We start from the raw sequence: 55,383 nt of genomic DNA on the forward strand, positions 1-55,383 counted from the left end.
CCCCCCCTCGTAGGATGCGATGAGCCCTGCGAATCGCATCGTTGACAAACGCCGGGTGGCCGCGCGGGCCACCCTTCCTATGGCTACCAGTCCAGCGGGTCGCTGGTGTGGTCGAGGTCGAAGTCGTCCTGCAGACGGGCGCGCAGGGCGCGTTCTTCCATCATGCGTTCGAGGGTGCGGCGGGCGGCGTGCTTGTTCGGGCCGCGGTCGTTGACGAGCGGGTTCTCGAACAGGCCGGTGAGGTCTTCGGTGCTGTCGAAACCGGTATCGAGATTGAGGTCCATAGGGGTCTCCATATAGGCCGGCCGGGCCACCCCGGTACTGCGGCATCAGGAAATCCTTATATAGCGGCGACGCGCGCGCGCAAGCAGAAAATTCTTATGCTTTGTCGCGTTTGCTTATTGGCCGTATTGGGAGCATGACGGCAGCAAAAGTGCCAGGGTTTTCGAACTCGGCGACGGGTTACCGGTCCATCCCGAAGGAGACACTTAGACAGGCACGTGCGGTGCCGCCCGGCAGGGAGTGGACCGGGTGTCCGGTTGGTCCCGAATAGTCGAGAGGCGAGGTTATCCATGCTGATTCGTACGCGGCGTCGTTCCGATCCTGTCCGCAGCGAAATCACTCCAAAGGCGATCTACCAGCGACGGCGGGAATTCCTGCGCGCGGGTGTTGGACTGGGTGCGGGTTTGGCCCTGGGCGGGCTGGGTATGGCGGTCCCGGCGTCGGCCGCCTTGCGCGGCCATGAGCTCGACTTCGAGCCCAGCGACTTCTCCACCGGCGAGTCGAAGACGCCGTACGAGGAGATCACCAGCTACAACAACTTCTTCGAGATGGGCCCGGGCAAGGGCGACCCCAAGACCTACGCCGACCAGCTGAAGACCGACCCGTGGACCATCAAGGTGGACGGGCTGTGCGACAACCCGGGCGAGTATGCAGTGGAGGACTTCATCAGCCCCTGGTCGCTGGAGGAACGGATCTACCGCATGCGTTGCGTCGAGGGCTGGTCGATGGTGATCCCGTGGATCGGCTTCGAGCTGAACCGCATCATCGACAAGGCCGAGCCCCGGGGCGATGCCCGCTATGTGGCCTTCGAGAGCATCTACGACCCGGACAACCTGCGCGGCCAGCGGCGTCGGCCGGCCACCTCCGGCGGGCTGCAGTGGCCCTATACCGAAGGCCTGCGCATGGACGAGGCGATGCACCCGCTGACGATCCTTGCCGTGGGGCTGTACGACGAGGTGCTGCCGAACCAGAATGGGGCGCCGATCCGTCTGGTCGTGCCCTGGAAGTACGGCTTCAAGAGCATCAAATCCATTAAACACATCCGCTTCGTCGAGGACGAGCCGCCGACCCTGTGGAATCAGGCGCAGCCCGATGAATACGGCTTCTACAGCAACGTGAACCCGGACGTGGATCACCCGCGCTGGTCGCAGCGCACCGAGCGGCGCATTGGCGAATTTCGCCGTCGGCGTACGGAGATGTTCAACGGGTATGGGGATGAAGTCGCCTCGATGTACGAGGGGATGGACCTGACCGAGTACTTCTGACGGGTTCGGCGTGGCGACGACTCAACGCCGCAGAGGGCAGCCCCCGAGAGGCGTCTGGACGGGCGTGCTGCTGCTCTCGCTCGTGCCCGCGGTCTGGATTGGTCTGCGTATGCTCGGATGGTTCGGCGGACTGGGGGCGAACCCGATCGAGAAGCTGCTGGAGCTCTCCGGCACGCACGCGATGATCGCGCTGCTGATCGCGCTGGCCGTGACCCCGCTGCGGCAGATGACGGGGCTGGCCTGGATGACTCGCCTGCGGCGGATGCTGGGGCTGGTGGCCTTTGGCTACGTGACCGCGCATGCCCTGACCTGGCTGGGGCTGGATCTGTTCTTCGACTGGGAACTGGTGTTCTACGACCTGACCGAGCGCCCGTTCGTGATGGTCGGCTTTGCCGCCTGGGTGATCCTGCTCGCCCTGGCGGTGACCTCCACCGACGGGGCGCAGCGCTGGCTCCGGAAGAAATGGGTCTGGCTGCACCGCGGGGTATACGTGGCCGGGGTGCTGGCGATCCTGCATTTCCTCTGGCTGGCGCGGGCGGACTACGGCGAGGTCGCGCTGTATGCCGCGATCCTGGCCTTCCTGCTCGGCTGGCGGGTGGTCTATTCCTGGATCTCGGCGCGAAGGGTGCGGGCACGCAGGGCGGCCACTGCCTCCTGAATCGCTATCCTCAAGTCTGCTGCGGGGCCATTAGGGAGACGCTGATCCAATAGCACATCCGCGTTGGTACCCCCTGTTTTCCGAGACAAGGCGCGTCGTGCAGCGGGTAGTGGTTCTACCCGCCCGTTTTTGATTTATTCGGGGCGCAACGCAGGATCGGGAACCTGGGGTACCAACCCCAAAGGGGCTCGGCCGCTTTTGCGTGGGAACGGCGTTGCGGCTCCTTTGTGCAGAATGACTGCACGGCAGTCACCGCGCCTTGTTCGCACGCAAAAGCGACTCGAGCGCGAACGTGCAATTGGATCAGCGTCTCCCTAGGCGCGCCGCGATGCTACACTACGCAGTTTGCGGGCCGCATGGCCCGTCCCATTCCGACCGGAACCACATCATGCACGAGATCGAGACCCTGGAAGGCGAGTTCACGGATGCTGCCAACCATCGCTACGGCCTGCTGCTGGCGCGCTTCAACAGCCTGATCGTCGAGCGCCTGCTGGAAGGCGCGGTCGATACCCTGAAGCGCCACGGCGTGGACGAGAAGAACCTGACCATCGCCCGCGTGCCCGGGGCCTACGAGCTGCCGCTGGCGGCGCAGACGATGGCGCGTTCCGGCCGTTATGACGCGGTGATCGCGCTGGGCTGCGTGATCCGGGGCTCGACGCCGCATTTCGACTATGTCGCGGGCGAGGCCGCCAAGGGCCTGGCCCAGGTGCAGATGGCCGAGGACCTGCCGATCAGCTTTGGCGTGCTGACGACCGACTCCATCGAGCAGGCGATCGAACGTGCCGGCACCAAGGCCGGCAACAAGGGTGCAGATGCCGCGATGGGCGCGATCGAGATGGTCAGCCTGATGCGCAAGCTGCGCGCCGACGCCTGAACGGGTGGGTGTCGTACACGCCGTGAGTGAATCGCATAACCCATCGCAGCCCGCGGGCAAGGGCGGGCGTGGCAAGCGCCCGCGCAGCACGCCCGAGCAGCGTGCCCGCCACGCACGCTCGGTCGCGCGCCGTCGGGCGATGCAGGCGCTTTATTCCTGGCAGATGACCGCGGCCGAGCCCAAGGACATCCTTGCCGAGTTTCGCGACGACGAGGAACACGCCAAGGCGGATGCCGAGTACTTCCGCGAGATCCTGATCGGCGTGACGCGCAACCGCGAGGCGCTCGATGCCCGCATGGAGCCGTACCTGGGCCGCCCGCTGGACCAGCTGGACCCGGTGGAACGGGCCCTGCTGTGGCTCGGCCAGTGGGAGCTCGCCGAGCGCATCGATGTGCCCTACCGCGTCGTGATCAACGAGGCGGTGGATCTGGCCAAGCGTTTCGGCGCCGAGCAGTCGCACCGCTACATCAACGGGGTGCTGGATCGGCTCTCTGCCGACCTGCGTGGCCCCGAGCGTTCCACCCAGCGCTGATTCCCGTGGGCCGCCTCTCGCCATGACCGGTCCCGACTCCGAATTCGATCTGATCCGGCGCTACTTTGCCGAGCCGGCCAGGACCAGCCCGGACGTGCTTCTGGGCATTGGCGATGACGCGGCGCTGCTTGGAGTACAGGCCGGTCAGGAGCTGGTTGTCACGGTCGACACCCTGGTCGAGGGCACGCATTACTTCCCCGACCACCCGCCGGCCAGCCTCGGGCACAAGGCCCTGGCCGCCAACCTGAGCGATCTCGCTGCGATGGGGGCCGATCCACTGGGGGCGGTCCTGTCCCTGACTCTGCCTTCCGTCGACCATGACTGGCTGGCGGCCTTCAGCCGCGGGTTTCTGGCGCTGGCCGAACAGGCCTCGGTTCCGCTGGTCGGTGGTGATACGACCCGTGGTCCCGGGGCGATCAGCGTGACCGTGCTGGGACAGGTCCCGGCCGGACAGGCCCTGCGGCGTGCCGGTGCCCGCCCCGGCGACCGACTGGTGGTCAGCGGCGCGCTGGGCGGGGCGGCCGGCGGGCTGGCCTTCGAGCAGCAGCGCCGCGAGCAGGGCCAGCCGACGGATGAGCAGTCCCCGGATTGCGCCCGCCTGTTCTGGCCGAATGCGCGTCTGGCACTGGGGCGCGGCCTGCGCAATCGGGCGCGCGCCGTGATCGATATCTCGGACGGCCTGCTGGCCGATCTCGGGCACTTGTGTGCGGCATCCGGCTGTGGTGCCCGGGTCGACTGGTCGCAGGTGCCGGTCGACCCGCTGCTGGAAGGGCAGCCCGAGGGGGTGGTTCGCGATTGGGCGCTGGCCGGTGGCGAGGACTACGAACTGCTGTTTGCCCTGCCGCCGACCGAGCCGCTGGAGCTGCTGAGCCTGAGCGTGCGCACCTCGCTGACCGTGATTGGCGAGTTCACCAGCGGCAGCGAGATCGAGGTGGTGGATGCCGAAGGCGCGCGGCTGGACGTCGCGCGCCGGGGCCACGATCATTTCGCGGGTTAGCCTGCATAGACAAAAGCCTATCCAAGCCAAGGGACGTCATGGCCAGGAAGAAGACCGGCGCCGGTGCGGCGCCCGCTCACAGCTCAAAGCCGAAGATGCCGTCGGCGAAGACGGTGTTTACCGACCCGATCCACCTGCTGGCCTTCGGGTTCGGGAGTGGCCTGTCGCGCTGGGCACCGGGGACGACCGGGTCGCTCGGCGCGCTGGTGCTCTACTTCGCGATCATGAACTTCCCGGAGTGGGCCTATCTGGCCGTCACCGTGCTCGTGGTCATGGCCGGGTTCCACATCTGCGGGGAGAGCGCGCGCCGGCTGGGCGTGCACGACCATCCCGGGATCGTCTGGGACGAATGGGCGGGGATGCTGATTACCCTGGCCTTCGCGCCCGCAGGGCTTGTCTGGATCGTGATCGGCTTCCTGCTGTTCCGGCTGTTCGACATCCTCAAGCCGTGGCCGGCCAACTACTTCGACGCCAAGTGGAAGGATGGCCACGGGATCATGATGGATGACGTGGTCGCCGGCCTCTATGCCGGGTTCGCGCTGGTGATCCTCGCGGCGCTGTTCCAGCAGTTCTTCGTGCAGTAGTCGGCTTGCCGTGGTGATGCCTGTTGATGGGATTCGCTTCGCTCATCCCATCCTACAGCGCGCCACCAACCTCGTAGGATGGGATGAGCGAAGCGAATCCCATCGGCCCTAACGCCGGGTGAAAAGGGGGAGTTCGTGGCGCCGCGCATTGGCGGCGATGAAGCTCCCGCGCCCGTCCTGGTCGATGTCCAGACCGGCGCGTTCGGTCGACTCCTCGCCCAGGATGGTGGCGAGAAACACCTCCAGCTCCCGGCCATCCACGCGCAGCTCGCCATACGGTCCGCCATCGGCGGCCGGGTACCAGAACAGGCGTGGCTGCCAGTTGCATCCCTGGATCTTCGGGTGTTCATAAAGCGCGATCAGGCGTCGTTCGAGGGTGTCGCTCATGGGAACCTCTTGCGGAGTCGGGCGGACGAAGAGCGTACGGGCCCCGCTTCTTGTAAGGGGCCGGGGTGCCGCAAAGGGCGGTACTGTAGAACAAACCGTTCCCCGCGTCAGAGGACCCGACGTATGGCGTTTGACTGGAAGCAGTACGACCCCAAGCCCTTCTATGACGAACTGATTGCCAAGCCCGGCAAGCCGCGCAAGCCGGCCAAACCCCTGACCGACTACCTCAGCAGCCTCGACGACACCGAGATCCAGAGCCGCAAGGCGGCGGCCGACAGCGCGATCCTGGAAATGGGGATCAGCTTCACGGTCTACACCGAAGGCGAGAACATCGACCGCGCCTGGCCGTTCGACATCATCCCGAGGGTAATCACCAAAACCGAGTGGGAGCGCGTGACCAGGGGGCTCGAGCAGCGCCTGACCGCGCTCAACATGTTCATCAACGACATCTACAACAAGCAGCAGATCTTCAAGGACAAGATCATCCCGCGCTATGTCCTGAAGCAGTCGAAGAACTTCCGCGAGCAGTGCGTCGGGATCACGCCGCCGCACGGCGTATGGGCGCATATCTGCGGCACCGACCTGGTGCGCGACGGCAAGGGCGACTTCTACGTGCTGGAGGACAACCTGCGCGTGCCGTCCGGCGTGTCCTACATGCTGGAAAACCGGCAGGTGACCAAGCGGGTGTTCCCGGAGCTGTTCGAGAGCTCCAGCATCCTGCCGGTGGACGAGTACCCAACCCAGCTGTTCGACATGCTGGCCTCGATCTCGCCGCGCCCGCAGGACTATCCGGAGATCGCGGTACTGACGCCGGGCATCTACAACTCGGCCTATTTCGAGCACTCGTTCCTCGCCCAGCGCATGGGGGCGGAGCTGGTCGAAGGCGCGGACCTGGTGGTCGGTGATGACGACTGCGTGTACATGCGCACCATCGATGGTCTGGAGCGGGTGGACGTGATCTATCGTCGGATCGACGACGAGTTCCTCGACCCGGAGGTGTTCAATCCGGACTCGATGCTGGGCGTGCCCGGCCTGATGCGGGCCTGGCGCAAGGGCAATGTCGGGCTCGCCAATGCCCCCGGGGCCGGGGTCGCCGACGACAAGGTGATGTACGCCTATGTGCCCGAGGTGATTCGCTACTACCTCGACGAGGAGCCGGTCCTGCCCAACGTGCCGACCTACCTGTGCGTGGACGACAAGGACCGCGAGTACGTGCTCGACCATCTGGACGAGCTGGTGGTGAAGCCGGCCAACGAGTCCGGGGGCTACGGGATGCTGGTCGGCCCGCACGCGACCAAGAAGCAGCGCGCGGAGTTTGCCCAGCTGATCCAGAAGGACCCGCGCAACTACATCGCACAGCCGACCCTGGACCTGTCCGTCGCCCCGACGCTGTGTGGCGACGATATCGAGCCGCGCCACCTGGACCTGCGGCCGTTCATCCTGCAGGGCGTGCGCACCGACGTGACCGCGGGCGGGCTGACCCGCGTGGCAATGCGCAAGGGCTCGCTGGTGGTCAATTCCTCGCAGGGCGGGGGCAGCAAGGACACCTGGATCGTGGACGAGGAGAACTGAGATGCTCTCGAGAGTCGCGGAACGCGTCTACTGGATGGCGCGTTATGTGGAGCGCGCGGAGAACACCGCGCGCATGGTCACGGCCTTCCATCTGCTGGCGCTGGACATGCCGAAGTCGGTCCAGCTCTCGTGGAAGGGCCTGGTCGAGGTGACCGGGAACGACGAGCTGTTCGACAACCACTACCAGCGTGAGGACGAGCGCAACTGCGTGAAGTTCCTGCTGGCCGACGCCGACAACCCCAGCTCGGTGCTCAACTCCCTGCGTGCGGCGCGCGAGAACGTGCGTACCACCCGCGATCTGGTGCCATCCGAGGCCTGGGAGGTGATGAACGAGCTCTACCTGTTCGCCCGTGACGAGATCGACCAGGGCATCGGCAAGCGCGGACGCTTTGAATTCCTGTCGAGCATCATCCAGCGCTGTCAGACCCTGACCGGCCTGCTGGCGGGGACGATGAGTCACGACGCGGCCTATGACTTCATCCGTCTCGGGCGCAATCTGGAGCGCGCGGACATGGGCACGCGCCAGGTGGATGTCGGTGCGCTGAAGCTCCTGAAGAAGAACAACGACGACCCGGAGCCCTACGAGGGCCTGCTGTGGACCAGCATACTGCGCTCCGAGAGCGGCTTTCAGATGTACCGCCAGCACGTGAAGCGGCGGATCAACGGTGTGGACGTGGTGCGTTTCCTGCTGCAGGACAAGGCGTTCCCGCGGTCGGTGACACATGCCCTGACCCAGGTGCAGGACGCGCTGGAGAGCCTGCCGAACAACGAAGTCCCGCTGCGGCTGGTGATCCAGGCCCGGCGCCACGCGATGAACGCCAGCGTGGACGAACTGCTGGCCGAAGACGGTCTGCATGACTTTGTCGACCGGCTCCAGCAGGACATCGCGGATATCCACGGCGCCAACGCCGAGACCTGGTTCCTGGCTGCCCCCGCACAAGCCGCGTAACCCGCGCCTGTGGGGGCTTGCTTGCAGGCGAAGCCCTGCCCGCGTCCGGCTTTGGCAGGGGCTTCGCCGGCAAGCCGGCTCCTACAGCGTCGTGGTTAGCGGCGTGGCTTCTTGGTCTTGCTGGTGCTCGCCTTGGTCGAGGCGGCCTTGCCGCCGGATTTGCTGGAGCCCCGGCTGACCCGTGTGCCCCGCTGCTTGCGCCCGTGGGTGCCTTCCCAGTCGAAGCGGGGCAGGTCGGTAAAGGCGCGCTTGATGTTCGTGTCCCAGGCCTGAGTGAGGGAACGCAGGTATTCGTCATCGGCCTCCATGCACAGATAGTGGTCGAAGGCGATGGTGCCGCGTTCGTAGACCAGTACCTCGATCGGGGGCCCGACGGTCAGGTTGGAGCGGATGGTGGAGTCGATCGAGACCAGCGCACAGCGGGCCGCATCGCCCAGCGCGGTGTCGTGCTCGATGATGCGATCAAGGATCGGTTTGCCGTACTTGCTCTCGCCGATCTGCAAAAACCGCGTCTGCTGCGAGGTGGTGATGTAGTTGCCCTGGGGGTAGATCAGGTAGATGCCCGGGGCATCCCCTGCGATCTGGCCCCCGATGATCATCGTTGCCTCGGCCTGCATGCCGGACCGGGACAGGGCCTCGGAATGCTTCTCGGTCTCCTCGCGATTCAGGCGCCCCAGGTACTCGGCGGCATCCGACAGACGCTCCACGGTCGCCAGGCTCTCCTCGGCGTTGTCCTCCATGTCGCGCTTGAGCCGGTGCACCACCGCCTGGGTGGTGGCCAGGTTCCCGGCAGTCAGCACAACGAACAGACGCTGGCCCTCGACCTCGAAGGTGTGCATCTTGCTGTAGGTGCTGACCTGGTCGACGCCCGCATTGGTGCGCGAGTCCGAGGCGAACACGAGGCCGTCGTCCAGATCGATGGCGACACAGTAGGTCATGCGGGAGCGGGATTCCGGGCTGGGGAGAACGGCATACTAGGGCCGGGGTAGGGGGGCGTCAACGCTACCGGGCCGCGAACCCCTTCGTAGAGAGGGGGTCACATCCTGGCGTTGGCACGCCGAAACACAAGAGGAAAAATGTATGTGGCGCATGCTGGTCGTTGTGGCTTCAGTCTTGCTCATCTCGTTCCTGGGTCACGCCAAGGCGGAACTGTCCACGGAGGCCCTGATCGAGCGCATGCAGGAGGGCGGGATGGTGATCTACTGGCGTCATGCGGCGACCGACCGCAGCCAGCGCGATCGCGACCTGTCGGACATGTCCCGCTGCGATCTGCAGCGCAACCTCAGCGATGAAGGGAAGGAAGAGGCGCGCAAGGTAGGCGAGGGCTTCGAGCGCCATGCGATCCCCGTGGAGTCCATCCTGAGTTCGGCCTTCTGCCGCAACGTGGATACGGCCCGCATCGCCTTTGGCGAGAACTCCTACGAGATCCGCGACGACCTGTTCAACGTCCCGCCGGTGCGCGGGCGCGAGCGGCAGGAAGAGCTGGTTCGAGCCTTGCAGCGTTACCTGAACACGCCCCCCGAGGATGCCAGCCAGAACGTGGTGATCGTGGGGCACAACATCAATCTGCAGCGAGCGGCCCGGGTAAGGATCCACGAGGGCGAGATGGCCGTCTTTGAGCCCGGAGACGAGCGCTCGCGACTGCTGGGCGTACTGATACCCGACGACTTCTGATGCATCGCAAGCCGGCGTCCTCGGCATTTTTCGTCTACGCAGTAGGTAGACGAGCGGGGAGTAGAGACGATGCCGGGGCGAACGTGTGGGGTAGTGGGGGCGCTGCTCCTTGGCCTCATGCCGGCAGGGCTTGGGGCCGGGGAGCTGGATGCGGAACAACTGATCGAGCGCCTTCAGGGTGGCGGGCTGGTCGTGTTCTGGCGCCATGCGGAGACCGACCGCGTGCGCGATGACTACGACCTCAGCGACATGGATGACTGCGCGGGACAGCGCAACCTCAGCACCCTCGGTCGCAACCATGCGCGACGGGTCGGCGATGGCTTTCGGGCGCTGGATATCCCGGTGGAACAGGTGCTGACCAGCCCGTTCTGCCGCAACTGGGAGACCGCCTCGCTGGCCTTCGAGGATTACGAAATCCGCTATGACCTGTTCAATCTCCCCTGGGTGCAGGACGAGGAGCGCCGCGCCCATCTGATCGATGGCCTGCGACGTCATCTCCAGACGCCCCCGGCCGACCCCGCCTCGAACATCGTCGTGGTGGGGCACGACCTGAACCTGCGCCATGCGGTGGATCTGGAGATTCAGGAGGCCGAACTGGCGGTCTTTGAGCCCGCGCACGAAGGCCCCAGGTTGCTGGGGGTCCTGGCCCCGAGCGATTTCCCCGAACCGGATATCGAGCGCGTGGCACCCGTTCCGGAAATGCTCGAGCGCGAGGATTCGAGTCCGCGCTAGGGAAACACTGATTCATGTACACGCTCGCGCTCGAGTCGCTTTTGCGTGCGAACAAGGCGCGGTGACCGCCGTGCAGTCATTCTGCACAAGGGAGCCGCAACGCGGTTCCCGCGCAAAAGCGGCCGAGCCCCTTCGGGGTTGGCACCCCGGGTTCCCCGATCCTGCGTTGCGCCGCTTGCGGGTAGAACCACTACCCGCTGCACGACGCGCCTGGTCTCGGAAAACCTGGGGTACCAACGCGAGTGTGTACATGAATCAGTGTTTCCCTAGGTGTGATCTCTCAATAGGTTGTCCACGGGACCGTCCGAATACGCGGGTGGTTCTGCAGGCCCGCTTGCCCACCCGTCCAGCCCGGCGAGTATTCTGAGCTTCAGCCGTGCCGAGCGTGGATAAACGGGAGGATCTCCTGTCGCCGCTGAGCAGGGCGCGAACCCATGGGGGCGGTCAGGACCGGATACGACCGAAAAAGGCCCCGCGCCGGGCGGGGCCTTGCGAAGGTTGGGCCCTGGGGGCTGCCTAGTAGAGAAAGTCCGGCAGGTGATTGCGCAGGGCGGCCGGGTCCTGAACCTTGGACACGTTCTTGGCGATCTGGGCGGTGACGATCTGCGTGACCTGTGGGTCCAGCAGTTCGCGCAGTGCACCCAAGAACTGGGGCGCGGCCAGGATCACCAGCCGCTGGTAGGTGCCGGCGTGATAGGCCGACTTGAGATGATCGGCCACCTGGCGGGCAAAGCGGTTGCGCTCATTAACGCTCGGATCGGTAGTCTCCTGCATGGCGTGGCGGCCATCACCCCCAGCGCTGCTCCAGCTGCGGCCCGGCCGGTCGCTAACCAGCTCTCGAGGATGTACGCGGGATTCGGTGTGCGTCAGGGTCTCGGTCTCGTGCAGACCCTGGCAGGCGCGACCTTCACAACTGAGGATGCGCGCGCGGGCGGCATCGGCGACAACGATCCATACGGTATCCATACAGTGCCTCCTGTTGGACGGACGTGGATGCCCCGAAGGGCGAAACGGAACACAGCATCCGCAAGCGGGTCGGGCTCTGCACTCGCACCCGCGCGGGAATTCGGCAGCCTTCAACGTTTAGTGTAGATCGTTGTGGCCGAGTTTCCTGACCCCCTGCAGCGTCAACCTCACCCGCTCGATGCGCGTCACAGGATCGCAGGCAGCGCAGACACGAGTACGCGATGCCGTCGTGCCTGGGGGCGGTCTTGCAGCACGCCGGGAGGCCCTTGTCCGGAAGCATGGCGAGGGCCCTTCCGGGCGGGTCTGCCGGCGTGGGAGCGGGATCCATTGATCACTGCCTCCGTGGTTGTGATGGCAAGGGCTCCGGGCCCTCGCGTGGTGGCCGATTCAGGCAGCCGCCTGGCAAGGGGCTACTTGGGGTCGTCCTTGCGTTTCAGCAGGTCGGCGAGCTCGGCGAAGGGGTTGTGGGTTGCCGACGTGCCCGCGCTTTGACCACTGCCGGGGGTCGCGTCGGTGTAGCGCTGGTGCTCGTTGTCGTGGCAGTACAGGCACAGCAGCTCCCAGTTGCTGCCATCGGACGGGTTGTTGTCGTGGTCGTGGTCGCGGTGGTGCACGGTCAGTTCGTGCAGGTTGGCTCGTGTGAACTCGCGCCCGCAGCGCCCACAAACCCAGGGATACATCTTCAGTGCCTGCTCGCGGTACCCGCGTTCGCGTTCTGCGCGCGAGCGCTGCGTCTGCGCAACCAGTTGATCCAGCCGGTCACTCGAATGGTTCATGTTGCCCTCCACGCTACCCGGCGTTCTCCTGCGCGGTGACCCGCGTATCGATGATGCGATCACCGCCCTCTTTCTTGGCACGATACATCCGAAGGTCGGCTTCGTGCACCAGGGCCTCGGCGCCCGTGGCCAGTGTCTCTTCGGGGTAGCTGGCGATCCCGGTGCTGGCGGTCAGGGGGTCGCCGTCCGGGGTGTAGCACGCCGGTTCGCGCAACACCCGTTCCATGGCCTCGCGGGCGCCCGCGCGATCGGTTTCGGGCATCAGGACCAGGAACTCCTCGCCGCCCCAGCGAATCACGCTGTCGATACCGCGCAGGCGTTCGGTCAGGGCGGTGGCAACCGCACGCAGGGCCCGGTCGCCTTGCTCGTGTCCGAAGCGGTCGTTCAGTGCCTTGAAGTTGTCGAGGTCGACAAAGGCCACCGCGAGCGGGCGACTCTGACGCTGTGACCGTGCCATCTCGCGCTCCAGAAGCGACTCGCCGCTGCGGCGGGTGTAGCAGCCGGTCAGGGCATCGCGCGAGGATTCGCGCACGAGGGCGGCCAGGAACTGCAGCTGGCTCATGCTGGCCAGTGCAGCGACCGAGGCGATCAGCAGCAACAGCCAGAAGGCACCGGCGTGCGTGGTCCATTCCATGCCGTCCAGTTGCAGGGCGGCCGCTACCGCCTGTCCGGCCAGTACGGGGGCCGCGTACGCGACTGCCTCGGTGACGGTCAGCGGAAAGATCGCCAGCCCCGCGATCATCACGAAGGGCAGGAAGGCGTAGCCGGCCGCGATCGCGGCCTCGAGCCCGGCCATGTCGCGGAACGCCAGGAGCGGATGGGAGTAGAGGAAGAAGACGGTCGGGATCGCGAACAGCAGGGCCAGTGCGACCCAAGCACGGGGCATGCTCTCCGATGGCCGGAAGCGCAGGGCCATGGCCAGAAAGGCCGCACTGGTCAACAGCCGTGCCAGGGCAAGCTCGCCCCAGACCGGCCAGGGCAGAAACACGAGGTCCACCAGGATCCAGAGGGGGGTGAGGAGTGCAAACAGAAACGCAACCAGGCGCACTCGCGAGATGATCAGACGCGCTCGCTGATGCTCCAGCAGGGCGTGATGACGCCAGGGCATCAGCAACAGGTCACGGTTCGGGCTGCCCAGCTGCTGCTTCAGCCCCTCGATCAGGGTGGGCCGCCCACCGCTCATGCTGGTGGGTTGCCTAGTTGCGGGCCGGGATGGCCAACATGGAAGCCCTGGGCGTAGTGGATGCCGATCGACTGCACCGCCTCGAGGATCTCCTGGTCCTCGACGAACTCGGCGATGGTGCGCACGTCCAGGTCACGGGCCAGCGCAGCGATGGAACGTACGAACGCCTGGTCGCGCAGGTCGTGGACCATGTTGCGTACGAAGTCGCCCTCGATTTTCACGAAGTCGATCGGGAACCGCTTGAGATAGTGGAATGACGAGAAGCCGGAGCCGAAGTCGTCGACGGCAAACTGGAAGCCCTGATGCTTGAGATCCAGGACGAATTTCTCCAGTACGGCCATGTTCTTCACCGTGTCGCGCTCGGTGATCTCGAATACGACCTTGGCCGGGTCGATGTCATGATCCTGCGCCAGCTGGCGGACCTTGCCGATGAACTCGCCGATGATCAGGGCGCGCGGCGACAGATTGATGAACAGGAGCCCGGTGTAGCCTGAACGCTGTACCTCGGCAAAGGCCTGTTCGATCAGCACGTAGTCGAGCTGATGCATCACGCCCATGGTCTCGGCCACCTCGACGAACTGTCCGGCCGGGATCAGTTCGTCGCCGACGCGGATGCGCATCAGCAGTTCGTGGATCCGCGCCTCGCCCGTGCGGACGTCCATGATGGGCTGGAAGAACGGCACGATGCGCCGGTCTTCCAGTGCCTCCATGATCATGATGCCGGTCTCGCCCGCTTCGCGGAATACCTCGGCCACTTCCTCGTCGCTGGGCACGCAGACCGCGTTTTTCCCCTCGCGCTTGGCCTTGTACATCATGTTGTCGGCCACCAGGAACAGATCACGCGTGTCCTTGCCGTGGCGCGGATAGGCCGAGATGCCGATGCAGGTGGTGGCCTTGACGCGCGAGCCATCCGGGGCCGGGAGCGACAGTCGATCGGTGGCCTCGGCCATGTGGGCGGCCAGCTGCCAGGCGGACTGCTGGTCGGTTTCGGGCAGGATCAGCGCGAACTCGTCCCCGCCGTAGCGGGCCAGGATGTCCTCGTTGCGGATCGCATCCTGGATGGTGTTCGCATAGGCCTGCAGGAAGCGGTCGCCGAAGGCATGGCCATAGCGGTCGTTGATGGTCTTGAAGTTGTCGAGGTCCACGACCATGACCGCGAAGGGGTAGGCATGCCCCTCGGCGCGCTTGATCTCGTAGTTCAGCAGCTCCCAGAACACCCGCTGGTTGTACAGGTTCGTCAGCGGATCGCGGGTGGCGTAGTACTCCAGGTCCTGGGTGTACTTGTAGATTGCTTTCACAGAGCCCACCAGGTTCAGCAGGGTCGACAGGATGCTCTCGATCACCACGTGCCGCACCGGATCGCGCACCAGCTCGGACTGCACCCCGATCCCGACTACACCGCCGATGCGCGGGGCCTCCAGGACCAGGGACTTGGTCGCCATCTCGATGGTGTGCGGGGATAGCTCCGGCAACGCGCGGCTGGTGTCCGCGACGTTGTGACGGACTGTCAGGTTGGCGTCCATCGCGAACTGCTCCGCGCCGCGGATGCGGTGGGCGGCCAGGTGCTCCACCGTGCGCCGGGTGGTCTCGGTCGGCTCGGCGCGCCAGAAGATCTCCAGTTCGTAGACCTCGTCGTTGGCCTTGAACAGGGTAAACAGCGTGTAGGCGTCGATGATCGTGTTGATCTCGGTGAGCAGCACGCCGATGTATTCGCGCCAGTCGCGCACCACGTCCGAGGTGATGATGAATTTGTCGAGGAGCTTCAGCTCGAACTCGAGGATGTCCTTGTCCACTGCGACCGAGCGCAGCTTGCGCACCAGGTCATCCACCTGATCGACCACCTGGTTGAGTTCCACGAAGCCGGTGTCGATGGCCTGCGTTTCGACGTGGTTGAGATCCTTGATTGCGTTGACCTGGGTCACCTGGTCCTGGAACCGGCGCACCGAGCGGGTGATGGGGGCCGTGGCCCAGGCGGCAATCAGGGAGCCCAGAAGCAGCGTGCCCAGCCCGGTCCCGAGGAAGGTCCAGACCTGCTGGTTGCGCGCCTCGCTGATGGCCGTGCCCAGGTCCTGACGCACTTCCATCACCCCGAGCACGTCGCCGCTGGACGCGTTGTCGTGACAGCTCAGGCACTCGTTGCGGGCGCGCAGGGGGAAGGTGTAGCGCAGCTCGCCGTTATCCTGGCGACTGTCGATGGCACCGGTCTTGAAGGCCTGCTCGATACGTTCGTGCCAGTTGGCCTGGTCCACGTCGCCGTACAGGGCCGAGACCTTCTCGCCGCGATAGAGATCCAGCTGCAACGGCGTATCCGCCAGCGATTCCTCGATGCCCGCCGAAAACGCCTCCAGCTGCTCGCGGGTCCAGCCCTCGCGCATGATCTGGAACATGGAGGCGAAGGTCTGGTGGGCGATGCCGCTGGCGGTCTGCTCCGCCTGGCGCGTCATCGTGCGCTCGTAGATCAGGGTGGAGGTGATGTGGACGGCCAGAAAGACGAGCAGGGCCACCCCCATGATGGCCGCGATGATGAACAGCCGCAGTCGCAAAGCCCGGCGAGGGGATGCGGGACGTTCCGCGGACATAGGCCAGCGCCTTTCTGGACGATAGAAAAGGGCCTCGAGTGTGAGACATCTAATACCTGTGTACCTTGATCTGGATCACACTCCCGGGCAGGCACGTCGTATCGCGTCGGGGCTCCGGGTGGCTATTGTGCGGCCAGCAAGGATCAGCGCGGCTAATCGAGTTCTTGCAGGTTCTTCACCATGGTGTCCGGTTCGCGTTCGTGGCCCGATGGCAGGCTGGCCTCGGGGTCCAGCATCCATGCGGCGAGGTCGCCGAAGGTGTCGGCGGACCGCGTATAGCGTGTGAGCATGTGATAGCCCTCGGGGTAGAGCACCATGCGGTGGCCCGTGGCGCCGGTTGCGGCCAGGCGTTCGGCCAGTATCGCCATCGGGCCGGGGGGCACGAGATCGTCCTTCGCGCCATACAGCAGCAGGCTTGGTGCGGGGAGGGTATCCCCGGCGCTCAATGCCCGGCCCATCAGGGTGGTCAGGCCGTCCAGGACGTCGATGCGGGCATCACGCAGGACCAGCGGGTCCTCGCGCATCTGATCCAGGACTGCGGGATCGTCGGTGGGGTGGATATCAAACTCCGCGGCCATCTCGCCCGACAGGCGCATCCCCGGGACCAGACGTGCACCCACCCAGAGGCCGAAGCGCTGATACCAGGGCATTTGCTCGCGGCTCCAGACGGCGGGGCTGATCAGGATCGTCCCGCGCAGGGGTGGACGGTCGCGCCCGGTCGCAGCCAGCAGGGCCACGCCACCGCCCATGCTCTTGCCAACCAGATAGGGCGGCTGGTCCGGATAGCGCTCGGCCAGCAGCCGCAGCCCGTCGCGGGCATCCTCGGCCAGGGTCCCGTAGCCCGCCCAGCGACCGGCATCGCGGTTGGCGCCGAAGCCGCGCTGGTCATAGGCGTAGACGGCGATCTCGCGCTCGGCGAGGGCCTCGCCGAGCGCCGCCATGCTGCCGCCGTGGTCATTGAACCCGTGCAGGACGAGTGCCACCCGACGGGGGTTCTCCGGGCCCCAGCGGTGGAGTGGCAGGCGGGTCCCGTCGGCGGTCTCGAGGACCTTGGCGTGCGGGCGTTCGTCCGGGGTATCGTCCGCGGCCGGGTATGGCGGGCTGCCGGCACAGGAGGCCAGCCAAAGGGCTGCGAGCACCACCCCCCAAACGCGCATCACAGCGACCTCACCTGGGGGGAGTCTCGTCACCTTCCCGTGCCTCGCCATCCCGGGGCGGGAGCAGGAACTGCGTCGGGTGTCGACGCAGGTGCTGGCCGTATGCCTTCAGCACGCGGTCGAAGGCCCCGATCCGCACGCCGCGGGCACGCAGGGCGACGTACAGGGCCAGGCCGAAGCTGACCCACAGGTTCACCGCGCCGATCAGCAGCACGAACACCAGGAACAGCAGGAAGGTGAACATGCCGATGGGCTCGCTGGCGGTCACGTAGCCGAGGTTGGCGGAGGCGAAGGCCACGTGCTGAATGTCCAGCGGCAGGTTCAGCAGGTAGCCGACAAAGCCGGTCATGCCCAGCAGCATGCCGAACAGGAAATTGCCCAGCACCGCGCCGTAGTTGTACCCGACCCAGTCCGCGAGGCGGTGGCGCGTCGGGGTCGGCAGCAGGCGCTGCAAGAGCGGGTGCTCGCGCAGGCGCCCGGGCAGGTCGAGATAGGCGCAGCGGTTGTCGAAGAAACCGGCTATCAGGCCGGAGACGAACAGCCAGACCCCGGCGATGGCCGCAAAGAACAGCGCCAGGCCCATGATCGGGCGCAGGCCGTCCAGCAGGTAATCCGTCTCGGTGCCCGACAGGATCGGAGTGCCGAAACCCCAGGCGGCGAGGACCCCGACCAGCAGTGCGGTGGGGAGTGCGACACCGACATTGCCCAGCACGGCCGCGAACTGGGAACGGCCCACCCGTACCAGAAGATCGGCGAGCTTCGAGGCGTCGGCCGTGCCGCGTTCGTTCTCCTCGATCGCGGCTGCCAGGCGCGCGGCGGTCATCGCCGGCTGCTTGGTCGCCACGGTAAAGTGCAGGATGTGGATCAGCACGAAACCCAGGCCATAGTTCAGGCTGACCCACAACGCGTTCCAGCCCTCGGACAGCCCCAGCGACTCCACCTGGATCTTGATCAGCGCCATGAAGGCGATGATCAGACCCGCCCCGGCCCCCGAACGCAGCATCTTCAGATATTCGCCGCGGTCGCGGGTGATGTAGTGCTCGCCGGTGTCGGAGACATGCTGCGTGATGCTGCGCGAGACCAGGCGGATGTTGTCCTGCCACAGGGCCCGCAGGCCATGGCGGCGGGCACTGGCCGTGACCAGCTCGCGAAACACGCCGACCGCGGTAGCGCGGGTGTGCGCCTCCTCGCGCGGTTCCAGCAGGTCCAGCAGCTTGTGGATGCGCGACAGCGTCTGGTCCAGGCGCTCCAGCAGGTGGGTCAGCGACAGGCTGCTGCCATGCGTGATCGCACGCTGGCGCAGGCGCACGATCTGCTCCGCGCACTGCTCCAGCAACACCCGCGCATGGGCGTCGTCCATGCGTTCGTGGGCGGGGTCCTGCAGCCAGGCACGGTAGTCGCGCACATAGGCGGAGATCTCGCGTTCCTGCGCGACGAACGCGGAGTTGCGCTCGGCAATCGACGGGTCCAGGCGCAGCAGTTCCGGCTCCAGTTCCTCGGCTGCAATCCAGATCGAGAGCATCTCCAGGGCATAGAGCGTCTCGCTGCGGGCGCGCTCCAGTACACCGGGGTGTTCGCCGGACAGGCAGCCCAGCGCCTCGAGCAGGCGGGACCAGGCATCATCCGGCAGGGCCGAGACCCAGATCGTGTCATCGGGGTCGTGGAATACGTGGTACAGCACGTCCCGGAGATCGGTGCGGTCCATCGGGTGCGGGTTGATGCGCTCGTACAGCAGTTCCGCCGCTTCGCGGAAGAAGCCCTTGCGGGAGAACAGGCCCACACCGGTGTAGAGCGTCAGGTGGCGGGCGTCCTCCAGTCCGGCCTCGAGGCGCTCGCGCAGGCGTTCCCGCACCTCGGGGCGCTCGTGCAGGGCCAGGGTCAGGCTCTCGATCCGGGCAATGACCGGCGCGACGTTGCGCGGGTTGTCCGGGCGCAGCCAGTCCACGATACGGCGCAGGGTTCCGGCGAGATCGAACTGGCTGTCATCCTGCAGGGTGTCGAGCAGCTGTGCGGCATCGTCCGGGTTCTGCATAACGCTCCCTGCGTAATCGGAATGCGCCCATTATACGGACAGCGGATGCCGGTTCAGCTGCCACGGGCTCTACCGCATCCGTGGTCAGGCCGGGCACTGGCACGGCTGCAGGGCCCGGCGGTACCACCGCGGCCTGGCGCAGGAAGGGCGGGGCTGGCCAGGTTAACGACTCAGGTGTTGTTGCTCCGTCGTTCAGGATTTTTTGCTCAGCAGGTCGGCGAAGCCGTGGTTGACGTCGCGATGACCGGCCTCGTCTTCGCGTACGGCGCGGATCACATCCATCAGGCGTGCGTCCTCCGGCAGGTCCCAGTACTGGATGGCGCGGTCGGGCGCGGGGATGTTCTCGATCGCGCCGGTTTCCACTTCCTCCAGGCATTCCGTGTAACTGACGATCGCCTCTTCCTCGAAGTAGCCGATGATGCGGTGCGCGGTACGCGGGGAGACGACATAGATCAGGAAATACAGGGTGTAGAAGAAACCCTGGGCGAGGATGATCAGAACCCGTTCAAACCAGCTCGGCGACGCGATCTCGATGAACGTGAGCAGGTGCATCCGCTCGTTCTCGGCCTCGTCCATCAGGGTTCTGATCCAGCCGTGGTCGTCCTCCATGCGCCGCAGCGAACGCAGGTGCTGTAACGTGGCGCCGACCATGCCGGGGACACCGGCGACCGTCTCCAGTACCACTGCGCGATGGCCGTAGCGGCGAGCAAAGAAGGTATCCGCGAAAAAGCGCATCCGGGCGGTAAATGCTCGCGCAACACGGTCGGAGACATCGCGTGGTTTGTGGTGGTGCGTCAGGTCCGTTTCCTGGTCGATGCTCATGCAGGCTCCAGGGGTTGGGCGTGAAAAGCGTGAACGCCTTCCCCCTGAGACTAGGGGCCGCCAGGCGGAATGTCGCGGGGGTATTTCACAGACTGGGGCCGGTGCCATGTGTCCGGACCGGTCGCCTGACATTGAGCTTCTTGGGCGGGGCGTTCACAATACGCCCCTTTATTCCCGTGTGCGCGAACAAGCCGGCGGTTTTCTGGCGGCTCAAATTCGTGTGTGCGGAGTCCCGCGCGGGCCCGGGCCGCACGGGGGTTAACGGGGTGTTTCCCTACGCAAATCGATGATCAAGCTGCGCACCTACGTCTACATGGATTCCCTCCAGCCCCAGCTGGCGGAATACATGGCCACCGTCTCCCAGGGCTTTCTGCCCGTGCCGGGGGATGCGTGCCTGTGGGTGGAGGTTTCGCCGGGCATGGCCGTGCACCGGCTGACCGATGTTGCGCTGAAGGCCACCCGGGTGCACCTCGCACAGCAGGTGGTGGAGCGCGAGTTCGGTTCCATGGTGATCCACCATCGCGACCAGAGCGATGTTCAGGAGGCCGGGCGCGTCCTGCTGCAGCGCCTGGGCGCGGATCAGTCCGAACGCCAGGCCTGCCGTATCCCGTGGCAGGAGACCATCCGCGGCATGACCCCGGACCACACGGTACTGATCAACCGCCAGAACCGGCGCGGCAACATGATCCTGCCGGATCAGAGCATGTTCATCCTCGAGGCGGAGCCGGCCGGCTACATCATCTACGCGGCGAATCAGGCCCTGAAGGCCTCCCATGTCTCGCTGATCGACGTGCGCGCGGTGGGCGCGTTTGGTCGCCTGACACTGGCGGGCTCCGAGGCGGACGTCGACGAGGCGGCGCGGGCGGCGATCCACGCCCTGCACAACCCCGCCGGGACGTAGCATGCATCGCGCGCAACTGCTGGAACTGCTGGCCGGTCATCAGACGCGGTTCATCGAGGAGGCGGGGTTCGTGCGCCGTGCGCTGGACTTTGTCGGGGCGCATCCGGACTGCTTTCACTGCGACCTGCTGCCGGCGCATGTAACCGGATCGGCCTGGGTGGTGAGCCCTGACCGCGAGCGGGTACTGCTGTTGCTGCATGGCAAGCACCACCGCTGGTTTCAGCCGGGTGGCCATGCCGATGGCCAGGCCGACATCCTGCAGGTCGCCCTGCGCGAGATCCACGAAGAGACCGGCATTCCCTCGGAGCATATTCACCTGGTGGCCGAGGACATCTTCGACCTCGATATCCATACCATCGCGGCGAGCCCGCACTTCCCCATGCACGAGCACATCGACGTGCGCTTCCTGCTGGAGATCGACGACCGCCTGCCGGTGCCGGGCAGCCACGAATCGCACGATATCCTCTGGGTGCCGCTGCAGCACGTCTCGCGCTACAACAACAGCCGGTCGTTGTGGCGCATGGTGGAAAAGACCCGCCAACTCCGTACCTGGGTGCACACCCACCCGCGTCGTCGGTACTAGCCGGAGGGGTATGGGCGCTCGCCCGCCCGGCCGAGGGTCCCTGCCGCCCCGACCCCGAGCCTCCTTGCCACCCGCTACTGGTGGTTCTCCACGGCGCGCAACAGCCATTCCGACAGATCCGGCAGGCCCATGTCCGGCATCCAGCCTCCGGCCTCGGCCCACGTCCACAGGCCAATCAGCAGGAACATGCCGGAGGCGATGTAGCGCATCGGGGCGGCCGGGATACGCTCGGCAAAGCGCTTGCCGAGGATCAGGGCGGGGGTAGTGATCAGCAGGATGCCCACCGTGGCCCCCAGCACAACCGGCAGCAGGGCCCCGGAGGCCCCGGCCAGCGTGATGACCGCCAGCTGGGTCTTGTCGAGCATCTCGAACACGAAGAAGGCAACGGCGGCCGCGAGGAAGGCGCTGCGCGCGCGGGTGTCTTTCTCGAACTCGTCGTCCTCGGGGATCAGCACCCACACGGCCATGACCAGGAAGGCCGTCCCGACCACCCACAGGTGCCAGTCGGTCGCGATCACCGCGAACAGCCAGATGCCGGCCACCGCAGACAGCAGCTGATTCAGGAACAGACCGGCGGCCATGCCCCAGAAGACGGCCCAGGTACTGCGGCAGCGCATGCCGAACAGGGCGGCCAGAAACATCGAACGATCACCGATTTCGGCGATGGCAACCGCCACAATGGAGAGCAGAAAGAGTTCCATGGATGCAATCCGGGGCGAGCGGCATGACACAACCGTGTGACACCGCCATCGCCGCCCGCCCACGGGCCAGGCTCGCCAGCAGGCGAACCGGATGTCGGTGCCACAGGTCTCGTCAGGCCGTCCGACGAAGGCGCGCCGAGGCGCCTTCGGGTGGGCTGCACACGCCATGGCCATGCGGCCAAGTCTGTTGACGTGTGCCTCCGGCACGGGTGGCCGGAGCGACTACTCCCCTGAGGGTGCGCGCACTATAGCCAGGCGGCGGCGGAAATGTCCAGGGATCATGTGACGGGGCGCCAGTCCTCGTGGCCGCAGCTCATGCAGTGATAGTGCCCCTCGAAATGGCCCGGGTGCCCGGGCTGTTCGCGCAGGGTGTCCGGTTGATAGGCGAAGGCCCGCAGGGTACAGCGCGGGCATTTGACCGCTTCGGTGTCGGGTTCGCGCGGGGGCTTGCGGGCCGGCGCCGAGGGCGCAGGGGCGGCCGCCTCCGTTGGCAGGTGGTCCAGCGTCTCCTCGATCCGGGCGATCAGGTGGCGGGCTGCCTCCTGCTGATCATCGCGAACGAGGGCGGCCAGCTGCTCCAGCTGCTGGCGGATCGTGGCACGGGCAGGCGTCGGTTCGGTCATGGCGTTATCCGGGATCTCCCTTGAGGACAGTTGGGGCCTGGCGTGGGCCGAAAGACTCAGGCCTCGGCCGGCACGCGGTCATCCATGGTGGCAATGCAAGCCCGGTCGCGGCCCTGGTTCTTGGCGCGGTACAGGGCCTGATCCGCGCGGGCGAGAAGCTGGTCCGGCGTTTCCGTCGCTTCGGCGCAGGCGAGGCCGGCGGACCCGGTCTGGTTGTCGGGTATGCGGTGGCGCAGGCGTTCGACCACGGTGACGGCCTGATCCAGATCGGTGTGGGGGAGCACCACGACGAATTCCTCGCCACCGTAACGCGCCAGCGTATCGCTGGGGCGTAACTCCTGGCGCCAGGCGGCGACCACGTCGCGCAACAATCGGTCACCCTGCGAATGGCCATAAGTATCGTTGTACTGCTTGAAGTGATCCAGGTCGAGGAAGGCGATGCTCAAAGGGGTCTCGAGACGGCGCATACGGGCCAGTTCGTCTGCCAGAATGGCCTCCAGGTGGCGTCGATTCGCCGCACCGGTCAGTGGGTCGGTTCGCGAGAGCGCTTGCAGTGCGCGTGCCTGGCGCTGGGTTTCCCGGATCAGGCCGCCCATCCGATGGAGTACCAGCAGAAAGATCAGAATCGAGGCGCCAGCGGCGATCCGCACGGTGTCGTGATCCACTCCGGCCGTGAACAGGATGATGGCCGGCACCAGGACGGCGGCGGAGCCCAGGGTGTAGAGCCGGCGCCGCGAGAGCTCGGGGCTGCGTGAGCGTTCGTCGCGATCGATCGATGTCGAGGGGTGCCAGGCGGCTGCTGCAAAAAGGGAATAGGCGACCAGCCAGCCGGCGTCAGTGACGCCTCCGGCCTGATACCAGCCGGTGGAGTTGCCATGCGCGTAGAACAGGTCCGCGGCGAGATAGGCCAGTACGCCGAGCAGCAGGAACAGCTGGCCGTCGATGCGCGTGCTGTGACGGAACACCAGCCGCAGGACGAGCGGCAGCAGCATCAGGTCAAAGACCGGGTGGCCCGCCGAGACCAGCAGCTGCATGGAGCTCAGTTCGGGGTCATACAGGTAGGGCTGAATCAGGAGTGCCCAGGCAAGCACTGCGGCGGAGATGCCGACGATCAGTGCGTCACCCAGGGCCCCATCGTCCTTGCGTGCCGGACCGCCGAGGCGCCACAGGGCAATCATGAACAGCGGGTATACCGCGAGGTAGAAGAAGTCCGGCGCCGCCGGGAATGGATCGAGGCCGCGCAGGTCCAGCACGTACCAGATCAGGTGGCCCGTACCGGCCAGCCCCAGCGCGACCGCAATCAGGGCCCAGGCCGATCGGCACTGCGGTGGGGTGTGGCGTAGCAGGGCCATGGCGATGAGGGCCGCTGCCCCGAAGGTTGCCAGCACATACAGGGCCGCCGCCGCGCGTCCGTAGGGCATCAGCACGTAGGCGATGGCCACGGCAGTACCGCCCCCCAGCCAGGCGAGCCAGGGGCGATGGCCGAAAGAGGGCCTGCCGTTGAGGGCATGCAGGGTGGTTGGATGGTTCATTGGCGGGTCTCCCTGAGCCAATGGTGGCAGAACGCCGCGTATTTCGCCCGTTTTTGGTGCGGGGTGACAACGCCCGATGATTCGGCATAAAGTAGAATGAACGTTCGTTCGGGTTTTGCTCATGTCGACGGTTGCGAACAAGAAGCTGCGCGGTGAGGGGTTGCGCCAGCGTGTGCTGGAAACGGCCCTGGGGCTGTTCAGTACGCGTGGCTACTTCAACACGTCGATCCACGACATCCGTCGAGAGGCGGATGTCTCGATCGGTTCCATCTACCACCACTTCGGCAACAAGGAGGCGCTGGCCAAGGCGCTCTACGACGATCTGCTGGAGCGCATGGATGCCGGGCTGCGCGAGGTCATGGAGCGCGAGCAGGATTGCCGGGCGCGCTGCGACGGCATTATCGCCTTCCTGTTTCAGGCGGCGACGGAGGAGCCTCGCACCATGCGCTTCGTGCTCGAGTCGCGCCATCGCGAGTTCCTGCCGGACGAGCCGCCGGTGTGCTCTTCGCAGCCCTTCATGCGCATGCGCGAGTGCATCGAGCAGGGCATCGCCTCGGGCGAGGTCCGCCCCATCGAGATTCCGGTCGCCGCCACCGCAGCGTTTGGCGGGGCGATTCGACTGGTCCACCTGCATCTGGACGGTGTCCTCGAACAGCCCCTGTTGCGCTACCTGACGTCGATGCAGGACACGGCCTGGCGGGCGGTTGCGACCGACTCGTCGAGCCCCACAAGCAACACCATCAAGGAGACTGAAGAATGAAAATGCTGGCCGTCCTTTCCCTGATCCTCGCGCTGTCCGTCGCGTCGCTTTCCGCGCATGCGGAACCGACCGATGCCCGGGCACTGGAGGGCGTCGACCAGGGCCGGGTCGTGTTCGACCTGAACAACAACGACCCCGAACTGCTCGCGCTGTATCTGATGGTGATCCGCGAGACCTTCGAGGACCTGACCGAGCAGGGCGTGGAGCCCGACATGATCCTCGCCTTCCGGGGGCAGGCGGTGACCATGCTCAGCGAGGACCGCGAGCGCTTCGAGCTGACCGAGTTCGACCACCTGGACGCGATCGAGGCGCACATTGCCGCGTTGAAGGAGAAGGGGGTGCAGATGGAGTCCTGCTCCGTGGCCACCCGCCTGTTCGGGGTCGATCACGGCGAACTGCTGCCGGGCATCGAGCCGGTGCGCAACACCTTCGTGTCGCTGACCGGCTACCAGGCCCAGGGCTACGCGGTGATCCCGATCTACTAGGGAAAAACGGACGAATGCGATGTACTGGTCGGGTCCGAAAACACTACAAAGGGACCCCAACCCCCAAGGAGGCATAACCGATGCAAAAGCGAATCCTGATCCTGTTACTGGCCCTGCTGCTGCCCCTCGGGCTGGTGTCGAAGGCGAACGCCGAAGGGCTGGACAACCGCGAGGCCACCCAGGGTATCGAGACCATGCGTGCGGTCTACGACATGCGCAAGTCCGACCCCGACGTGATGCTGGCCTACCTGCGCGGCATCGCCACCAACCACGAAAACCTGGTCAAGGAAGGCGTGGAACCGGACCTGCGCATGGTGTTCATCGCCGAGGCGGTCAAGTTCATCACCACCGACCCGGAGCCCGAGATCGCGATGGACCATGGCGACACGCTGGAGGAGATCGCGAAGGCTGTCGAACGCCTGGACGAGCTGGGCGTGCGCATGGAGGTTTGTGCCGCGGCGACGCGTGCCTATGGCGTGGACAACGACAAGGTCCTCGATGCGATTCAGCCGGTGCGCAGCGGCTTCATCGCCGTGATGGGCTACCAGAACCAGGGCTACGCGCTGGTCCCGGTCTACTGAACACCTCCGAGACCCCACACACGGGCCCGGTTTGCCGTCACAGGGAGGTGGCGGCCTTTTGGGTCAGGGTCACCGGAGTCGCCTCCCGGCGCCGCCGCGGGCGCCCCTTACAGCCCGATCAGCTCCGCGGTTACCCCGTTTGCCGTCACCGTATCCAGCAACTGCCGACTGTTGACCCGTTCCGGGTCGTATTCCACCACCAGCAGGTGAGGCCGGTTGTCGTGGCTGGAAGCGGCCATGACGCCGTCCAGACCCCGTAACTCGTCCTGAATGCGCAGGCGGATTGCGCGTTCGATGTCCTCGTCAATGTGGATGGTGACGTCCGCCATGTGCTGACTCATCGAGACCTCCTCCCGGTCATGCCGGTCTGGCTTATGCCTCGACTATAGACCCGCCACTGGCAATGGACCGTACGGTTGGCTCCATCCGGGCGCGAAGACCTGCGCAATAACGAGTTTCGAGCGTGCCTGAGCTCGGCCCCTGCAGGGCTTTGGGTCGCCGCTCACGGCCCGTTCCTTCCGGGAATACGTCCGGGAAAATCGTATGGGTCGACGTGGAAGTGGCCGCAAAGCCTGTCTATGTTCTGGGAATGACCTCTTCAATCGGCAGGTGAACGATATGCGCGCACACTGGCTGGTCCTGACGCTGTTCGCGGTGGGTGGTGTCGCCCAGGGCGAAACCATCTCTGCGGACGCGCTGGTCGACGATGCGCGCGCGGCGACCACGGAGGTTGACCGCGAAGGGCTGGAGGACATGATCGCGAACGAACCGGATCACGTGCTGATCGATGTCCGTTCGCACCAGGAGATCGAGCTGGGTGGTGGCCAGATCCGCTCGCACCTCACGCTGAATATCCCGCGCGGGGAGCTGGAGTTTCGAATCCCGGGCGAGGTCTCCGACCTGGACACGCCCATCGTCGTCTACAGCGACGAGAACCGCCGTTCGGCCCTCGCGGCCCAGACGCTGCAGCGCATGGGCTATACCAACGTGCACAACTACGCGGGCGGCTTCCCCGAATGGAAGGAGGCCGGTGGCCCCCTGTATGTGCTCGACAAGGCGCTGGATTCCTTCCTCTACGACATGCCGCAGGAGGTGACTGATGGCGTGTGGTCCGCGATCGGTGCCACTCAGCCATCGACTTACGAGAACTCGGGCCACAACAACAACCTGTCGTTCATCATCACTGACGATGGCGTGGTGGTGATGAACGCCGGCGACAACTACCTGCTGGCCCAGTCCCTGCACGAGGAGATCAAGAAGCGCACCGAGCAGCCGGTGAAGTACGTAGTGCTGGAAAACGCCCAGGGGCATGCGATGCTCGGCATGACCTACTGGCAGGAGCAGGGCGCCACCGTGATCGCGCATGAGGACGCCGCGCGCGAGATCGAGCAGAACGGCCAGCGCAGCCTGGAGAGCGCACCGAACCGTACCCGCGACAAGGCGTTCCTGACCGAACTCGGCACGCCGGACAAGATCTTCGAGGATCGCGTCGACCTCGCCATGGGTGGCGAGATCATCGAGGTGCTCTTTCTCGGCCCCGCGCATGCCCCGGGGGATATCGCCCTGTGGGCCCCGGACCGCAAGACGCTGATCACCGGCGATCTCGCCTTCCACGAGCGCATGCTGCCGATCTTCGAGTACACCGACACCGCCGGCTGGATCGAGACCTGGGACAAGCTGGAGGCGATCGAGGCCGACTACATCATTCCGGGGCACGGTGGTCCGGTGACCGACTTCGAGCAACTGCGCAAGTACACCCTCGATTACCTCGTTTTCCTGCGCGAGGAGGTGCAGGAGATCCTCGATACCGGCGGCACGCTGAACGACGCCTACAACATCGACCAGTCGGCCTACCGCCACCTGGACACCTACGACGAGCTCAACCGGCAGAACGCCGGTCGCGTCTTCCGCGCCATGGAGTTCGAGGACTTCTGACCCGCTCGAATCCACTGGGGCAATCGCCTCTGGTGGGGACAATTTCGGCAAGCCGCGGATCGCCGCACTCTGAGGCTTGACTCGCGTGTCCTTCCGGCGTGACTCTGAATATAGATGTATAGGGAATCAATGTTTTTCGGGCCGGCGATCAGTCGATCCAACGGAGGTCGGGCAATGAAAAGGACGCAGACAGAAGCAGCAGCTTCGGCCATCGGCCGCAGCCATCCGGGCACACGCCTTGCGCTTTGGTGCTTGATCGGCCTGTTGTGGTGGGTGGCTTCCGCGGCCCAGGCCTCGACAGGACCGGACTTCAGCGAACTGTTCGGTGACAGCGACTTTATCGAGATCATCGAGCGCGACGAGGGGCTGGAGACGCGGCCGACCGGGTACGTCTCGCAGGATGTCGAGCCGGATCATGTGTTCCGGATCGACCTCAACGAGGGGCAGGTGCCGATCGGGCAGGGCGTGGTCTACGACGGCTTCCTGACCAACGGCCAGTTGCCGGGCCCCACCCTGCGCGTGACCGAGGGCGACATCGTGCGCATGGAGATCACCAACAGCGGGGCGGTGATGCACGGGGCATCCATCCATGCCGCCTATACTCAGACCTCGAAGCACGTCGGCTCCATCATGCCCGGTCAGACCAAGTCGGTCACCTTCCGGGCGACTACACCGGGGGTCTTCATGTATCACTGTGCGCCGGGCGGCCATGCCATCCCGATGCACGTGATGTTCGGCCAGTACGGGATGATCGTCGTCGAGCCGCGCGACGAGCCCTACAAGCTGGAAGAGGACCTGGGCCAGGAACCCGATCTGAAGCTCTACATGCTGCAGCACGAGCTGTATGCCAGCGGCAAGGAGGCGGTGGAGGGCGATGTCAGCTACACCGCCTTCAATGGCGAGCTGTTCCGCTACGTGGAAAACCCGATCCCGGTGCGTCCCGGTGATTACGTGCGCATGTACTTCCTGAACGTGGGGCCCAACCTGCTCTCGACCTTCCATATCGTCGGCATCGTCTGGGACTACGTGTACTGGCAGGGCCACCCCGAGGCCATCTGGCCGGGCGGACAGACGGTCACCGCGGGTCCCTCGGACTCCTGGGTGATCGAGTTCCGGATACCGCCTGAGGAAGGCGTCTACACCATGCTGGATCATGGCGTGGGGGCCACCAGCCGTGGCGCTATCGGGTTGCTGGATGCCCGCGCGGACGCCGATACGCCTTCCGAGATCCTGGCCGAGGGCCCGTCCTACGAATCGGAGGAACTTGAAGAGCGGATCGCTGAAGCGCAGCGGATCATTTCGCCGTTCGGCATCCCCGATGCGGATGCCAGTCCGGTACCCGCGCGGGCGGATCGGCCCGTTCGGTTCAGCTCCGACATCGAGGAAGTCGTGATCGAGATGAAGGGCAATGCCTTCTACCCGAAGGTGGTCGAGGTGGCGCCCGGCACGAAGATCACCTGGGTCAACGAGGATGTCTTCACCTACGGACACGGCGAGCCCTCGGGGGCGCACAACGCCGTAGCCATGAGCGGTCCGGAGTCGTTCGCGACCTCAATGCTGGCGCACGCCGAGAGCGACAGCGTCACCCTGACCGAGCCGGGCACCTACGACTACATCTGCGCCCCGCACCCCTACATGCAGGGCCGCATCATCGTGCGCGACAGCGACTGACTCCGGCCCGAGCGGGGCAGCGCCCGAAACAGGCGGCGGTGATCGCCGCGCCAGAACGACAGCGACAGCACCTTGCCCGGCTGGCTCAGGCTTCAGGGAGACACTGGTTTGTGTACTCGCTCGCGTGGGTGACCCATGTTTTCCGGGACAAGGTTTGTCGTGCGGTCGGTAGTGGTGCTACCGGCCAGCGGCGCAACGCAGGATCGGGGAACATGGGGCACCAACCCCTTGCGGGCTCGGCTGAGCGCTGCCGGGACTTTCAGTGGCAGCAAACCAGGGCGCCAGACAGGGCGATGGTGGGTCGGACTGCGTTGCGGTGCCTCTGGCCAGAGCCCATGTCGGGGCACCCGGCAGGAACTTGTTAATTCCCCTCATGGTCGCAAGGGATCCAATGGTGATTCGAAACCGCGTATAGGGAGAAGCGCATGAAGAAAACACTGATGGCCCTTGCGGTCGCAGCCGCCTTCCCGGCTCTGGCGCTGGCCGAACCGCGTCTCGTGGACACGGATCGTAATGTCTTTATTCCCGCCGAAGAGGATGCCCGCGCCGTCCTGCGGGTTGCCGCGGTCTATAACGACGAAGACTTCCGCATCCACTACGAGTACGAGACCGATGCCCCCAGCTGGTATCACCAGGTCTGGCGCTACGAGGATGGCGAGTGGGTGCGCTACGGCTCCGGCGGCCCGGGGCCGGACGAGCACGGCCTGTACGAGGACCGGATCTCCATGATGCTGGACGACGGCAAGGTGGAAGGCTTCGACCGCATGGGCGGGTGGATGACCGCGCACGACGGTATGCGCAGCCTGACCTCCGAGGTGGACGCGGATGCCGTTCGCGAGCATCCCAAGCTGGGCAGCGAACTCGGGCGCAGCGACGTACGCAAGTACCTCCCGCAGACCCGCGTCACGGACGACCCGGAAGAGAGCTCCTGGGATCAGATTCTTGATGATGACGCCGTGGATCAGCTGCAGTCCGATGGCGTTTTCCTCGACCTGTGGCAGTGGCGCTCGCACCGCAGCCATCCGATGGGTTATGCGGACAACAATTACGTGCTGCATTACCGCCTGTCGTCCGAGGGCACCAGCATGTTCACGACCAACTGGGACGATGACGCGGATCAACCCGCCTGGATGTTCGATCCGGAGAAGGTCGGTGCCCCCGCCCTGGAGTGGGAGGCCCTGATCGCCCGCGAGTACGGGCAGGACGACGCCTATTACATCCACGAGGGCAACGCGGTCGCCTTTGATCCGGACCACGACTGGCAGGAAGGCGACGTGATCCCGCAGCGGTTCCTGCAAGAGCCGAGCGGCGCCCGCGGCGCGATCCGTGCCGAGGGTGGCTACGAAGACGGCGCCTGGCGGATTGCGCTGACCCGTTCGCTCGAGGCCCCCAACGCCCGGGACAGCAAGACCCTGGAACACGGAGAGTCCTACAACGTCGCCTTCGCGGTTCACAGTGCCGCGGGCGCGCGCTGGCACCTGGTCTCGCTGCCGATGACCCTGGGGCTGGAAGACGAGGAGGCCGACATCGTGGCCCGGCGCGTCGATGGGGATCTGGACGACGCCGATCTGGAATGGACCGAGGTCGAGGTGTTCTACCCCGGTCAGATCACCTATCAGTTCCTGCACAGCGACGACCACCCTGGCCGCGAGCTGGTGCTTGAGGGCGAGCAGGGTGTGCGTGACCAGCACGATCTCGACACCCTGCCGGGCTTCATTGTCGACATGGAGCAGCAGCTTCTGCGCGACGCGGACTGAGTCGGCGCTGACCGGCACCCGGCGCGCTCAGAACAGGGGCGCGCCCGACGCCCTTGCGCCACCAGGCGTGGAGGGTAAGGCACAAAGTCTGACGTCGCGTTTCCTATCCTCCGTCGTCCCGGACACCGCGCAGCGGTGATCCAGGATCTCTGCAGCAGGGATGGAGCATGGTCGCCGGACAATGCCGGTGCGGGAGATCCCCGCTCTGCGCTTTGCTGCGGCCGGGGTGACGGCGCGGGGTGGACGGTGCCCGGTCGGTTGATCGGGCTTGGGTGGCTGCGGGTGCGTGTCAGGCCGTTTCGGGGTTGCTGGTGGGGGCGGTTTCGCGGCGGATCAGGTGGTCCACGTAGAGGAAGCCGAACGGGACCACTCCGAGGAACAGGACCAGCAACCATTTCCAGACCGGCCAGCCGCTCAGGTGGCTGGCGATCAGCGAGCTCGCGCCATAGATGATAAACAGGATGCCGTGTACCCAGCCGGCATAGGTGACGGCCAGCGGCATGTCCGCATACGTGCGCAGCGGCATCGCGATAAACAGCAGGGTGATGAGCGACAGACCCTCGAGCACGCTGATGAGGCGGAAGAATTTCATGAAATGCGGACCGGTGGCGCGGGAAACGTGGCGCAGGGTAGCACAGACGACCCGCGGCGCTTGCCAGCGGGCTGGCGCAAGCGGTACCCGCCTTGGCAAAAGGGACGCGTATGAGCAACAAGCTGCACTGGGAACAGGTCTACCAGACTCGTGATACCGAGGCTGTGGGCTGGTACGAGTCCGAGGCCCGCACATCCCGGGCGTTGATTCGGGATGTGGCACCGAATGCCGATGCCGAGATTGCCGATATTGGGGGTGGTGCCTCGGTCCTGGTGGATGAGCTCCTGGCGGAGGGCTATCGCCACCTGACGGTCTTCGATCTGTCCGGGGTGGCTCTCGAGAAGGCGCGCGAGCGGATCGGAGAGCGCGCCGAGGCCGTTACCTGGCAGGAGGCGGATGTGCTGGACTATGCGTTCCCGAAGGACGCGCTGGATATCTGGCACGATCGCGCAGTGTTTCACTTCCTGACGGGCGCGGATCAGCGAGCGGCCTACGTGCGGCATATGCAGCATGCCCTGCGCCCGGGCGGGCATGTGGTGATCGGTACCTTTGCACTGGATGGTCCGAAACAGTGTTCCGGCCTGCCGGTCCAGCGACACTCGCCGGAGACCCTGCAGGAAGCGTTCGGCCCGGCGTTTGCGCTGGTGATGTCCCGGCGGGAGGTTCATGTGACCCCGGGCGGGACCGAGCAGCCGTATAACTGGTGCGTGTTCCGCCGGGAGCTCTGACCCGGGCCGCGACAAGCCGGTCAGCCGCCTTTGGCCTTGGTGGCATGCGCCTTGGCTCGCGCACGAATTTCCTCGAAGAACAGTGCCTCCCAGCGCGTATTGCGCTCGTCCGGGGACAGGGTCCCATCGGCCTGTTCGTTCTTCAGGCGGGTATCGGCCGCCGCCTCGGCCTCGTCCAGGATCTTGTTGAACACCTCCTGGGCCGCGGCGGCCTTGGGGTCGATCCCGTTGCGCTCGAGCACCTCGGCCAGCAGCGCACCGCCTTTTTTCCACTTCGACCAGAGCCTCACGCATCCTCCTCGGGCAGGGCGCAAGAAATTTGTGGCAGCCCCGCTACTGGATGATTGTGCCCAAAGCCTTGCGCGAAGTTGAAGAGGCAGGACACGGGTATGGTATTCCGGCCTGATGAAAAGCCTGCCGGGGCGCAAACCTCCGGCAGGCATGTATGGATCATTGGTCTGGATCCTGCCCCGGTGCCAGTATCTCGATCACCAGGAATCGCAGTCGGCTGCGGAGCAGCGTGATTTCGGCCAGCGCGTTCTTGCGCATCCCCAGCAGACGCGCGCCCAGAGGGGACAGGATTGATATCTTGCCGCGCTCCGGCTGGGCATGCTCCGGCTCGCAAAGCTCGACCCGATAGGTTTCCTCGGTTTGCAGGTCCAGCAGGCGGACGCAGCAGCCTGTCTGGATGACTTTTCCGCATCGGGGGGCGGTGTCTGTATGGGGTGTCTCGCTCTCGATCTTTTCGAGTAGCGAGGCCAGGTCGACTGGTGTGCCAATCGCGCCCCAGTAGTCCTGGCGGACCCAGCGATTGACCTGGGAATCGTAGGCTTGACGAAGGTAAGACGAATTCTTGCGCGCCACGGTCGCATCTCCTGTTCAGGTGTTAGAAGAAGGCATGGGCCGGGCGCGGAACATTCGGCGCCCGGCCTAAGTGAGGGTTCCCGTCATCGTGTACTCCATCGTTTGTTAAGTGTCTGTTAGAATTAAAGAAATAAGGATGCTACCCAGGCGCCCCAAAAAAGGCAAATCCATGTGAATCGTGGCATTTTTAGTGTGCCTAATCCCGATCTTTCCGACCCCGTAACTGCAAAGGAGCCTTCATGGCCAACGAGACGAACGACCCGCAACTGGAAATCAGCGCCAGCTCGGCGCGCGAACTGGTCGACATCGGCCTGGCCGTGTTGCTGGATATCCGCCAGCCCTTCGAGCTGGAGCTGGAGGGCGAGGTGGAAGGCGCGGTGTCGGTGCCGCTGTTCCGGCTGAAGCAGCTGCTGGGGCGGGAGATCTCGGAGGAGGAGCAGGAACTGCTGGACGCCGACGAGCCGGATGATCGCGACTTTCAGCACTTCCTCTCGCTGATCAATCGCTACCACGTGACGCAGGATCAGATCCTGCTGTGCCTGTGCAACAGCGGTCGCCGCAGCCTGCGCGCCGCCGAGCTGCTGCGGGAGCTGGGGTATGCGCGCTGCCTGTCCGTTCGGGAGGGCTTTCGCGGCTGGAAGGAATAGGCGCCTGTCGGGTGTGGGCGATTCGTTGACTGGCAGCCGTTTCCCGGCCTCGTCGGGAACCCGTGGGCGCTTGTGGCTGTCGCTGGTGCAGCATGTAACGGGAGACAGGTATGCAGTCCACGAGTGAGCGTTCGGCGAGTCACTGGATCACGAAGCTGCGCAGGCCGCCTGCTGCCATCGCGCTGAGCGTGTCGCTGGCGTTGTTCGCCGTACCGGCCGTTGGCGCTGCCGAGACCGAGGTCGAGGCTGAACTCGTGGAAGGTAATGAAGGCCCCTGGGCCGAGGGCGAGGCGCCGCCGCTGCTTGAACTGGAGCAGTTCTTCCGCGATCCGCAGCATGCCGCCGGGCGCATCTCGCCGGATGGCGACTACGTGGCACTGGTGAGCGCCCACGAGGGCGCGATGAACCTGCACCTGATGGAGCGGGGCGAGCCCCTGGAGTCGGCACGCCCGCTGACCGCGGAGCCGCGTTCCATCATGGGCTTTTTCTGGTCCCGTGACGGGCGGCACCTGATCTTCGTGCGCGATCGCGATGGCGACGAGAACCTGGAGCTGCGCGTAATCGCGCTGGAGGATGCGGTCGGGGAGGAGGGCATCCCCGAGTCGCGCCGGCTCGCCGGGGGCGATGGCGTGCAGGCGCGGGTGCAGCATGTCCCGCGCTCGACCCCGGAGTACATCTTCGTCGGGCTGAACGAACGCGACCCGCGGCTGCACGACGTCTATCGCGTATCGCTGGAGACCGGCGAGAAGACCCGCGTGGCGAAGAACACCGCCGAGATTGAGGGATGGGGCTTCCACGAAGGCGAGCTGCGCAAGGCGGTGCGCACCACGGACGACGCGGGCACCGAGATCCTGCGCGTGAAGTCGCAGGACGAGTTCGAGTCGATCTACACCTGTGCATTCGGCGAGACCTGCTCGATTGCGAACTTCCACCCCGACGGCGAGCGGCTCTACCTGCGCACCAACACGGGGGACGACCGCGACCTGATCGAGCTGGTCCTGTTCGACCCGGCCACCGGCGAGGAAGAGCTGGTGCATCGCGATCCGGAAGGCGAAGTCGACCTCGGCGGCGCGAAGTTCTCGGATCAGGACCATCGCCTGCTGGCCACGGTCTACACCGGGGATCGCCAGCGCATCTACGCCCATGACGACGAATTCGAGTCACATCTGGACTGGCTGCGCGACGAGCTGGGCGAGGGTGATCTGGAGATTACCTCGCGCACCCGCGACGAGTCCCTGTGGACGGTCGGGGTCATCCGGGACACCGACCCGGGCAGCGTGTATCTCGCGAACGTCGAGGCGCGCGAGATCGAACGGCTGTACGAGGGGCGCCCGGACCTGCCGCGCGAGCACCTCGCGCCGATGGAGCCGATCCGCTACACCGCGCGCGACGGCCAGGAGATTCCCGGTTACATCACGCTGCCGCACGGCGCCGAGCCGGAGGGCCTGCCGCTGGTGGTGATGCCGCACGGCGGCCCGTGGATTCGCGATACCTGGGGCTACAGCGGCACGGTGCAGTTCCTCGCCAACCGCGGCTATGCGGTGTTTCAGCCCAACTTCCGTGGTTCCTCCGGCTTCGGCAAGGAGTTCCTCAACGCCGGCAACCAGGAGTGGGGCACGGGCGTGATGCAGCACGACGTCACCGACGGGGTGAAATACCTGATCGACCAGGGCATTGCCGATCCCGACCGGGTCGCGATCTTCGGCGCCTCCTACGGGGGCTACTCGGCCCTGGCCGGCCTCACCTGGACACCGGAGCTGTACGCCGCCGGCATCTCCATGGTGGGGCCGTCCAACCTGATTACGCTGATGGAATCCATCCCGCCGTACTGGGAGGCCGGCATCCGCCGCATGCACGGCCGCGTCGGTGACCCGGAAGACCCGGACGACCGCGAGCGCCTCAAGGCGCAGTCGCCGCTGTTCCACGTCGGGAACATCCAGGCCCCGCTGATGGTCGGGCAGGGCGCGAATGACCCGCGCGTGAAGCAGCAGGAGTCCGATCAGATCGTCGCCGCGCTGCGCGAGGCCGGGCACCCGGTCGAGTACCTGCTGGCCCCGGACGAGGGCCACGGCCTGGTCGACCAGACCAACCGCCTGGCCTTCTTCGCCGGAATGGAAACCTTCCTGGCCGAACACCTGGGCGGCCGCCACCAGGCGGACTACCCCGAGGCCGTGCAGGAGCGTCTGGAACTGCTGCGCCAGGATGTTGATGAGGTGGACGCCCCGTAAGGGTTAAGGGAGGTTTCGGGCGCGCGTCTGTCTGTCGCCCGGTCCGGTCGGCTGTCTGGCCAGCAATCGGGCTAGGGCGGCCAGATCCACAGGATCAGCGGCACGGCGGTCACGATCACCAGCAGCGACAGCGGCAGCCCCATGCGCCAGTAGTCGCGGAACTCGTAGCCGCCCGGTGCCATCACCAGCGTGTTCGACTGGTGCCCGATGGGCGTCAGGAAGGCGCAGGAGGCGCCGATGGCCACCGCCATCAGGAACGGGTCCGGCGCGGCCTCCATCGACCGCGCCAGCGCCAGCCCGACCGGCGCGGCCAGCACCGCTGCTGCGGCGTTGTTGATCACGTTCGACAGCAGCATCACCACGCCCATCAGCAGCGCCAGCATCACGGCAGGGGAGGCGGCCTCGCCCAGCGTGAACAGGCCATCGGCGATCAACTGCGAGCCGCCCGTCGTCTCCAGCGCCTGGCCCACCGGTAGCAGCGCGGCCAGCAGCACGATCACCGGCCACTCGATCCCGCGATACACCTCGCTCGGTCCGATCAGCCCGACCAGCACCATCGCTACCGCGGCCCCGACCAGCGCCGGGGCCGCCGGCACCCAACCCAGCGCTACCGTGCCCAGCGCCAGTGCAAACAGGCTGCTGGCGAGGATCACCTTGCGCGGCCGCGTAATGCGCAGCCCGCGCGAGGCCAGGGGCAGGCAGCCGAGCTCGCTCAGTGCGCCCGGCAGTTCCTCCTCGTCGCCCTGCACCAGCAGGATGTCCCCGGCCCGAAACCGCACCTGGTCCAGGCGCTCGCGCAGGCGCACACCCTGGCGCGCAACGGCCAGCACATTCACCGCGTAGCGCTGGCGCAGTTCCAGGGCGCTGGCCGTGGTGCCGACCAGGCGCGAGGCGGGTGTCACGATCGCCTCCTCCAGCGCCAGCTCGCCCAGGGCACTCTCGCGCTTCTCGCCGTTGTCTTCCTGTGCGGCCTGCTCCTGCTCTTCCGCCTCCTCGACCCGCGCCTCCAGCTCCATCTTCGTGACGTCCAGCAGCGTCTTCAGGCTGTCGGGGTCCGCCTCGACCAGCAGGATGTCGTCCGCGCGCAGCACCTCGTAGATGTCGGGCATCGGTTCGCGGCGTTCCCCGCGCACCAGGCCGACCACGACCACCTCGGCCTCGCCGCGCAGTTCGCGCATCAACTCGTAGACGGTGTGGCCGACATAGCGGTTGCCCTCCGGTACCCGTATCTCGGTCAGGTAGGCGCTGATCTCGAACAGCTCGCCGCTGGCAGCCGGGCGCTCGCGCTTTGGCGTCAGCCGCCAGCCGATCAGCGCGATGAAGATCACGCCGACCACCGTCACCCCCAGTCCAACCGGCAGGAAGTCGAACATCGCAAACGCGGTGCCCGTCGCCTCGGCGCGGTACTCGGCAATGATGATGTTCGGCGGCGTGCCGATCATCGTCAGCATCCCCCCCAGGAGCGAGCCGAACGCCAGCGGCATCAGCAGGAACGAGGGTGATCGACCGCTCTGCCGCGCCATCCAGATGGCCACGGGCATCAGCAGCGCCAGCGCGCCGACGTTGTTCATGAACCCCGAGGCCAGCGCCACGACCCCCGTCAGTGCCGCCACCTGCACCCAGGGCTGGTCGCCCACACGGGTGAGCTGGCGCGCCACCGTGTCCACGACCCCGGCGTTCAGCAACCCCCGGCTCAGCACCAGCACCGCGCCGACCGTGATCACCGCCGGGTGACCGAACCCGGAGAACATCTCGCGAAACGGGACCAGCCCGAGAAAGGCCGCCGCCAGCAGCGCCCCGATCGCCACGATGTCGTAGCGCCAGCGGTTCCATACGAACAACACGAGGGTTGCCGCCAGTAACCCGAAGATCATCCACTGCTCGGCTGTCACTCACGGCTCCCTCGGTCGTCCCTTTCGTCCAATGTAGGGCCTGCGCGGCGCGACTGCATCGCCCCGTTGTGCGGATACGTGGCGGCATTGCCGTCGTGGGGAAAGACGTGGGAGGGGGCGTGTGATGTCCGCAGGCTTGCGGCAGGGCGCCGGTGCGGGGAGGTCGGACCCAAAAACAACGAGGCCCAAAAGAACAGGGCCCTCCGAAGAGGGCCCTGACGTGATCCTGCGCGGGGGATCAGTTGGAGAAGAAGCGCACGCTCGGGTCGGCCATGTAGGCGCCGACTTCTTCCGGATCGGCGGGGGTGATGCCGTCCAGCAGGTCTGCCTCGGTGTAGTCGGTGTTGGGCAGGAAGATCGCGCAGGTTTCCACCTTGGCGCCGTTGTTTATCAGGTTCATCAGCAGCTGCTGGGCGTTACGTCCGGCGGGCTCCAGGGTCGGACCATCGAAGTCGTCGGTGGCCATGGTGGCGTCCGGACCACACAGCAGCACGCGGATCTCCTGACCCTGACGCATGGTCTGGTTTGCCAGCACCATGGACATGAACTGGGTGTGCTCGTCGGCCGAGGTCAGGCTCACGAACAGCTTGTTGGGTTCGGCAGCCTGGGCCGCGCCACTGGCGCCGGCAATGGCGAGAACGGCGGAAGCAGCGAGGGTCTTGAGGGTTCGCATAGGATCTCCTTTGGACTCCGTATAAGCGAATCACCAGATAAGCACACACTAATGTGTTGGGCAAGGGCTACTCGCAAGGCCGGGGATATACAAAGCACGCACATTCGAAAGTGGGTGTCCCTCCACAGCTCGTTCCCTGCGCGCAAGAAGGCAGGTGCCCCTGCAAGATTTCGCCACGGCGCGACAAGTAATCACCGTCATCGCGAGGCGCGCAGCGCCGTGGCGATCTCTGTGGATGTCCCCGGCGCTGATCGAGGCGGACGTCTGGGATTGCATTCGCAGATGGCCACGGCCCCTGCGGGACCTCGCCATGACGCGGCAGGGAAGAAGGGTGTGTTCTTGTTGTCCTTTTTCAGGTATGTCCTGGTGCGTCTCCCCGGCGGGGGCTGTCGAGTTCGAGCAGTTCCAGGCGGTGGTTGCCGGCCGGGTTGGGGGCCGAGGGGCCCTGAACGAGAAGGACGAGGCCGTCATTGATGTCGTTCTCGGCGAGCCACTCACGGGCGAAGTCGTTCCAGTCGCTGCGGTCTTCGGTGACCTCCACTGGCTGTACGCCGTAGGAGAACTGCAGGCCCTGGGCGGTTGCGGGGTTCGGGGTGAAAGCGACCGTCCAGCAGGGCAGGCGCAGGCAGGCGATGCGCCGGGCGGTGGCACCGCTGAGCGTGGGCGCGAGGGTCACGTGGGGCAGGCGCCTTTGCGCGGTGTGGAATACGCTGCGCACGATCAGGTCGACGGCGCGGTCGCGCCCGGCCTCGTCATGGTCGTTCGGACCATCAGGAATCATGCCCGTGTCGCGTTCCGGTTCGATGGAGCGGGCAATGGCCGCGAGCATCGCCACGGCCTCCACCGGATAGCGCCCCATTGCGGATTCACCGGAGAGCATCACGCAGTCGGTGCCGCCGAGGATGGCATTCGCCACGTCGGTCGCCTCGGCGCGGGTCGGGCGGCGCGAGGTGACCATGGACTCCAGCATCTGGGTCGCGGTGATCACCGGGCGGTGGTACTGGTTGGCGCGCCGGGTGATGCGGCGCTGGGCGAGGGCGATGCTCGCGATCGGGATCTCCACCCCCAGATCCCCGCGCGCCACCATGATGCCGTCCGCCGCCTCCAGGATGCTGTCGAGCTGCTCCAGCGCCGCGGCCCGCTCGATCTTGGCGACGATGAAGGGGGCATAGCCCAGCGCCTCCGCCGCCTTGCGCACGGCCAGGATGTCGTCGCCATCGACGACGAAGCTCTGGCTGACGGCATCCACGCCGTGTTCCGCCGCGAAGCGCAGCCACTCGTGGTCGTCCAGGGTAAAGGCGCGGATACCCAGATCGATGCCCGGCAGGTTCAGCCCCTTGCGCGAGCGCAGCTCACCGCCGGTATGCACGCGGCAGGCCACATCGCGGCCCTCGATCGACACCACCTCCAACTCGATGTAGCCATCGTTCAGGAACAGCGCATCGCCCGGCTGCACCGCCTCCGGCAGCCCGGAGAACGACACGCTAACGCGCGAGGCGTCACCGGTGCAGTCCTCCGTGGTCAGTGTGATGGCCTGGCCGGGCTCCAGTTCGATCCGTTCCTCACCCAGCTCGCCGATGCGCATCTTCGGTCCCGGCAGGTCTCCCAGGATCGCAATGCGGCTGCCGGTCTCGCGGGCGGCTTCGCGGATATGGCCGATCACCTCGGCGTGGTAGTCGGCATCGCCGTGCGAGAAGTTCAGCCGTGCCACGTTGAGGCCGGCCCGCACCATCTGTCGCAGCGTCTCCGGGGAATCGGACGCCGGCCCGATCGTGGCCACGATCTTCGTCTTGTGCGCGCGAAACGGCATGGGCGGATCCTTGCTCGATCACTGCCTCCGAGGGTAAACCGGCCGCGACAGCCTGTCGCCGGGGGCCGGCGGCCTGCTATCGAGATGCATGCCCGCAGCCGGAAAAGAAAGGTTTCCTCATTCCTCCGTTACTGTGCCGCCCGCTGGGTCGCGGTGATCAGGGGCGTTGCCAGTCCAGGGTGGCCCGTACCTCGCGATCGTCGTCCGGCAGGCGGATCTTGAGGTCAATGTCGTATCGGGCGCTTCCGGTCAGGTCGAAGTAATTGCCGTATGTCTCGGCATCGGCAATCACCATAAGCTCGAGATCCTTGCGAACCTCGGCCATCTCCTCGCTGCTGATCGTGGCTTCCACGTCCGCGTCGGTGATGCGGTCGCCCGTCTTTTCGTCGAACAGGGCAATCATCACGTGGTAGCCGTCATCGGGAACGCCGTCGTGCATCTCGGCCTCCGGGTGATCGGGCGGATGGTGATCACGCACGACCGCGGCCGGCACCACACCCAGGTAGATGGTTAGCCCGTCGACGGTTTCTGCGGCGCGCGCGTCGCTGGCCAGCGCTCCCATGCCGAGCACCATAAGGCCTGCCACCAAGCTGACCATCCAGGCGGAAAGAGAAGAAGTCTTGCGCATCGCGTGCTCTCCTGTAGGAAACGGTTCGCTTACCTGGAGTCTAGTTCAGATAGAGCGATGGACCAGCCTCGGTTGCCGTGCCGCCTGGGCGATCGTCCTTCCATTTCAGGCAGGGCGGCATCATCGTGTACCGTTTCGGTGTCCGAACAGCCCGAGCCAACACCAACGGGAGGCTCCCATGTCACGGCAGCGCATCCTGGCCCTACCCGAGTTCAACGTGGCCGTGTTCGCGTTCCTGCTGAACTACCCATGGGAGTTTCTGCAGGTGCCCTTCTTCGACGACATGCCCACCATGCCGCACTGGGAGGCCGTGGTGTTCTGCACCCGGGCAACGCTTGGCGATGTACTGATCGCGCTCGCGGCCTTCTGGGGCGTGGCGGCGCTCACCCGGAACCGGAGCTGGATTCTCCAGCCCACCCTGCGCACCGTGCTGCTGTTCGTGGCGATCGGGGTCGTGATCACCATCGGCCTGGAGTGGCACGCAACGGCAATCGACGACCGCTGGCAATACGCCGACACCATGCCCACCTTGCCGATCCTGGGCACGGGCCTGCTGCCGCTCATTCAGTGGGTGATCCTGCCGCTCCTGCTGATCTGGTTCGTCCGCCGTCAGGTGAGGGGGCAACTGGCGTTGAACGACGCGTAGCTACCGCGTCCAGAAGGTCGGTGTCGCCTTCTTCGTGGCTGGCAGTAGGTGTGCTTTTCTTCGTGATGTCGCCTTTTTGCACTGTCGCGCCCTAAAGGAGCCAAAACGACGCTACGGCGCGTCTTCGGCTGAAACGATTGAATCCATCTGAGCGCGGGCCGTACGTACGAGGATCCTGAAGTCGGACTCCCGAATGATCCTGATTCGCTGACCTTCAGCAACCAATTGCTCCGCTCTGCGATGCTTTGAACTCTTTTCGTGACCCGCGAGTTTGGTGACATCTTGGTCACCTACAATCAAGATCGTGGTTTTCTTCGTCACGCTGCTTGTGACCCGACAGCCAACACTAGCCGCAAGGTCTGCCGCTTGGCTGCGCGGGAGTTCGAGTGCCCCTGTGAAGACGACGACTTCACCATATAAATCGCCTTCAGGGTTGCCGTCTCTTTTTATGCGTGCGCCAGAGAGCGCGCTCGCGGGATCAATGGGTTGGTTGACCCTACGGAGCCAGTGATCTAAGTCTTGCCGTGATTCTTTCAGAGCGGCAAGCAAGACAAAGCCAGCTGCCTTTGCGTCTTCGAGCGCATCATGATGCCGAAATTCGTATCCGATCCTGTTACAAACGTTGGCAAGGCCGTAGCCTTTCCACGCCAGGTCTTTCCAGGTGCGGCGGACTACTCTGGCCGAGTCCAGCCAAGTGGTGCAAATGGGATTCAGGTTATACTTTGCGTAGGCCCGATCGATAGCGATCCGATCAAAATGGGTGTGACAAACGCTGATTGTATTTTCGAGAGTAAAGCGTATTCGGTCGGCAATCTGGGGTAGTATTGGACGGCCTCTTACCAGATGCGGTTTGATGCCGTGTATGCTGACGTTGACCTCGTCGAAATGCTCTTCAGGGTCGACAAGCGTGCACCACTCTTCGGTGAGTTTTCCATCGACAAACTTCGCGACGCCGATTTGACAAATCGATCCCATGTCAGCATTGGCAGTCTCGACGTCGATGGCAACAAACTGCATCGGCTCGTCTCCAATGGGTTTACGCTTCCGCGTACTTTTTATTGTTGGCGGTGAAGACAACGGCCATTCCGGTGGCGGTGCACGTCAGTGTAATATCCTCGGCAGTGTCGATGTTCAGGTCTTCGCCCCTCAGGCCCTGCCACATGGCGAGGTAGAAGAGTGTTCCGAACTTGTGTTTCTTCTTTATAGCTTTTTCGACACCGCCTTTCCAAGGGAGAACTACGAGCTTCCCATCCGCGGCTCGCGCGGCCAGCTCTGGATCTTCAAGTCGTTTCTCTCGACCCCGTTCCCAGCATGCGATGAGCCCATTATCTTCGGAATTCCAACGCTCATCCCAATTTGCGCCGTCGCGAATCGGCTCGCTAATCGATCGGTATATCTTCATGCGGTGCCCCTCGAGAGTCATGAGTAAGGGTCTAACAGCAAAAGGCAACGGTCGGACCCCGTGGCCGATACCCCCTTCTTGCGGCTCGTTGGCTGAAGACTCCTACAAGCCCTCCGGGTTACCGTCGCGGATCTCGCCCGTCCCTGCCATCTCGCCGTGGCGTAGCCAGGTAATGCTGTTGCCTTCGATCGAGAGGCGCCAGCAGTCCGAACCCCTATTGAACGTCATGCGCAGCGCATCGTCCTCGACCTTCCAACTGGACTCGGTCTCGTCCGCGTTACGCATTCCCCCATCTTCGGCGAAGTAGTCCACCGTTCGCCCCGCGCCGTGGATCTTGGAATCAACGGTATTTCCGGAGATGGCGGCTTCTACCTCCGAACTCGTCGCAGGTTCGAGATCCGCAGCCGCGGTGTGACTGCGAGGGCAAGGAGTTCAGGATGATGACACGCATGGTGGCCTCCCTGATCAACACGTTCAGGGGCTCGCAAGCCCTCAGCCTCGTATAACATCGGGCACACGCCCGAAACAATCATGCTGCATGCCGAACACAGTGCCGACAAGCGTGAGTTCCCCTGCAATCGTGTTTTTCAACTTCCAGTATCCCCGTGGACGACCCGGGCGTTGGCTGAGAGGCGCGCCGGGGTTGCGTCCGGGCGGGGCCTCGCCCTAACGGGCCAGAAAATGATGCTATCGAGATCCGAGCCCTTTTCCCGCTGGTTTTCGCCTTTCGGTCAGGCGGAACCCGGATTTCTCGCAATGGTCCATCGGTATAAGTATCGGGACAGGGAATCCGGCAGGCCGACAAACACCGGCTGTCAGTGCATCAAGCCGGAAGGACGGTGGACGTGATACGGACGAACGGGATCTGCGCATGCCCGATGGTCCTGGTGGCCGTGGCGCTTCTCGTGTTCGGCCTGAGCGGCAACGCGGCCGCCGGGGAACGGGAGGCCGAGATCGTGCAACTGGTGGAAGGCCTGGACGAGGACGAGCTCATCGTCTTTGAGCCGGACGACGTCCAGTACACCGTGACGGTCTTTACCGACGTCAACTGCCCCTATTGCCGCGAGTTCCACCAGCAAATCGACGACTACCTCTTATGGGATATCCGCATTCGCTATGCGGCGTTCCCCGTCATCGGCAACGCCTTCGAGCAGATGGAGGCGGTGTGGTGCAGCGACGACCGGCAAGATGCCATCACTCGGGCCAAGCTGGGCGAGACCATTAAGGCGGAAGACTGCCCGAATCCCGTGGCCGATCATCTGGCCATCGCCCGGGAGGAGCGGTTCCGGGGCACCCCCACCATCATCACCCCTCAGGGCCGGATCAGGTACGGCCTTGTCTCCGCCGCCGAACTCGTGGATATGCTGGAAGCCGAGGCGGCCCGGTAAGCAGCGTATCAAGAAGGTGGGTGTCCTCTTCTTGACCCCTCGTCGCTCTCCTCCAGCCCCAGTCGTTGGTGCCACTCGGCGATGCTCTCTTCCGGGAAACCGGAGAAACATCGGCTGCTGTCGTCTGCCTCCACCTCCACCCAGTTGGCCTTGCTGTCGAGCAGGATATGGACGTGCTCGGGCGGGGTCGGCAGTTCGCTGTCGATGGCGGAGGCAAAGGGGTGGACGAGGGCGGGCCAGCGGGGATCATAAACCCATAGGGCACTGGCGCAGTGGCGGCAGAAATGGCGCTCGCCGAGGCTCGGCTCGCCGTCGATCACTGCATGGTAGATACCCGTGTGATCGGCGCCCTCGACCTCCAGCGTCTCGGCGCGTCCGCTCAGGTTGATGGCATAGCCGCCGCCCCCGGCGGTCTTGCGGCAGATCGAGCAGTAGCAGCGCTGGTACGGATATGGATGCGGCGATTCCACGCGAAAACGCACCGCGCCGCAGTGACAGGAACCTTCGAGCAGCATGGCCTCTCCTCCCGAATCGGGCGGCTACCCTAAGTCTAGTGCACTGGGGAAGGGCGGCAGGCCTTCGCTTTCGCCACTGGAGGGTACGAGGCAGAGGGCGCTGCGTCGCGTATGTTCAACATAGCAACAAGCAAGGTCTGACCGCGTACCCTCGCCTGGTGATGAAGGACGCTTGGCCCCCTACATCAAGCCAGTGGCCAAGAAGGTGGGTGTCCTCTTCTTCCCCGCATGGAATGTCTCTCCGCGGGCGGTTGATATCTGCCTGTTGGACCCTCCGATGGGGCGCGGCGGGGTTCCGCGTCACAACCCTCATGAAATCGGGGTTGGTTGTGGGCCGGACCACATCTACCGAAGGTCTAAGGGGGTTTTTGGGCCGTTCGGGCCAGCCGGCTGTCAGGAAACGCCGCTCGGGGAGGGATCTCATGTCCACTGATTCGTATATCCATTCACTGCATCCGCTTCGCTGGTGGCGTTCAGGTCTGATGACCGCGTCGGCGGTCGTGCTGATGGCCTGCGGTCCCGGGGAGGGGCAGTCGGAAGTGCCGGGGGTGGCGGGCTCTTCGCTGGAACATCCGGAGAGTACCGGCGAACTGATGGTGGTGACCCGCAATGCCCCCACCACCTGGTTCTACGATCGCCACACCGAGACTGCAGGCCCGGAACACGACCTGGTGGAAGCCTTCGCAGCCGCACGCGGCTGGGAGGTCGAATGGAAGGTGGTGGACTCGGTGGGCGAGGTGCTGAAGACCCTGGCCTCCGGCGAGGTCCATATGGCGGCGGCCGGTCTCACGCATCTGGAATCGCGCGATGAGGATTTCCTCCGCGGGCCGCAGCATACCGAGGTGACCGAGCAGGTCGTGTGTCACCGCGATCGCGGCTCGCTGCCGGAGTCGGCCGCCGATCTGGACGGGGTGGAGCTGGCGGTCAGTGCCGGCAGCGCCTACGTCGAAACCCTGCAGGCGCTGGACGAGCCGGTGGCCCATCGCGCCGAGCCGGAGGGCACCGAGCGGCTGCTGGCGGCGGTGGAAGAGGGCGAACTCGACTGTACGGTGGCCGACTCGCATATCGTCGAGCTCAACCAGCGGATCTTCCCGCACCTGGAAGTGGCCTTCGACGTGAGTGATGAACGCGCGATCGGCTGGTATCTGCACCCCGATTTCGACGAACTCGCGGCGCAGGCGGGTGCGTGGATGGACACCGACGAGGGGACGCAGGTGCGTGCCCGGGTGGACGAGCAGTACTATGCCTACGTCCCGGAATTCGACTTCGTGGACCTGCGTGCGCTGACCCGGCGCATCGACCAGCGCCTGCCGGATTTCCGCCCGGTGTTCGAGGAGGCCGCTGACGAGTACGAACTGCCCGCCGACCTGCTGGCCGCGCTGGCCTACCAGGAGTCGCACTGGGATCCGCAGGCGCGCAGTCCCACCGGGGTGCGCGGGATGATGATGCTGACCCAGCGCACTGCGCAGGAGCTCGGGATCGAGGATCGCCTGGATCCGGAGCAGAGCATTCGTGGCGGCGCGCGCTACCTGCGCCAGATGCACGAGCGCCTGGACGCGGACATCCCGGAACCGGACCGTACCTATCTCGCGCTGGCCGCCTACAACATCGGCCGCGGGCATCTGCTGGATGCACGGCGCCTGGCGAGAGAGCTGGATCGCGATCCAGACCGCTGGGCGGACATGCGCGAGGTGCTGCCGCTGCTGACCGAGGAACGCTATTACCGCGACCTGCGGTTCGGCTACGCGCGCGGTTACCAGCCGGTGTACTACGTGCAGCGCATCCGCAACTACCGTGCCGTGATCCGGCCCGTCTTCGTGGGGGACGAGATCGCCGTGGACAGGCCGGCGCCGTCTATCTTCTCGCGGCTGATGTCGGACTGAGCGGGCCGCCGGTCAATTCTCTGGCCAAGGCGGACGCCGGAGGTAGCGTCCGGAGATGGCCACGGCCCCTGCGGGGCCTCGCCATGACGGCCAGAAGAATGTGGGTGTCCTCTTCTCCCCCGTTCGTTATCAGCCGGTGTACTACGTGCAGCGCATCCGCAACTACCGTGCGGTGATCCGGCCCGCCTTCGTGGGGGACGAGGTCGCCGTGGACGGAGCGGCGCCGTCTATCTTCTCGCGGCTGCTGTCGGACTAAGCAGGCCGCCGGTCAATTCTTCCAGCGCCTGCGCCAGGCGGGCAGCAGGCGCGCCTAGCGAAGGGCAACAAGGTGGGTGTCCTCTTCTTCCCCTGCTTCCTGCACTTCTTCGACGGGGATACTCGTGGTCTTACATCAGTACAAATACTGCTGAAAGTCCACGAACACTTCTCGGATGTTGCTCACCGGCCCCAGCTCGTGCACCGCGTCACCGAGGCTGTGGTACTTCAATTCGATCAGCTGGGGGAGCTTCGCCGTATCCAGCTCGCTTACGCCCTGGGCGACATAGTGGTCGAGCACGAATCGCAGAAATTCCTGCTGTCTGTAGTCGTGTCCCTGGAAGATGCGCTCCTTGTGGGCATCGACTCGTTCCGCCCGGGTGACCGGCGCCATGTTGAAGGCGATGTAGGCCAGGACGTCGTATAGATCGCTGTTTTCGGCCTCGATCAGCTTGCCGACCTCGGCCAACTGTTGCGTGCCATAGCCCTTTTCCTCCAGCCCCTCCAGCAGGCTCTTCCGGGTATCCGGGCGGCTCCACAGGCGGCGAAGCTCATCTTCGTCCTGGAAGAGCTCTGGTAGATCGCCGAACAGTCGCTGGATGAATTCAGCGGCCGAGATGGGCTTGCCGTCCGGGCCCCAGAAGCTGGTCGCCGTCATGTGCTGGATGGCGCGTTCCTTGCCGTCGCCCAGGCGGATCTTCACCTTGCGGCGTTTTTCGCAGATGCAGGGCCATTCGCCGCAGACCTCGCAAGGTTCCGGCGGCTCCTTCTCGCAAACACAAGGCCGCTCGCCGCAGACAGCGCAGGGCTGCGGAGGCTCCGTGGTGCAACTACAAGGGCTGTTGCCGCATCGCTCGCAGGGTTCCGGCGGCAAGGGCTCGCCATCCCACTCCGCATCGTTGAAGTGCTCGTAGGCCTTCACGAAGTCGTAGATCGTGAAGTAGTCCTTGCCCTCAAACAGGCGCGTACCGCGACCGATGATCTGCTTGAACTCGATCATGCTGTTCACCGGCCGCATCAGCACGATGTTGCGCACGTTGCGGGCATCCACGCCGGTGGAGAGCTTCTGCGAGGTGGTCAGGATGGTCGGGATGGTCTTCTCGTTGTCCTGGAACTGCTTCAGGAAGCGCTCGCCCTCCTTGCCGTCGTTGGCGGTGACGCGCTCGCAGTAGTGCGGGTCTTTGCGGGTCTTGAGCTGGTTGATCAGGTCGCGCACCGCCAGCGCGTGTTCCTGGGTGGCGCAGAACACCAGCGTCTTCTCGCCCGGGTCGATCTGCTCCATGAACAGCTTCACGCGGTAGCGCTCGCGCTCCTGGATCTCGATGACCCGGTTGAAGTCGTCCTCGGTGTAGCGCCGCCCTTGCTCCACCTCGCCCTCGATGATCTCGTCATCCGCCGTGTAGACGTAGTCATCCAGCGTGGTGGCGATCTGCCGCACCTTGAACGGGGTCAGGAAGCCGTCGTTGATGCCATCCTTCAGCGAGTAGATGTAGACCGGCTCCCCGAAGTAGGCGTAGGTGTCGGCGTTCACCGTGCGCTTCGGCGTGGCGGTCAGGCCAAGCTGCACGGCGGGCTGGAAATACTCGAGGATGCCGCGCCAGTTGCTCTCGTCGTTGGCGCCGCCCCGGTGGCACTCGTCGATGATGATGAAATCGAAGAAATCCGGCGGGTAGTCGCCAAAATTCGGCGCGGGGTGGCCCGCGGCATCGCGCCCGGTCATAAAAGTTTGGAAGATGGTGAAGAACACGTTGCCGTTCTTCGGCACCCGACCCTTCTTGCGGATCACCTCCGGATCAATCCGCACCAGCGCGTCCTCGGGAAAGGCGGAAAAGTCGTTAAAGGCCTGATTGGCCAGGATGTTGCGGTCCGCCAGAAACAGGATGCGCGGCTGCCGCCCCGGCGTGCCGGCAGCACGGGCCGCCAGACTCCAGCGCGCATGGAACAGCTTCCAGGCAATTTGGAAGGCGATGGCCGTCTTGCCGGTGCCGGTAGCCAGGGTCAACAGGATGCGATCCCGCCCCGCGGCAACCGCCTCCAGCGCCTGGTTGATGGCGTTGTGCTGGTAGTAGCGCGCCTGCCAGAAGCCGCCCTTGTCCTCGAACGGCACGGCCCCGAAGCGTTCGCGCCAGGTGTCCTGCGCGCCGCCGCCCGCGCCGAAGGTCTCCACCCACAGATCATCCGGCGACGGCCAGACCTCCACAGGGCCCTCCGCGCCGGTTGCCATGTCCACCCGGTAGATACCGTCGCCATTGGTGCAGTAGGCGAAGCGCGCCTGCAGGCGCTCGGCATAGCGCTTGGCCTGGGCCAGCCCCTCGGTCACCGGCAGGCTGCGCTTCTTGGCCTCGATCACCGCCAGCTTCTGGCCGCGATACGTCAGTACGTAGTCGGCAATGTCCTGCCGGGCGCGCTTGCCGCCACCCTGCAGCCGACCGAGCGTAATCACCTCGCGCCGCACCCGGCTGGCCTCCACCACGCCCCAGCCCGCCTCCTTCAAGGCCGGGTCGATCAGTTCGGCGCGGGTGTCTGCCTCATTGAGGCCGGACTCGTTCATCCCTGGTCTCCAGCCAGCATGTTCATGATCAGACGGATCATGGTCTCCTTGTTGGCAGGGTCGGACTCGGCCACCAGCAGGGTCAAGGCCACGAGGCCGACATCGTTGATCACCGGCTCGCCGGACGCATCCAGCAAGCGACCGTTGCGGTGGAGGAAGTCCACGAACAAAAAGGCGGCGCTGCGCTTGTTGCCATCGGAAAACGGGTGGTTCTTGATCACGAAATAGAGCAGGTGCGCCGCCTTGGATTCAACGCTGGGATAGGCGGGTTCACCAAACACACTCTGATCGAGATTGCCCAGCAGCGAGGTCAGACCATCGCCCCGGTCCCGAGCGAACAGCTCGGTGGCTTCGCCGCGCTCCATCAGGTCCGCTTTCAGCCCGTCCAGCGCGGCCCGCGCCTGTTCCCAGGAGGGCAGCGTGCCACCAGTCTGGGCGCGGGGTTCGGTCAACAGGCCTTCGTCATAGCGTTGCAGCAACAGAAAGGTCTGTGCGTAGCGGCTGACGATATCCACCAGACCACGACCGCTGCCCGCATCCAGCGCAGGGCTCTGCGCGGCCTTGCGCACCAGCGCCAGGGCCGCCTCCAGCTCTCGCGCGTTTTCCTCAAAGCGCTGGCGGTTCAGGGTCCAGCCCTGGGTCAGGTGCTCGCGCAGGACGCGGGTGGCCCACTGGCGGAAGCGGGTGGCACGGCTGGAGTTGACCCGGTAGCCCACCGAGATGATCGCATCAAGGTTATAGAGCTCGATCATGCGTCGTACCCGGCGCGCGCCCTCCTCCTGAACTGTTGCATTTTTTGCAACAGTTGCCTCACGCGCCAGCTCGCCTTCCTTGTAGATGTTACTCAAATGTCGGGATATGACCGATTTGTCCCGGTCGAACAACTCCGCCAGCTGTTGCAGGCTCAGCCAGACCGTTTGCTGGTTCGCATCCAGCCGCACCTCGACCGCCTTGTCGGCCTCCTCGAAGATGATGATGGGGGCCTTGGTTTCGGCGGTCATGCGATTTCTTCCACCTGGCGCATGGCATCGGAGGCTGCCTCGCCTGCGGTGAGCTCACCGGAGAAGGCTTTTTGCAGGAGGGATTGTCTGAGCTCCGATAGAGCGTTGAGCTTTTGTCGATAGATGTCAGAGAGCTGCCTCTTCCCGCTCGCAATCTCATCCAGTTTTTCGACGACCACTCTCTGTTGGTCTACCGAAGGGAAAGGCACCTTGATCGAATTCAATGCCTTTTGATTCAATTTTGGCTGGGCCATGCCACTGACGTATGGCTCCAAGGATATGGAATTTAAGTAATACTCGATAAACCGTTGAGACTCGATCGCATCGAACCGAAGTACATGCGCGTGGTTGTTGACCCAACTTTTTCCCGAAATCGAGAACGCGATTGGATAAGTTCTGGCCAACAGGTTCGCCCCGTCCTCGGAGACCAGGAGCAAATCCTCATCGAAAATGTAATCAGCCACATGGTCTACCACACCAGACGCGCCGTAGTAAGGAATCCCTCCAGGCATGCGCTTGGACTTTGTGATTGGTACTCTTTTGCTGTCGAGGTTTACACAAACGTCAGCGAGGCTTCGCTCTTCCCACTCTTCACCCTGCTGACTAAAGAACGCATTCAAATAACTCTCAAACAACTCCCGGGCATTGGCGAGGTTCTTTTCGGTGTTGGCGAGCGCGGTGGCGATTCCCGCAAAGGCTTCGTCGAGGGTGGCAACGATGCGCTTTTGTTCGGTTAGGGGCGGTATCGGAACCGTGACGTTCTGGATAAACTCTTTGGGAACTCGCTTGTGTCCAACCGCGCCGGACATCACACGAGACCCCGCGTCCCTGAAGCTGTCCTGCGACAAGAAATAAAATAGAAACTCGGCATCCAATGCGTCGGTCGGGCGCAAAACCACGAATTCGCTTGAGCCAAATCCGACTCCATTCGTCAGGCCTCGGGCGACGCCGAGCTTCCCGTTCTCGAAGCATGGAGTGATCTTGGCAATTAGCACGTCGCCATCAGCGAAGTACGTGTAGCTACCGGCAACCGAGGAAAGAGGCCGCTCTTGCTTCGGAAGCAGCCACTTCTCGCGTATTCCAAGGTCATTCATGGGCACGAACGACACTGGATCGTCAGCCTCGAGTCTGGTGCGCACCTCGCGTTTCGGTGGCTTGATTTCGCAGACTTCATGGAGCGGCCGTACAGTCCAGCCCTCTTTCATAGCATCCCCCGAATCCCTTCCAGGATCTCCTCGCTCTCCCGGTCCAGCGTCTCGATCTCGTTGATGATCACCTCGGGGTCGCGCAGGGGCTCGGCTTCGGCCTTGTTGGGGTTCTTCACCGACAGGTCCACGCTGTCCGGGTCGATGTCGTTGATGTCCACCGTCCAGGAATTGTCGGAAGCCTCGAACCCGGCGTGGCGCGCGACGAAATCCTTCAGGTCGTTGTCATTGAGCGGGTTGGTCTTGCCCAGACTGCGGCCGGGGTCGAGCTGGTAGTACCAGATCTTCTGGGTCGGGGCGCCCTTCTCGAAGAACAGCACCACGGTCTTTACGCCGGCGCCCAGGAAGGTGCCGCCGGGGCAGTCGAGGATGGTGTGCAGGTTGCAGTTCTCCAGCAGCTCCTTGCGCAGTGCGCGCGAGGCGTTGTCGCTGTTGGACAGGAAGGTGTTCTTGATGACGACGGCCGCGCGGCCACCGGCCTTCAGGTACTTGATGAAGTGCTGCAGGAACAGGAACGCCGTCTCGCCGGTCTTGATCGGGAAGTTCTGCTGGATCTCCTTGCGCTCCTTGCCGCCGAAGGGCGGGTTGGCCAGGATCACGTCGAAGCGGTCCTTCTCCTGGATGTCGCTCAGGTTCTCCGTGAGGCTGTTGGTGTGGACGACGTTCGGCGCCTCGATGCCGTGCAGGATCATGTTCATGATCCCAATGACATAGGGCAGGCTCTTCTTCTCCTTGGCGTAGAAGGTTCGGGTCTCGAGGGTATCCAGATCGCTGGTGGAGAGATGGCTGCCGTCGCCCTGGCCGTCCGGCCCATATCGAAGGTAGTCGTGCGCCTCGCACAGGAAGCCCGCTGATCCGGCGGCGGCGTCGTAGATGCGCTCGCCGATGCGCGGCTTCACCACCTGGATCATCGCGCGGATCAACGGGCGCGGCGTGTAGTACTCCCCGCCGTTGCGCCCCGCGTTGCCCATGTTGCGGATCTTCGCCTCGTACAGATGGGAGAGCTCGTGCTTCTCCTTCTGCGAGCGGAAGCTCAGGCTGTCGATCAGCTCCAGCGCATCGCGCAGGCTGTAGCCGCTGGAGAACTTGTTCCGGATCTCGCTGAAGATCTCCCCGATCTTGTACTCAAGGGTGTCCGGCCCCGTCGCCCGCGTGCGGAATCCCTGGAGATACGGAAACAGATCGTCGTTGACGAAGCCGATCAGATCCGCGCCCGTCAGCGCCTCGTCATGGTCGAACACGCCATCGGCCGTCTTCGGCGCAGCCCACGCCGACCAGCGATACGGCTCATCGATGATGTACCGGTAGGACTTGCCCACCAGCTCCGCCTCCTGCGCGCGCTCGTACTCCAGATCATCCAGATACTTGAGGAACAGCATCCACGACGTCTGCTCCGTGTAGTCCAGCTCCGTCGCGCAGCCGGCCTCTTTCCAGAGCACGTCATCGATATTGCGGAAGGTTTGCTCGAACATTCAGTCACCCGTTCTCCTTGGACGCCGCATTATCCCTTCGCGCGCAGGTCAGGAGAAAGGTGGGCGCCACTTCCCTGGCGTACTTCCTGCGGTGCTAGGCGGCAGGCTGCCCGCCGTCGCCAGGCCCATCGAACCGCACCCGCCGCACGGTGTCCAGCTTCACGCCCTTCCGAGCAAACCAGAGGTCGTGCTGGCGCTGCATGGCAAGCCAGCTTTCAGGCGAACGCCCGAGCGCCTTGGAAAGCCGCAGCGCCATCTCGGCGCTGACCCCACGGCGCCCCTGCAGGACACGCCCCAGGGTGGAAGGCGACACATCGAGCTTGCTGGCCAGCTGGTGAGCACTCAGCCCAAACGGCTCCAGAAAGACCTCGCGAATGAACTCGCCCGGGTGCGGAGGGTTGTGCATGGTCATCAATGTAGTCCTCACAGCCCACGGTAGCCGTCGAAATCGTGAAGGAAGATGCGTGTCCTCTTAGCTTGGGCTTTTCGCCCCGAAAATTGGCCGTTTAAGCGCCTGTCGAGCGGTAAGAGAGGAGCCTAGACCTTTAGATTCAGCGACCTATCGAGGTCCGACCCCGTTTTGCCTCAAGCTTTCTTATACCTTTGATAACGCAGACTCAAGCAACGCCTTTTTCTTCTTGCGGTCGATTTCTGGATCTTCCTTCTGCAGATATTCGACAGCGGACAGATCGTCCCCTCGCTTCCTGTTCTGACGTGGCTCGAGCGCCTCAATCAATATGGCCTCTAGGGCTGGAACAATCTTGCTAGAGATATAACCTTCCGGAAGCCCCCGAAGTTCTCCTTGTTCAGACACCGGCAATAGGCCAAACCAGGAAAATCGATCCCACCGAGTGGAAAGCCGATCTGCAGTATGTTCATATAGGCGCTTGCCAAGGGGGCGATCAGTTGACCGGCCTACATATATTATCTCTCGACCGTCGTACAGTAGGTAGATCCCTATCTGTTGGTAAAAGTCCACTGCCTCTGCACCGATCTGCTGCATACCAAGCAGCTTTGGTCTTGAATTCCAGTCAACAAAATCCCGCCGCCAAAACATTCCGAAGGAGCTAACAATATCATACTGATCCTCCGATTCTTGGTCCGGTTTTAGTGGTTCACTTCGTTCCTGCTTATCCTTCTCAGGGGTTTGCCGCTTGTGCCGCAGGATGTATTCGCCCCTCCCCACTTTTTGAAAAGGGGACCGATCGCCATCCTTAGCTATCGAAGTTGTAAGGTTTGTGCTTACCGTTGCCGGAGGCGTGGCCCCTACGTTAACGCGAAGGCCACGGCTTACGATTTCCTCGGCGATGTCCTTGTAGTGCATCGCCCCTTCGGCATCTCGCAGCACCTTCTCGATGGCTTTTCGCCATGTTAGTTCTTTAGGCACGATGCCTCCTTGGTATAGCGCGCGCTTAATAGGCGCGAGCGTGCGAGTGTCCTAACTAACGCGATT

56 protein-coding genes and 1 riboswitch are annotated in these 55,383 nt (G+C 64.8%); of the genes, 25 read left to right on the forward strand and 31 right to left on the reverse strand.

Features of this window, described 5'->3' with window-relative positions; genetic code table 11:
• Positions 1–83: 83 nt before the first annotated feature.
• Complete coding sequence (locus tag C995_RS0112205) at positions 84–284, reverse strand: PA3496 family putative envelope integrity protein (RefSeq protein ID WP_018865208.1); 201 nt, start codon at positions 282–284, stop codon at positions 84–86.
• A 288-nt stretch (positions 285–572) separates the two neighbouring features.
• On the opposite strand from C995_RS0112205, the gene msrP reads away from it, so the two are divergent.
• The 6 genes from msrP to C995_RS0112235 all read left to right on the forward strand — a co-directional run bounded on the left by msrP (position 573) and on the right by C995_RS0112235 (position 5,192).
• Positions 573–1,547, forward strand: coding sequence for a protein-methionine-sulfoxide reductase catalytic subunit MsrP (msrP, locus tag C995_RS0112210; RefSeq protein WP_018865209.1), 975 nt, complete (start codon positions 573–575; stop codon positions 1,545–1,547).
• Positions 1,548–1,611: 64 nt separating this feature from the next.
• A complete protein-coding gene (locus C995_RS0112215) occupies positions 1,612–2,205 on the forward strand; it encodes a sulfite oxidase heme-binding subunit YedZ (RefSeq protein WP_018865210.1) in 594 nt (197 codons plus the stop codon).
• A 388-nt stretch (positions 2,206–2,593) separates the two neighbouring features.
• Complete coding sequence (gene ribE, locus C995_RS0112220) at positions 2,594–3,079, forward strand: 6,7-dimethyl-8-ribityllumazine synthase (RefSeq protein ID WP_018865211.1); 486 nt, start codon at positions 2,594–2,596, stop codon at positions 3,077–3,079.
• Positions 3,080–3,101: 22 nt separating this feature from the next.
• A complete protein-coding gene (gene nusB / locus C995_RS0112225) occupies positions 3,102–3,611 on the forward strand; it encodes a transcription antitermination factor NusB (RefSeq protein WP_196800156.1) in 510 nt (169 codons plus the stop codon).
• Positions 3,612–3,633: 22 nt separating this feature from the next.
• The gene (gene thiL / locus C995_RS0112230; protein ID WP_018865213.1) at positions 3,634–4,608 is read left to right on the forward strand and encodes a thiamine-phosphate kinase; all 975 of its coding nucleotides are present in this window, start codon (positions 3,634–3,636) and stop codon (positions 4,606–4,608) included.
• A 38-nt stretch (positions 4,609–4,646) separates the two neighbouring features.
• The gene (locus C995_RS0112235) at positions 4,647–5,192 is read left to right on the forward strand and encodes a phosphatidylglycerophosphatase A (protein ID WP_019624824.1); all 546 of its coding nucleotides are present in this window, start codon (positions 4,647–4,649) and stop codon (positions 5,190–5,192) included.
• Between the two features lie 108 nt (positions 5,193–5,300).
• Here C995_RS0112235 and C995_RS0112240 read toward each other — a convergent pair whose 3' ends face one another.
• Complete coding sequence (locus C995_RS0112240) at positions 5,301–5,579, reverse strand: hypothetical protein (RefSeq protein ID WP_018865214.1); 279 nt, start codon at positions 5,577–5,579, stop codon at positions 5,301–5,303.
• A 123-nt stretch (positions 5,580–5,702) separates the two neighbouring features.
• Between C995_RS0112240 and C995_RS0112245 the strand changes: the two genes are divergently transcribed.
• Positions 5,703–7,151 carry a circularly permuted type 2 ATP-grasp protein gene (locus C995_RS0112245; protein WP_018865215.1) on the forward strand — a complete coding sequence of 483 codons (1,449 nt, stop codon included), beginning with the start codon at positions 5,703–5,705 and terminating at the stop codon, positions 7,149–7,151.
• Between the two features lies 1 nt (position 7,152).
• A complete protein-coding gene (locus C995_RS0112250) occupies positions 7,153–8,100 on the forward strand; it encodes an alpha-E domain-containing protein (protein ID WP_018862140.1) in 948 nt (315 codons plus the stop codon).
• 95 nt (positions 8,101–8,195) lie between these two features.
• Here C995_RS0112250 and C995_RS0112255 read toward each other — a convergent pair whose 3' ends face one another.
• Positions 8,196–9,038, reverse strand: a complete 843-nt coding sequence (locus C995_RS0112255; RefSeq protein ID WP_018865216.1) for a proteasome-type protease — start codon at positions 9,036–9,038, stop codon at positions 8,196–8,198.
• Between the two features lie 151 nt (positions 9,039–9,189).
• On the opposite strand from C995_RS0112255, the gene C995_RS0112260 reads away from it, so the two are divergent.
• Positions 9,190–9,774 carry a histidine phosphatase family protein gene (locus C995_RS0112260; RefSeq protein ID WP_369771660.1) on the forward strand — a complete coding sequence of 195 codons (585 nt, stop codon included), beginning with the start codon at positions 9,190–9,192 and terminating at the stop codon, positions 9,772–9,774.
• 69 nt (positions 9,775–9,843) lie between these two features.
• Complete coding sequence (locus C995_RS0112265) at positions 9,844–10,506, forward strand: histidine phosphatase family protein (RefSeq protein ID WP_038081091.1); 663 nt, start codon at positions 9,844–9,846, stop codon at positions 10,504–10,506.
• A gap of 516 nt (positions 10,507–11,022) precedes the next feature.
• Here the strand turns inward: C995_RS0112265 and C995_RS0112270 are convergent.
• The 7 genes from C995_RS0112270 to C995_RS0112300 all read right to left on the reverse strand — a co-directional run bounded on the left by C995_RS0112270 (position 11,023) and on the right by C995_RS0112300 (position 20,021).
• Positions 11,023–11,472 (reverse strand): host attachment protein, encoded by a 450-nt coding sequence (locus tag C995_RS0112270; protein WP_018865219.1) that lies wholly within the window; start codon positions 11,470–11,472, stop codon positions 11,023–11,025.
• 410 nt (positions 11,473–11,882) lie between these two features.
• Positions 11,883–12,248, reverse strand: coding sequence for a YajD family HNH nuclease (locus C995_RS0112275; RefSeq protein WP_019624525.1), 366 nt, complete (start codon positions 12,246–12,248; stop codon positions 11,883–11,885).
• Between the two features lie 13 nt (positions 12,249–12,261).
• Positions 12,262–13,431 (reverse strand): diguanylate cyclase, encoded by a 1,170-nt coding sequence (locus tag C995_RS0112280; RefSeq protein WP_018865221.1) that lies wholly within the window; start codon positions 13,429–13,431, stop codon positions 12,262–12,264.
• Positions 13,428–16,010: a bifunctional diguanylate cyclase/phosphodiesterase gene (locus C995_RS0112285; protein ID WP_026279105.1), complete on the reverse strand. Its 2,583-nt coding sequence runs from the start codon at positions 16,008–16,010 to the stop codon at positions 13,428–13,430. Before C995_RS0112285 ends, C995_RS0112280 begins: the two co-directional genes overlap by 4 nt.
• Before the next feature lie 152 nt (positions 16,011–16,162).
• A complete protein-coding gene (locus C995_RS0112290; protein WP_026279106.1) occupies positions 16,163–17,170 on the reverse strand; it encodes an alpha/beta fold hydrolase in 1,008 nt (335 codons plus the stop codon).
• A 7-nt stretch (positions 17,171–17,177) separates the two neighbouring features.
• Positions 17,178–19,199: a site-specific recombinase gene (locus C995_RS0112295; protein ID WP_018865224.1), complete on the reverse strand. Its 2,022-nt coding sequence runs from the start codon at positions 19,197–19,199 to the stop codon at positions 17,178–17,180.
• A gap of 192 nt (positions 19,200–19,391) precedes the next feature.
• On the reverse strand, positions 19,392–20,021 hold the full coding sequence (locus C995_RS0112300) for an alternative oxidase (protein WP_018865225.1): 630 nt from the start codon (positions 20,019–20,021) through the stop codon (positions 19,392–19,394).
• A 286-nt stretch (positions 20,022–20,307) separates the two neighbouring features.
• Here C995_RS0112300 and C995_RS0112305 point away from each other — a divergent pair, with 286 nt between their 5' ends.
• Together C995_RS0112305 and C995_RS0112310 are read left to right on the forward strand one after the other, a co-directional pair.
• The gene (locus tag C995_RS0112305) at positions 20,308–20,922 is read left to right on the forward strand and encodes a BMC domain-containing protein (RefSeq protein WP_018865226.1); all 615 of its coding nucleotides are present in this window, start codon (positions 20,308–20,310) and stop codon (positions 20,920–20,922) included.
• Between the two features lies 1 nt (position 20,923).
• On the forward strand, positions 20,924–21,505 hold the full coding sequence (locus tag C995_RS0112310) for an NUDIX hydrolase (protein ID WP_018865227.1): 582 nt from the start codon (positions 20,924–20,926) through the stop codon (positions 21,503–21,505).
• Between the two features lie 74 nt (positions 21,506–21,579).
• Here the strand turns inward: C995_RS0112310 and C995_RS0112315 are convergent, their stop codons facing one another.
• The 3 genes from C995_RS0112315 to C995_RS0112325 form a co-directional block, all read right to left on the reverse strand.
• The gene (locus C995_RS0112315; RefSeq protein WP_018865228.1) at positions 21,580–22,206 is read right to left on the reverse strand and encodes a TMEM165/GDT1 family protein; all 627 of its coding nucleotides are present in this window, start codon (positions 22,204–22,206) and stop codon (positions 21,580–21,582) included.
• A 114-nt stretch (positions 22,207–22,320) separates the two neighbouring features.
• A riboswitch (yybP-ykoY riboswitch) is annotated at positions 22,321–22,442 on the reverse strand.
• A 42-nt stretch (positions 22,443–22,484) separates the two neighbouring features.
• Positions 22,485–22,829 carry a hypothetical protein gene (locus C995_RS0112320; protein ID WP_018865229.1) on the reverse strand — a complete coding sequence of 115 codons (345 nt, stop codon included), beginning with the start codon at positions 22,827–22,829 and terminating at the stop codon, positions 22,485–22,487.
• A 56-nt stretch (positions 22,830–22,885) separates the two neighbouring features.
• Positions 22,886–24,361 (reverse strand): diguanylate cyclase, encoded by a 1,476-nt coding sequence (locus C995_RS0112325; protein ID WP_018865230.1) that lies wholly within the window; start codon positions 24,359–24,361, stop codon positions 22,886–22,888.
• 121 nt (positions 24,362–24,482) lie between these two features.
• Here C995_RS0112325 and C995_RS0112330 point away from each other — a divergent pair, with 121 nt between their 5' ends.
• The 3 genes from C995_RS0112330 (at position 24,483) to C995_RS0112340 (ending at position 26,187) form a co-directional block, all read left to right on the forward strand.
• Positions 24,483–25,121: a TetR/AcrR family transcriptional regulator gene (locus C995_RS0112330; protein WP_018865231.1), complete on the forward strand. Its 639-nt coding sequence runs from the start codon at positions 24,483–24,485 to the stop codon at positions 25,119–25,121.
• Positions 25,118–25,606, forward strand: a complete 489-nt coding sequence (locus tag C995_RS0112335; protein WP_018865232.1) for a DsrE family protein — start codon at positions 25,118–25,120, stop codon at positions 25,604–25,606. Before C995_RS0112330 ends, C995_RS0112335 begins: the two co-directional genes overlap by 4 nt.
• Before the next feature lie 80 nt (positions 25,607–25,686).
• The gene (locus C995_RS0112340) at positions 25,687–26,187 is read left to right on the forward strand and encodes a DsrE family protein (protein ID WP_018865233.1); all 501 of its coding nucleotides are present in this window, start codon (positions 25,687–25,689) and stop codon (positions 26,185–26,187) included.
• Between the two features lie 107 nt (positions 26,188–26,294).
• Here the strand turns inward: C995_RS0112340 and C995_RS0112345 are convergent, their stop codons facing one another.
• Positions 26,295–26,528 carry a hypothetical protein gene (locus C995_RS0112345; RefSeq protein ID WP_018865234.1) on the reverse strand — a complete coding sequence of 78 codons (234 nt, stop codon included), beginning with the start codon at positions 26,526–26,528 and terminating at the stop codon, positions 26,295–26,297.
• A 277-nt stretch (positions 26,529–26,805) separates the two neighbouring features.
• On the opposite strand from C995_RS0112345, the gene C995_RS0112350 reads away from it, so the two are divergent.
• From C995_RS0112350 to C995_RS0112360, 3 genes are all read left to right on the forward strand, one after another.
• A complete protein-coding gene (locus tag C995_RS0112350; RefSeq protein WP_018865235.1) occupies positions 26,806–28,122 on the forward strand; it encodes a rhodanese-like domain-containing protein in 1,317 nt (438 codons plus the stop codon).
• A gap of 174 nt (positions 28,123–28,296) precedes the next feature.
• The gene (locus tag C995_RS0112355; protein WP_038081094.1) at positions 28,297–29,793 is read left to right on the forward strand and encodes a plastocyanin/azurin family copper-binding protein; all 1,497 of its coding nucleotides are present in this window, start codon (positions 28,297–28,299) and stop codon (positions 29,791–29,793) included.
• 425 nt (positions 29,794–30,218) lie between these two features.
• Complete coding sequence (locus tag C995_RS0112360; RefSeq protein ID WP_018865237.1) at positions 30,219–31,550, forward strand: ethylbenzene dehydrogenase-related protein; 1,332 nt, start codon at positions 30,219–30,221, stop codon at positions 31,548–31,550.
• Between the two features lie 289 nt (positions 31,551–31,839).
• Here C995_RS0112360 and C995_RS0112365 read toward each other — a convergent pair whose 3' ends face one another.
• Positions 31,840–32,142 (reverse strand): DUF3817 domain-containing protein, encoded by a 303-nt coding sequence (locus C995_RS0112365; RefSeq protein WP_018865238.1) that lies wholly within the window; start codon positions 32,140–32,142, stop codon positions 31,840–31,842.
• A 110-nt stretch (positions 32,143–32,252) separates the two neighbouring features.
• Here C995_RS0112365 and C995_RS0112370 point away from each other — a divergent pair, with 110 nt between their 5' ends.
• Positions 32,253–32,870 carry a class I SAM-dependent methyltransferase gene (locus tag C995_RS0112370; protein WP_018865239.1) on the forward strand — a complete coding sequence of 206 codons (618 nt, stop codon included), beginning with the start codon at positions 32,253–32,255 and terminating at the stop codon, positions 32,868–32,870.
• Positions 32,871–32,890: 20 nt separating this feature from the next.
• On the opposite strand, the gene C995_RS0112375 is transcribed toward C995_RS0112370, so the two are convergent.
• A complete protein-coding gene (locus tag C995_RS0112375) occupies positions 32,891–33,160 on the reverse strand; it encodes a hypothetical protein (RefSeq protein ID WP_018865240.1) in 270 nt (89 codons plus the stop codon).
• A gap of 160 nt (positions 33,161–33,320) precedes the next feature.
• Positions 33,321–33,734 carry a GreA/GreB family elongation factor gene (locus C995_RS0112380; protein WP_018865241.1) on the reverse strand — a complete coding sequence of 138 codons (414 nt, stop codon included), beginning with the start codon at positions 33,732–33,734 and terminating at the stop codon, positions 33,321–33,323.
• Between the two features lie 239 nt (positions 33,735–33,973).
• Between C995_RS0112380 and C995_RS0112385 the strand changes: the two genes are divergently transcribed.
• Together C995_RS0112385 and C995_RS0112390 are read left to right on the forward strand one after the other, a co-directional pair.
• Entirely contained in the window at positions 33,974–34,381 is a 408-nt protein-coding gene (locus tag C995_RS0112385; RefSeq protein ID WP_018865242.1) for a rhodanese-like domain-containing protein, read from the forward strand.
• Between the two features lie 110 nt (positions 34,382–34,491).
• Positions 34,492–36,609 carry a S9 family peptidase gene (locus C995_RS0112390; RefSeq protein WP_018865243.1) on the forward strand — a complete coding sequence of 706 codons (2,118 nt, stop codon included), beginning with the start codon at positions 34,492–34,494 and terminating at the stop codon, positions 36,607–36,609.
• Positions 36,610–36,680: 71 nt separating this feature from the next.
• Here the strand turns inward: C995_RS0112390 and C995_RS0112395 are convergent, their stop codons facing one another.
• The 4 genes from C995_RS0112395 to C995_RS0112410 all read right to left on the reverse strand — a co-directional run bounded on the left by C995_RS0112395 (position 36,681) and on the right by C995_RS0112410 (position 41,612).
• Positions 36,681–38,483 carry an SLC13 family permease gene (locus C995_RS0112395; RefSeq protein WP_018865244.1) on the reverse strand — a complete coding sequence of 601 codons (1,803 nt, stop codon included), beginning with the start codon at positions 38,481–38,483 and terminating at the stop codon, positions 36,681–36,683.
• A gap of 256 nt (positions 38,484–38,739) precedes the next feature.
• Complete coding sequence (locus C995_RS0112400) at positions 38,740–39,174, reverse strand: hypothetical protein (protein WP_018865245.1); 435 nt, start codon at positions 39,172–39,174, stop codon at positions 38,740–38,742.
• Positions 39,175–39,526: 352 nt separating this feature from the next.
• Entirely contained in the window at positions 39,527–40,984 is a 1,458-nt protein-coding gene (gene pyk / locus C995_RS0112405) for a pyruvate kinase (protein ID WP_018865246.1), read from the reverse strand.
• A gap of 157 nt (positions 40,985–41,141) precedes the next feature.
• Entirely contained in the window at positions 41,142–41,612 is a 471-nt protein-coding gene (locus tag C995_RS0112410; protein ID WP_018865247.1) for a hypothetical protein, read from the reverse strand.
• Positions 41,613–41,790: 178 nt separating this feature from the next.
• On the opposite strand from C995_RS0112410, the gene C995_RS0112415 reads away from it, so the two are divergent.
• Positions 41,791–42,258: a hypothetical protein gene (locus C995_RS0112415; RefSeq protein WP_018865248.1), complete on the forward strand. Its 468-nt coding sequence runs from the start codon at positions 41,791–41,793 to the stop codon at positions 42,256–42,258.
• A gap of 111 nt (positions 42,259–42,369) precedes the next feature.
• Here the strand turns inward: C995_RS0112415 and C995_RS0112420 are convergent, their stop codons facing one another.
• From C995_RS0112420 to C995_RS0112430, 3 genes are all read right to left on the reverse strand, one after another.
• Complete coding sequence (locus tag C995_RS0112420; protein WP_018865249.1) at positions 42,370–43,275, reverse strand: exonuclease domain-containing protein; 906 nt, start codon at positions 43,273–43,275, stop codon at positions 42,370–42,372.
• A gap of 19 nt (positions 43,276–43,294) precedes the next feature.
• Positions 43,295–43,660 carry a hypothetical protein gene (locus tag C995_RS0112425; RefSeq protein WP_026279110.1) on the reverse strand — a complete coding sequence of 122 codons (366 nt, stop codon included), beginning with the start codon at positions 43,658–43,660 and terminating at the stop codon, positions 43,295–43,297.
• A gap of 102 nt (positions 43,661–43,762) precedes the next feature.
• Complete coding sequence (locus C995_RS0112430) at positions 43,763–43,945, reverse strand: hypothetical protein (RefSeq protein WP_231362433.1); 183 nt, start codon at positions 43,943–43,945, stop codon at positions 43,763–43,765.
• A gap of 593 nt (positions 43,946–44,538) precedes the next feature.
• On the opposite strand from C995_RS0112430, the gene C995_RS0112435 reads away from it, so the two are divergent.
• A complete protein-coding gene (locus C995_RS0112435; protein ID WP_018865252.1) occupies positions 44,539–45,048 on the forward strand; it encodes a DsbC family protein in 510 nt (169 codons plus the stop codon).
• Positions 45,049–45,056: 8 nt separating this feature from the next.
• Here the strand turns inward: C995_RS0112435 and C995_RS0112440 are convergent, their stop codons facing one another.
• On the reverse strand, positions 45,057–45,563 hold the full coding sequence (locus tag C995_RS0112440; RefSeq protein ID WP_018865253.1) for a GFA family protein: 507 nt from the start codon (positions 45,561–45,563) through the stop codon (positions 45,057–45,059).
• 422 nt (positions 45,564–45,985) lie between these two features.
• Here C995_RS0112440 and mltF point away from each other — a divergent pair, with 422 nt between their 5' ends.
• Positions 45,986–47,446, forward strand: coding sequence for a membrane-bound lytic murein transglycosylase MltF (gene mltF, locus C995_RS0112445; RefSeq protein WP_018865254.1), 1,461 nt, complete (start codon positions 45,986–45,988; stop codon positions 47,444–47,446).
• Positions 47,447–47,501: 55 nt separating this feature from the next.
• The gene (locus C995_RS0112450) at positions 47,502–47,702 is read left to right on the forward strand and encodes a hypothetical protein (RefSeq protein ID WP_018865255.1); all 201 of its coding nucleotides are present in this window, start codon (positions 47,502–47,504) and stop codon (positions 47,700–47,702) included.
• Positions 47,703–47,837: 135 nt separating this feature from the next.
• Here the strand turns inward: C995_RS0112450 and hsdR are convergent, their stop codons facing one another.
• The 6 genes from hsdR to C995_RS0112480 form a co-directional block, all read right to left on the reverse strand.
• Positions 47,838–50,252, reverse strand: a complete 2,415-nt coding sequence (hsdR, locus tag C995_RS0112455) for an EcoAI/FtnUII family type I restriction enzme subunit R (RefSeq protein ID WP_018865256.1) — start codon at positions 50,250–50,252, stop codon at positions 47,838–47,840.
• Positions 50,249–51,253 (reverse strand): virulence protein RhuM/Fic/DOC family protein, encoded by a 1,005-nt coding sequence (rhuM, locus tag C995_RS0112460; protein WP_018865257.1) that lies wholly within the window; start codon positions 51,251–51,253, stop codon positions 50,249–50,251. The genes hsdR and rhuM overlap by 4 nt, the downstream gene beginning before the upstream one ends.
• Complete coding sequence (locus C995_RS13685; protein WP_018865258.1) at positions 51,250–52,458, reverse strand: restriction endonuclease subunit S; 1,209 nt, start codon at positions 52,456–52,458, stop codon at positions 51,250–51,252. Before C995_RS13685 ends, rhuM begins: the two co-directional genes overlap by 4 nt.
• On the reverse strand, positions 52,455–53,930 hold the full coding sequence (locus C995_RS0112470; protein ID WP_018865259.1) for an N-6 DNA methylase: 1,476 nt from the start codon (positions 53,928–53,930) through the stop codon (positions 52,455–52,457). Before C995_RS0112470 ends, C995_RS13685 begins: the two co-directional genes overlap by 4 nt.
• 94 nt (positions 53,931–54,024) lie before the next feature.
• Positions 54,025–54,342 carry a HigA family addiction module antitoxin gene (locus tag C995_RS0112475; protein WP_018865260.1) on the reverse strand — a complete coding sequence of 106 codons (318 nt, stop codon included), beginning with the start codon at positions 54,340–54,342 and terminating at the stop codon, positions 54,025–54,027.
• Positions 54,343–54,525: 183 nt separating this feature from the next.
• Complete coding sequence (locus tag C995_RS0112480) at positions 54,526–55,254, reverse strand: HTH domain-containing protein (RefSeq protein WP_051075153.1); 729 nt, start codon at positions 55,252–55,254, stop codon at positions 54,526–54,528.
• Between the last annotated feature and the right edge of the window lie 129 nt (positions 55,255–55,383).

Origin of the sequence: Thioalkalivibrio sp. ARh3 (assembly GCF_000377265.1) — a bacterium.
Taxonomy (GTDB): Bacteria; Pseudomonadota; Gammaproteobacteria; order Ectothiorhodospirales; family Ectothiorhodospiraceae; genus Thioalkalivibrio; species Thioalkalivibrio thiocyanoxidans.

Bases quoted from the DNA above. Each gene is read 5' to 3' on its own strand.
- C995_RS13685 (WP_018865258.1), bottom strand. From the start codon at position 52,458: ATGAAAGAGGGCTGGACTGTACGGCCGCTCCATGAAGTCTGCGAAATC.
- rhuM (WP_018865257.1), bottom strand. From the start codon at position 51,253: ATGACCGCCGAAACCAAGGCCCCCATCATCATCTTCGAGGAGGCCGAC.
- C995_RS0112475 (WP_018865260.1), bottom strand. From the start codon at position 54,342: ATGACCATGCACAACCCTCCGCACCCGGGCGAGTTCATTCGCGAGGTC.
- C995_RS0112330 (WP_018865231.1), top strand. From the start codon at position 24,483: ATGTCGACGGTTGCGAACAAGAAGCTGCGCGGTGAGGGGTTGCGCCAG.
- C995_RS0112350 (WP_018865235.1), top strand. From the start codon at position 26,806: ATGCGCGCACACTGGCTGGTCCTGACGCTGTTCGCGGTGGGTGGTGTC.
- C995_RS0112320 (WP_018865229.1), bottom strand. From the start codon at position 22,829: ATGACCGAACCGACGCCTGCCCGTGCCACGATCCGCCAGCAGCTGGAG.
- C995_RS0112355 (WP_038081094.1), top strand. From the start codon at position 28,297: ATGAAAAGGACGCAGACAGAAGCAGCAGCTTCGGCCATCGGCCGCAGC.
- C995_RS0112255 (WP_018865216.1), bottom strand. From the start codon at position 9,038: ATGACCTACTGTGTCGCCATCGATCTGGACGACGGCCTCGTGTTCGCC.
- C995_RS0112435 (WP_018865252.1), top strand. From the start codon at position 44,539: ATGGTCCTGGTGGCCGTGGCGCTTCTCGTGTTCGGCCTGAGCGGCAAC.
- C995_RS0112280 (WP_018865221.1), bottom strand. From the start codon at position 13,431: ATGAGCGGTGGGCGGCCCACCCTGATCGAGGGGCTGAAGCAGCAGCTG.
- C995_RS0112480 (WP_051075153.1), bottom strand. From the start codon at position 55,254: ATGCACTACAAGGACATCGCCGAGGAAATCGTAAGCCGTGGCCTTCGC.
- mltF (WP_018865254.1), top strand. From the start codon at position 45,986: ATGTCCACTGATTCGTATATCCATTCACTGCATCCGCTTCGCTGGTGG.
- C995_RS0112345 (WP_018865234.1), bottom strand. From the start codon at position 26,528: ATGAGTCAGCACATGGCGGACGTCACCATCCACATTGACGAGGACATC.
- C995_RS0112340 (WP_018865233.1), top strand. From the start codon at position 25,687: ATGCAAAAGCGAATCCTGATCCTGTTACTGGCCCTGCTGCTGCCCCTC.
- thiL (WP_018865213.1), top strand. From the start codon at position 3,634: ATGACCGGTCCCGACTCCGAATTCGATCTGATCCGGCGCTACTTTGCC.
- C995_RS0112470 (WP_018865259.1), bottom strand. From the start codon at position 53,930: ATGTTCGAGCAAACCTTCCGCAATATCGATGACGTGCTCTGGAAAGAG.
- C995_RS0112440 (WP_018865253.1), bottom strand. From the start codon at position 45,563: ATGCTGCTCGAAGGTTCCTGTCACTGCGGCGCGGTGCGTTTTCGCGTG.
- msrP (WP_018865209.1), top strand. From the start codon at position 573: ATGCTGATTCGTACGCGGCGTCGTTCCGATCCTGTCCGCAGCGAAATC.
- C995_RS0112390 (WP_018865243.1), top strand. From the start codon at position 34,492: ATGCAGTCCACGAGTGAGCGTTCGGCGAGTCACTGGATCACGAAGCTG.
- C995_RS0112305 (WP_018865226.1), top strand. From the start codon at position 20,308: ATGATCAAGCTGCGCACCTACGTCTACATGGATTCCCTCCAGCCCCAG.
- C995_RS0112285 (WP_026279105.1), bottom strand. From the start codon at position 16,010: ATGTCCGCGGAACGTCCCGCATCCCCTCGCCGGGCTTTGCGACTGCGG.
- C995_RS0112250 (WP_018862140.1), top strand. From the start codon at position 7,153: ATGCTCTCGAGAGTCGCGGAACGCGTCTACTGGATGGCGCGTTATGTG.
- C995_RS0112300 (WP_018865225.1), bottom strand. From the start codon at position 20,021: ATGAGCATCGACCAGGAAACGGACCTGACGCACCACCACAAACCACGC.
- C995_RS0112310 (WP_018865227.1), top strand. From the start codon at position 20,924: ATGCATCGCGCGCAACTGCTGGAACTGCTGGCCGGTCATCAGACGCGG.
- C995_RS0112430 (WP_231362433.1), bottom strand. From the start codon at position 43,945: ATGCGTAACGCGGACGAGACCGAGTCCAGTTGGAAGGTCGAGGACGAT.
- C995_RS0112275 (WP_019624525.1), bottom strand. From the start codon at position 12,248: ATGAACCATTCGAGTGACCGGCTGGATCAACTGGTTGCGCAGACGCAG.
- C995_RS0112260 (WP_369771660.1), top strand. From the start codon at position 9,190: ATGCTGGTCGTTGTGGCTTCAGTCTTGCTCATCTCGTTCCTGGGTCAC.
- C995_RS0112240 (WP_018865214.1), bottom strand. From the start codon at position 5,579: ATGAGCGACACCCTCGAACGACGCCTGATCGCGCTTTATGAACACCCG.
- C995_RS0112385 (WP_018865242.1), top strand. From the start codon at position 33,974: ATGGCCAACGAGACGAACGACCCGCAACTGGAAATCAGCGCCAGCTCG.
- C995_RS0112420 (WP_018865249.1), bottom strand. From the start codon at position 43,275: ATGCAGTTTGTTGCCATCGACGTCGAGACTGCCAATGCTGACATGGGA.
- C995_RS0112450 (WP_018865255.1), top strand. From the start codon at position 47,502: ATGGCCACGGCCCCTGCGGGGCCTCGCCATGACGGCCAGAAGAATGTG.
- C995_RS0112360 (WP_018865237.1), top strand. From the start codon at position 30,219: ATGAAGAAAACACTGATGGCCCTTGCGGTCGCAGCCGCCTTCCCGGCT.
- C995_RS0112205 (WP_018865208.1), bottom strand. From the start codon at position 284: ATGGACCTCAATCTCGATACCGGTTTCGACAGCACCGAAGACCTCACC.
- C995_RS0112335 (WP_018865232.1), top strand. From the start codon at position 25,118: ATGAAAATGCTGGCCGTCCTTTCCCTGATCCTCGCGCTGTCCGTCGCG.
- C995_RS0112295 (WP_018865224.1), bottom strand. From the start codon at position 19,199: ATGCAGAACCCGGACGATGCCGCACAGCTGCTCGACACCCTGCAGGAT.
- C995_RS0112365 (WP_018865238.1), bottom strand. From the start codon at position 32,142: ATGAAATTCTTCCGCCTCATCAGCGTGCTCGAGGGTCTGTCGCTCATC.
- C995_RS0112245 (WP_018865215.1), top strand. From the start codon at position 5,703: ATGGCGTTTGACTGGAAGCAGTACGACCCCAAGCCCTTCTATGACGAA.
- C995_RS0112235 (WP_019624824.1), top strand. From the start codon at position 4,647: ATGGCCAGGAAGAAGACCGGCGCCGGTGCGGCGCCCGCTCACAGCTCA.
- ribE (WP_018865211.1), top strand. From the start codon at position 2,594: ATGCACGAGATCGAGACCCTGGAAGGCGAGTTCACGGATGCTGCCAAC.
- C995_RS0112325 (WP_018865230.1), bottom strand. From the start codon at position 24,361: ATGAACCATCCAACCACCCTGCATGCCCTCAACGGCAGGCCCTCTTTC.
- C995_RS0112315 (WP_018865228.1), bottom strand. From the start codon at position 22,206: ATGGAACTCTTTCTGCTCTCCATTGTGGCGGTTGCCATCGCCGAAATC.
- hsdR (WP_018865256.1), bottom strand. From the start codon at position 50,252: ATGAACGAGTCCGGCCTCAATGAGGCAGACACCCGCGCCGAACTGATC.
- C995_RS0112270 (WP_018865219.1), bottom strand. From the start codon at position 11,472: ATGGATACCGTATGGATCGTTGTCGCCGATGCCGCCCGCGCGCGCATC.
- C995_RS0112410 (WP_018865247.1), bottom strand. From the start codon at position 41,612: ATGCGCAAGACTTCTTCTCTTTCCGCCTGGATGGTCAGCTTGGTGGCA.
- C995_RS0112370 (WP_018865239.1), top strand. From the start codon at position 32,253: ATGAGCAACAAGCTGCACTGGGAACAGGTCTACCAGACTCGTGATACC.
- C995_RS0112395 (WP_018865244.1), bottom strand. From the start codon at position 38,483: ATGATCTTCGGGTTACTGGCGGCAACCCTCGTGTTGTTCGTATGGAAC.
- C995_RS0112425 (WP_026279110.1), bottom strand. From the start codon at position 43,660: ATGAAGATATACCGATCGATTAGCGAGCCGATTCGCGACGGCGCAAAT.
- pyk (WP_018865246.1), bottom strand. From the start codon at position 40,984: ATGCCGTTTCGCGCGCACAAGACGAAGATCGTGGCCACGATCGGGCCG.
- C995_RS0112415 (WP_018865248.1), top strand. From the start codon at position 41,791: ATGTCACGGCAGCGCATCCTGGCCCTACCCGAGTTCAACGTGGCCGTG.
- C995_RS0112265 (WP_038081091.1), top strand. From the start codon at position 9,844: ATGCCGGGGCGAACGTGTGGGGTAGTGGGGGCGCTGCTCCTTGGCCTC.
- C995_RS0112400 (WP_018865245.1), bottom strand. From the start codon at position 39,174: ATGCGAACCCTCAAGACCCTCGCTGCTTCCGCCGTTCTCGCCATTGCC.